The sequence below is a fragment of the Phormidesmis priestleyi BC1401 genome, assembly GCF_001650195.1.
Classification (GTDB): Bacteria; Cyanobacteriota; Cyanobacteriia; order Leptolyngbyales; family Leptolyngbyaceae; genus Phormidesmis_A; species Phormidesmis_A priestleyi_B.
The window spans coordinates 1-57671 of sequence record NZ_LXYR01000010.1; the positions used below are offsets into that span (position 1 = coordinate 1).

Genomic DNA, 57671 nt, shown 5'->3' on the forward strand with positions numbered 1-57671 from the left:
ATCCAGTCTCCTAAACGGGATAGTGACTCTCGTCACTTCACCAATTCCTTAACCGTGACTCTCCAGAACCAGGCTCAGATTCGGGCGCGCTCGCACCAGTGATAAATCGGTCTTAACTGTCAGAGCATTAGCTTCACATTAGGGCAAGATGAGGACGGGGGATTGAGTGTTTCTTACTTTCTTAACCCACCCTTCTGCGTGGGACAATTGCTCAGATCTTGCACCCGTCTATTCGCTGCGGTTCTGTCCCGCCCGTGAATGGAATTTCGGGCGGGACAGAACCGCAGCGAATAGACGGGTGCAAGATCTCAGCTAAAACTTTCCCCAGGGGCGAGGGGACATGAATTCTGGCTCCCTTCTCCCTAAGGAGAAGGGTTGGGGATGAGGGTGCAGGGTTAAACGTCTCATCGATTTTGAGTTAACAACGTGGCTGGTGATTCAACATGAGCAGTGAAAAACAGGTAAAAGAGAACATTCTTCGGGATCTCAAGCGGTTTGAGCGGGGGGATTTGGTGGAGAGCGCGATCGCACTTTTCCGGACATTGGGCTATGGGACGGATAAGCGAGTCAGCTTAGATCAGCCAACGGCAGCGAGCTTTTTGAATAGCTTTAATGGCGATGGCGTTCTCAAGCCAGAAAAAGCGCGGGTCGATGAGTGGCAATCTGTCGATCTGCTGTTTCAACTCACGAAGGATAAGATTGTTGAAAGTGATCAGCTTGGCATTCAATTTAATGATGTGAAGGTTGATAACACGATCATTGAGTCTTATTTGTTTTTTGGGATTCGGTTAAGAGGTGAATCGTATTCTCGATCGAAGCTAGCGGATATCACTCGTGAAGCCAATAAGCTGTTTCAGATGCCTGTGATGCTGGTGTTTCAGCATGGGAAAACGGTGACGCTTTCGGTGATTAATCGGCGGTTGAGTCGGCGAGATAGCTCGATCGACGTGTTAGAAAAAGTGACGCTGGTTAAAGATATTGCCGTTGCAAATCCGCATCGTGCCCATGTCGAGATTTTGGCGGATCTGTCGCTAGAGCAGCTTTATAAGACTCATAAGGTGAGCAACTTTGTGGAGCTGCATCGATCGTGGCAAAAAACCCTCGATAGCTCGGAACTCAATAAGCGCTTTTTTAAGGAAGTGTCGAACTGGTATTTTTGGGCGACGCAGCAGGTGATGTTTCCAGATGGGGCGGATAAAAATCAGGCGGTGCGAAATGCGACGAGTGTGATTCGATTGATTACGCGGCTGATTTTTGTGTGGTTTCTCAAAGAAAAAGGGATGGTGTCGGATCGGTTGTTCGATCGGGCGCAACTGTCTCAACTGATTGGTCTAGAGAATGTTGAGTCGAGCACCTATTAGGCGATTTTGCAAAATCTGTTTTTTGCAACGCTGAATCAAGAGATGAACACGGACGCGAAACCGAAAAATCGTAAGTTTCGACATCAGGGAAAGACACGAGGCCAACACTATATGGTACACAACGTTTATCGCTATCGAGAGTTGTTTAAACAACCCGATGCAGCGCTGGCGTTATTTGAAACGATGCCCTTTTTAAATGGGGGATTGTTTGAATGTTTGGATCGGACTGACAAAGAAAATCCGAAGCAACCTAGCCGAATTGATGGGTTTAGAGATCGCGCCGATAATCCGCTATCTGTCCCTAATTTTCTGTTCTTTTGTGACGAGCAGAAAGTCGATCTCAATCCGATTTATGGCACTAAAAATAAGCACTATGACATGCGGGGATTGATTGATATCTTTAATAGCTATAAGTTTACGATCGCTGAAAACACGCCGATCGAGGAAGAAATCGCGCTTGACCCGGAAATGTTGGGCAAGGTGTGTGAGAATTTGTTGGCAGCATATAATCCTGAGACTGAGGCGACGGCACGAAAGCAAACGGGATCGTTTTATACGCCGCGTGAAGTGGTCGATTATATGGTCGATGAGTCGCTGATTGTCTATTTGGTGAGGAAGATGCCCTCACCCTAGCCCTCTCCCCAAGCCTACCGTGTACACACAAACCCGCGTAGACTGGGTTTCAGGTCTTTCAGCCCCCCTAAATCCCCCAAGATTAGGGGACTTTGAACCCGGAATTTTAGCTTGAAGTCCCCCAGATTGGGGGATTTAGGGGTAGAAGATCTCAGCAATGACCGATCAAGCAACTTGTATGTACACAGTAGCCTCAGGAAGAGGGAACAAGAGGTTCTAGCTCCCTTCTCCTTGGGGAGAAGGGTTGGCGAGGGCTTGCCCCACTTCGTGAGGAGGGCTGTCCAGCTTTACGCAGGAGGTCTACAGTTGAATGGTGGTTTTGTCGTGCAATTCCTCCACTTGAATGAGTGAACCATTGCCCAGGACAATATTGACAATCTGATATCCCGGCAACACTCGGATAATTTGATATTCAGTCGTTACATCACTCGTGCCATCCCACTTGAGAAATGCCAGTTGATTAGACGCAATCTCACTTAGCTGGGAAACAAAGTCTTCAATAGCATCGCTAATGTTGGGCACAATGCCCGATGACAGGAAGATATAACGCTCTTGCAAATCTAACGTGACACTAACTCAATAACGCCGTTCTGTTGAGCATCGCAACTCAACGGTGAACGAAATCGAGTTACGCACGATCGTCCTAACTCCCATAGTTTTTGTCCTCTCTAATTAGTTAAAGAGGACAAAAACATTGAGTTCTTAGATATTCCCTGTGGGTAAAAACTGTATGCAGGATCTTGATTCCAGCCTTTCAAGATCCCATAGCAAAGCCGAGGGTGTACAATCATGAACGCCTCCTGAGTTAATGGTACTAACTAGGGATGGAAGTCCTCGGAGTCTGATTGTCCAGATCAGATTTCCGGGGCACGACATCCATCACTGCGATGTATTCTACAGGAGTTTTTTGGTTTTTGGAATCCTAGAAGATTTAATGTTTATCTCAAGGGTTGCGATCGTGGGAGAGCAGGAGTCCGATCGACAAAGCGCAATGGCTTGTTCATTTTAAGAGGTAGAGAAGCAGAGTTTTTCCAGTTCTAGAAAGGAAAAGTCCGAAAGTCGTTCGGTATAACTGCCGAAATAGAGGAGTTATTCTGTGAAGATTCGGTATAGAACCTCAAAAAACAGGAATTATGCTGTGTGCAAACCGCATAGTTCTCCTGTGAAGGGTGTTATGCCGATTGGCAGGAGTCCAAACGGCAGAAATAATTGTTATGCCGCTGGGCGATCGATAGGGAAGCAACTTGAAGATTGCTTATAGTTAAGAAATTAGTACCAATGGTAAAAGTAGTTTCCTATAACGTGGAATGACCCAAGGCAATCAACCAATCTGAAGGCAAATCATAGATGCGTCGTTTTCATGGAAGTACAATTCTCCTTCTGCTACGGAATGGTCTTGCAAACGACTGGACAAGCTTATGTATTCAGTGTGGACTAGAGCCTAGTGAATATCACACTGGACACGGGATGCTCAGGCGAACTCTTGACGGGCTTCATGAAGCTGGTCTTATTGAGTTTACGACCGAAGAAGGAGATCGTTGGGATCTCGCAATTAATGGTGAGATTAAAGTCTCAAAACAGTGGGAGGACATTCAAAACGCTCTTGGAATCAGCTTGTCAGAAGTATCTAAGTTGGATGCCGATAAGTCCATGATTGTGAAGCCATATTTTGGACTACCGGACAAGTCTATTAGCAGTGCTGATGTATTCGTTTTAATGCCGTTCAAACCAGAAATGAAGCCTCTATATGATGATCACATTGTAAAAGTGGCGGCTGATTTAAATTTGAGTGTTGCCCGTGGAGATGACTTCTTTACTGCTCATTCGGTAATGTTAGATGTTTGGAGTGCTATTTATTCAGCAAAAGTGATAATTGCAGATTGTACAGGTCGCAATCCAAACGTCTTCTATGAAATTGGTCTTGGACATGTGTTAGGTAAACCCGTCATCCTCATTACGCAAAATAATGAGGATGTGCCGTTTGATGTAAGACATATGCGTTATATCCAATATTCATATACTCCACGAGGAATGCTAGAGTTTGAAAAACGTCTTGCTGAGACTATCAAAACTGTTTTGCAGCTTGAACAGTAAAGCTGAAATGTCTCCTAGATAGTACAAAATTGACTAAAATGACGCAGCATAACAACGCTGTTGCAGCGGACTTTCAAGAATTTGCGATGTGAATGAAAAGGTTTTTGGCAGCCGCTGAACAGCAACGTTGGGATGACAGGCTAGTGAGTCCATAATCCTAAATGAATGAATCAGAATCGGCGATCGCTAGGCAACCTGTTATGGAGCGGACTGGGAATCGGATTGCTCCTCATACCCATCATTTTGTACGGAATTCCTCTTTTTTGCGTCCGGTTCGCGCTTCTGAAACTCGATCGCTGTTTCAAGGCATTGACTATCGGCGAGAAGTGCGATCTCTACCTCGTCCGATCGTGATTCATATTGTGACGATCGACTTAACCGCACCCGGAGTTCGCGCCTTTGTGACTCCTGGATCAGCAGCCTTCGACGGTACCGAAACTAACGCCCAAATCACGTCTAAGTTTCTGAGCGAATTCAATTTGAAGCTGGCGATCAATGCGAATTTTTTCTATCGCTTTCGTGAAGAAACGCCCTGGGATTATTTTCCTCACGTTGGCAATTTTCACGCCATCAGGCACCAAGCTTTTGAATTCTCCCATTCAAAACAAGATTCCGATGAATGAGCGCCCGATCGCCCATCATTTAGGATTTTACGCCAGGGGAAAATGACTTATCTCAACGCCCATTCCAAAAATCGCTCAGTGTAATAGAGCGCTAACTGATTGCTCACGCCATTAAACACCGCATCAAACGCGTGATCTGCCCAGGGAATCTCTAGAAAAACAGCGCGGCTGCCCACAGACTGCAAGCGCTCGGATAAAGCTTCTCCAAATTTTGCTTGAACGATGTGATCGCGACCTCCATAAATCAGCAGCGTCGGCGGCAGAGGACGGGTCACATATTGATAGGGAGAAGCCTGTCGATATAAGTCTGGCAACTCGTCAGGAGTGCCACCTAGGAAAGCTTTGAGGGTTGCACGAGAATCGATCGGGTCAGGGTTGGGCGGATTGCGATAGCCCAGCGTCAACTCAACCGGACCATAATAATCAACGACCGCTTTAATGGGAGGCGCATCAGATTGAAACGCTGCCAGCATCGCTAAATGAGCACCCGACGATCGCCCCATCACCGCAATCCGATCGCGGTCAATATTATAGTCATCCACATGATCTAACACAAATGCAAACGCTGTGTTGATATCTTCTAACTGAGCAGGAAACTTAAATTGAGGAGCGTGACGATAATCGATCGCGACCACTACATATCCATGTGCCGCCATATAGCGACTAAACGATTCATTGCTGTCAGGAGTACCACGTTGCCATGCACCGCCATAAATCATGACGATCGTCGGATATTTCCCCGGTTGCAGCGGTTGATAGAGATTGAGCGTTAACGGAACGCCACCGGGATTCGAAAATTGAATGTTTGACGTGGAGCGAACATCACTAGCAGGAATGCCACGAAACGCATCCAACAACACAAAAGGAGAAGGACGATTATTGACTCGTCTCTCTTGAGAAATTTGCTCTAGATAATCGTTACCCAACGCTGACTGCATCGCCACAGAGAATCGCTGATTAGTAGACGAAACCTGCATGAGAGGCAGCAGACTTAATATCAATGCAACAACGCTGCCAACTAGAAATATACGAGAGAACAATCCTTGATGGAATCTCAGAAGCAGGAGAATCGCGATCGCGTTCACACCCACCAACCAAGGACTGATTTCTGGCGCACCAACTCCTAACGGCAGCAGGAATAAAGTTGGAGCGGGAATGACGATCCACAGTGAGAGAAAAAGTCCGATGAGACTGAATGCTGGCGGAACAACACTCAACAGGAGAATGGCAACGATCGAGCCAAGTTTTCGGTTTCCTCGAAATCTTGGCTGATGATGAGATGCCTGGTTTTCCTGAGCCATGTTTGAGCCTTCGACCTAAACTCCTGCTATGTTAGCAGCGCTGCTTACGATCGAGCAGTCAAGCCTGACAGGAATGGAAGCGATCGAGATCCTCTCAGATCAGAGATTAATGTTCCACCGCTATCGCTTCCCTCTCAAACACGTTGCTCTTAAAGGCTTGAGGTGCTTTGAGAATGAAGGCACACAAGAAGCAAACAACGACTGCCGACACGCTCAAACGTTCAAAGAACGATCGATTCCCTTCTACAGTTTGAGAATGGCTCTATTTTTTGTTGCCTACAGATTTAGGGCTGGCGGTCCTCTTACACGTAAGCGTTCTAAAATTCTCAATGAGCAAATTGAGCGTCTAGAGAAACTCTGGAGCCAAAGCCCTCAACACTGAAGCGTCATTTTCAAACAACCGCACGAGTTCAGCGATCGTCACACCATGCGCGACTGCCCCTCTCGGCACATGAGGAAAATCCCCATCAAATAATTCTGAGGCGGCATCTAAGCAGCCCTGTTGTTCAATGTGAGTCAGCAACATCTGCCCATCAAACGGCAGCGGCAAATCTCCACAAAACTGATGCCAGCTTCGCAAAAATGCCCCCAGCAACCAACTCCAGACTGTGCCTTGATGACAGGCAAATTCGCGATCCCAAACCCCGCCGCTATAAGTGCCGATATAAGCCGGATCGGAGGGATCAAGCGATCGCAGCCCATAGGGGGTTAATAAGCGATCGCGGGCAACCTGCAACACTTGTCGCGCCCGCTCATCTGAGAATGCACAGTGACGCAGCGACAGTGCTAACACTGCATTGGGGCGAATGGTCGAATCGCGTTGATCGTCCGGTTCGATCGTGTCTAATAAATAACCGCTATCTGCATTCCAAAATCGCTGTAGAGAGTGCTTAACCTGCTGTGCTTGATCGACATAACGACGCGCCTGATTTGCCAACGTCGCATTCGTGGGGTCGGTCTGTCTCAAGATGTCTGCCCACTGACTTGCCCAACAGAGAGCCGAATACCAAAGGGCATTGACCTCGATCGGTTTACCTCGACGTGGAGTCACCGGGTCTCCTTTGACCCTCGCATCCATCCAGGTGAGCGCCGCCATCGGGTCATCCCACGTCACCAATCCATCAGAGGCATCAATGCGAACGTTGTAGAGCGTTCCTGCCGTAAATGCTTTATAGATTTGCTTGACGATCGCATATTGCTGCGTGAGAAACTCCCAGTCTTGACTGGCTTCGAGATAGTGTCCTAGCATCTCAATCCACCACAGAGAAGTATCGATGCTGTTGTAAATCGGTTTCCCATCAGGTTCGGCAAACCCGTTCGGGATCAATCCTTGATAGCAATAGTGCCCCAGCATCGACAGCAGACTTCGTGCCAGCGAGAAGCGTTGAGGAACCAGCATCAATCCGGGTAACGCCATCAGCGTGTAGCGTCCCACGTCACGAAACCAGGGATATGCGGCGATCACCGTGGGAGTGGCAGTTGTCGTGCGGAAGGCAATGAAGCGATCGCTCGCTCTCAATAACGTTCTTTGAATGGGATAGGTTGCAGAATCTAAAAGCGGCTGGAGTCGGTCTCGCTCGGCTTGCAGGGCACGATCGAAGGTTTTGTCATCCAAAATCGGCACGTCGGTCGCGGCTCCGACTCTGGCTTCTAGCGTGATGGATTCTCCCGATCGCAGCGACACCGTGAGATAACCGGGACTGTAAAGATCTTCATTATCGCCCAAGCCTCGACGCGTCTCTTCAGGATAGTGAAAGCTCATATACCACAAGCTATCGGGCTGATAATGAGCATGACTCCAGTGCAGTTGCCAGAGAGTGCCGGGTTGCCCCATACGGAACGACTGCAACTCTAAATAATCGGCTCCTAACTGCTGCGAAAAGGTTAAATTGGGAGATCGATGCTGAGGATGATGAAAACTACGATCGCCCACCAACGGACGCAATTTTAGAACCGCCGATCCCTCTCCCACATAGGTATAGCGAATTAAAACCCGATGAGAAAACTGGGGGATTTGATCGCCTGTTAGCCCATAAGGCAGGATAATTTCGCGAGTCAACTGCCATGAATCTTGCTGCCAAACCCAAGTTGGCGTAGGGTCAAGCGAGAACGATCGCAGAAGCCGATATCCCATCGGTGACACTGAGCCGCCCAGCCAAAAATGAGTGCTCAAGGGAATATCTTGTCCGGCAATTTCGAGGGTGGCATCTAAGTGCGAGAGAAGGAGAGTGCAGCGATCGGGCGGGTCAAGCGCTGCAAACAGCCACCCGTGATAAGTGCGCGATCGTGCATCGCAGACAGTGCCGCTCGCAAAGCTGCCCAACCCATTGGTCAGCAGCCATTCTCGCGTGTCTAAACTATCGCTCATGCCCCCACGTCCCTTTAGTCAAAATCGTTATGACTATGATATAGTCGTTACAGTTCGTAAATGATTTTAGTGGGTCTTTTGACAAAGCGCTTGAGATCTACACCATCAGTTCGAGACAGTAGATAGACTGCTAAGGAGATTTTTTTCATGACCCAAACCAACGAAGAATGTTTACGGGTCGGTCAATCCGCTCCCGAATTTAAAGCAACGGCTGTTGTTGATCAAGAATTCAAAGACATCAAACTATCTGACTATCGCGGTCAGTATGTCGTTCTATTTTTCTACCCTCTTGACTTTACCTTCGTCTGTCCGACTGAGATCACGGCATTTAGCGATCGTCACGAAGACTTTAAGAAAATCGGCACCGAAATTCTAGGCGTGTCAATCGATAGCGCATTTTCCCACCTCGCTTGGATTCAGAGCGATCGCAAGTCGGGTGGAGTTGGCGACCTCAGCTATCCGCTTGTGTCTGACCTCAAACGAGAAATCAGCATTGCTTACAACGTCCTTGACCCCAATGAAGGCGTTGCGCTGCGTGGTCTTTTTATCATTGATAAAGACGGCGTGATTCAACACTCCACGATCAACAATTTGTCGTTTGGTCGCAGCGTTGATGAAACCCTTCGCACTCTGCAAGCCATTCAATACGTGCAGTCTCACCCTGATGAAGTCTGCCCCGCAGGTTGGCAGCCCGGTGACAAAACAATGAACCCTGACTCTGTGAAGTCAAAAGAGTTTTTTGCTGCACTGTAGTTAATCGTTAAGATTAAATAGTGGATGGGGGTCGCTGACTGTCATCCACTATTTTTTTATAAAGAATTTGACTTATGCTGACTTCCACTGATTTTAGCGGCTTACTCAACCAGCGTTTCTTCAATAACTTCTTTCCAGTTCCCGCTACCAATCGTTTAGCGTTGGGTTCTGTGACCCCTGGGTTTGAATTATTGGATGTGACTCACGATCGCACCGTCAAACTCTCTGATTATCAAAACGATCGCCCAGTGATTCTTGCCTTCACTCGCATCTTCACTGAAAAGCAATACTGTCCCTTTTGCTTTCCTCACATCAAAGCATTAAACGAACAGTATCAGCAGTTTGTCGATCGCGGTGCAGAAGTGTTGATGATCACCAGCACTGATGCTCAACAAAGCAAAAAAGTGGTGCAAGATTTAGAGCTAAAAATGCCCTTGTTGAGCGATTCTGGCTGTCAGGTGTTTCGGGCTTATCAAACGGGTCAAGCATTGGGCGCGCCGTTGCCTGCTCAATTTTTGCTCGATCGTCAGGGTATTCTGCGCTACAAACACTTGTTTTCTTTTCTCAATCACAATGCCAGTATGGAGACTTTGCTGTCAGCTTGTGAATTGCTCTAAACGTCTTTCTAAGCATTTCTATAAGATTGACACATCCGATCGGCAGTTAGATACGTATCAAGAGCAGAGATGTTTAAGAGCACAAGATGGGAATTCTAAAAATCCTTTCTCTAAAGAGGAAGATTGATTCACATCACAATAATATCAAAGTGAGGTTTGAATAATTAGTTAAATTCGCTAGAGTTCACTTTCTCAAGCCCGATCTGCCCCATGTCAGACTATCTGAAATCATCACACTTATGACTTGGGCGATGTCTTCAGAACACTTACAGCTATTAATTGCGGGATATGTCTTGGGCGACCTTGATGCGGATGAGGCAGCAGAATTTGAGCGGCTTTTGAGTGAGCACCCAGCGATCGCAGACGAGGTGACCCAGATGCAAAAAGCGCTAGAACTGTCTTTTGATCTGCCCGACGTAGACCTTCCCGCACATCTCCGTTCAGCCGTTCTGGGTGCTCAATCAATGCCGATCGTCGCCCTGCCAAGCCCTACCTCTGGCAGAAAGCCGTTTCCCTGGAGCAGAGCGCTCAATGTTGCGGCGGCTGTCTTCATTGGCGTGTTGGGAGTCAATAATTATCGGCTGCGACAAACGCTGCAAGCGTCACAGACTGAAACTCAGCGATTAGCTGCCCTCACCTTTTCTTTGAAGGGCACCCAAGCAGCAACTGCGGCTTCTGCAACCGTCGCTGTCAACCCCAACACTTTAGAAGCCGTCTTGACGGTCAAGAACCTGCCGCCACTTCCACCCGGAAAAGTCTATGTTTTGTGGACGCTGCCAAAGCAGGATGCTCCATTTACGACTGACCTCAAGGGAGCCATCTTGACGGAAGTATTCAACGTCGATGCTCAAGGAAATGTGGCTCAACCGATCGTCGTGCCTAAAGTGTATCGGTCTGAAGCGTTGGTTTCAAAAGTCGCGGTCACGGTAGAAGATGCGGCATCGCCACAGAAACACCAGGGAAAACCCGTCAAGATCACGAATTTGTAACGACTCACAAGACACTTTTCATCACCAAATCACCTGCCGGAACTAATGGAGCCGTCGCTGACTCAGCCGTAATCAGCATTTGAGAAACAGCCCCATTGCACACTGCGTCTGAGTTTGACAACTGACTCGTGGTTCCGTTAGTGCGGCTATTAAACTGCCCACAAAAGGATGGCTTTGTGGCACCTTTTGGCATTGCCCAAAGGCGGTAGGTTTGACCTGACGGTAAGTTAGGCAAGTTTTGCGTTAAAACCGTCAGCGTTTTTTGGGTTGGGTTGATGACTAAACTGCCAGAAGCGTTTGTCGCCTTCTCGGTGCCTCGTAGCGTGTAGAGAATGGTGTCAGGCTGCTGTAAAGCTGCGATCACAGATTGAGTCTCTTGAGTGGTTTGACGCAGACGATAGTTGTCAACGAATAGCGCGATCAATGCCAGAGTGGCGATCGCTCCCCCAACCTGAAGCCATTTAGGATTGCGGCGGCGTGGGGAAGAGCGATCGAGCCGCTGTGACTCAGCCTGTCTGGGTCGTAAATCTCTAACAAGTTCAGTTGCGACTGGTTGGCTCAACCGCTGAAATAAGCGATCTTTGAGATCGGTTGCCATTGGCACAGGTTCGGCGCTGTAAGAAATGGCTCCCACCGTTGCCTGAATGTCTGCTAACTCAGTCGCTAAATCTGAAGATGCAGCCGCCTGTTGCTCAATCCATGTCTGATCTTGTTCGTCTAAGAGATCAAGAGCATAGAGGGGAGCCAGTTCACAAAAGCAGCGATCTTCGTTGTTCATCTCATCTCATGTGTGAATAACTTCATCCTAGCTTGGCTCCCAGGTGCCAAGGGCGATTCGCAGCTTACTCAAACCCAGACGGATGCGCGTTTTAACGGTGCCTAGCGAGAGTCCGAGTTGAGCCGCAATCTCTAATTGAGTCAGCCCTTTATAGTACGCCAACTCGATCGCCTGACGTTGTTCTTCGGGCAACTGAGCGATCGCGGTCAAAACGTGAGCGCGGCGTTCTGAGAGCAGCACATCTTCAATGGGATCATCGCTCAGTTGATGGGGTTGACTCTTGGCAGCATCGGCAGAGGCAAGGGCAATTTTTGTTGCTCGCTGGAGACGACGTAACCGATCTAACGTGCGGCTGCGGACGATCATAAAGAGCCAGGTGTCTATCCGGCTTCTGGTGAGGTCATAGTTGGCAGCCGTGCGCCAAACTTGAGAAAACACATCTAATACGACTTCTTCGCTTTCTTGGGCAGAACCAAGACTCTTGAAAGCAACTGCATACAGAATTCGAGCATAGCGATCGTACAGGGCTGCGAGGGCAGCTTGGTCTTGCTGGGCAATTCGCTTCAGTAGGGAGGCTTCATTAAAAGCTGACTCGATCTTCATTCAGCAGAGGTTACATCGTGACCCACAACCTACTCTGAATAAGAGATTGCAGGATGAACTTCCAACAGCCCGATCAAGGATATGAAGGATTATCCAGGATGGTACTCTGACCTGTCAGCTTCTAGCATCTAGCGTAAGAGCGAGTGCATCACCAAATCTTTGCCATTTGCAGTACAAATCTCGGCAGTTCTGGATCACCACTCACTGTTTCAGGCTGCTCTAAAATTTCGGGTGTGCGATCGCGGCGATAACTGTGAACCGTGCGATTTTTGCGGTCAATCAGAAACCCTAAGACAGCGCCATTCTCGATATATTCCTGCATCTTGGCTTGCAAACCGATTAACGTATCGCTGGAAGACCGCAACTCAACCACAAAATCAGGACAAATCGGCGCAAATGAAGCTTTTTGTTGATCGGTTAAACGATTCCATCGCTCTAGCTTGATCCAGCAGGCATCGGGCGATCGCGTTGCCCCGTTCGGCAGCGTAAACCCTGCACTAGAGTCAAACACTTCGCCAGTCCCATCTTGTTCAGCCCAATTAGCAACCTGTTGACTAATTTTCATGTTGCGATTGCCCGTATCTGAGAACGCAGGCGGCATAATGATTACTTCTCCAATTGCAGTCCGTTCAATTCGCAAGTCTCGATTGGCTTGGCAAAATTCATAAAACTGCTCATCGGTCATCTGCACCAGTGCCGGAAAGCTAACGGTTAGGGGAATCTGATCTGACTGAATCAGCAACGTCGTCATCGGTTCCTGCTCCTGGCTAAATCAAGTGCTTTTACAGTTTAGTAGGCGATGTGCAACTTCTCTCAAATGCTTGAGAATACAGCCCTCACCCTAGCCCTCTCCCCAAGGAGAGGGAACTAGAAAGAATCTGAAAGCCCTTCTCCCTAGGGAGAAGTGTTGGGATGAGGGTAAATTAGTTGCACATCACCTTTTAGTCGTAATGCCTACAATTAGGTTACGACTAAACTATTAATCAGACTGACCTAACCGATGTATATAGTTTCGGCAGTTGCGTTAAGGTTGAGCCAGAACAATGTTTCAGCGTGTGACAGGCTGATTTCAAAGTAGCCCACAATGCAGAGAACGGTAATTAAGAAAATGATGCTAAATCGCTTCATGGTTTCCTCAAAAATAGCTTTTGTTTTCATTGCCAATTCTGAAAACGAACACTGAGTCCGCCAGGTTCTTGATCTCGCAGTTCAGCTTTGTCAAACAGTCCGCTTGCGAGAACTGACTGCCCCGGCTTTAGAGTTTCGTTCATGAAAATAGGGACGATCGCGATCGGAACGTCAGCGCGATTAATTTGCAACTGAATCATTTCTATCTGAATGGGGCGACTGCTGCGATTGGTAATCGTGGCTTTAACCTTAGACGATAGAAATTCTTGATCGGGAACGTCTAGGCTGAGGTTAGTGACCACGATCGGAGACAGTTCAGCCATGTTTTCAAGGTTGCATAAGGCGGTTAGATCGACCGTCTCGTGGGTCGTAACCATGTAGCAAAGTGCGTCTTGGGCAGACGTAGAGCGCGGCGAGGAAACTGCGTTAGGGGCGACCAGCAGCACGATCGCGGTAGATGCAAGGATTTTTTTAAACATGACTGACTCTATTTGGATTCTGAAACGGCTACTGGCAGCAGTCTTAGTTTACGTTTGCGAATTTGACCTCCAGCAACCATCAACCCAAAGACGATCATGCCTGCGGCGGTTGACGGTTCGGGTATCGGGGTTGCAGTTTTGAGGGTGATGTTGCCAGCACCCGCGATCGTGTTGGTAAATTTTCCGTAGCTGATGTTGATGGGGTTATCCGCATTGTCATAGCCAGCCGTCACTAGAAAATAGGGTGTGTTGTTCATCAGAGACAACCCGCTAAACCCAGAATTTCCTACGTCTGGAAAGGAGTCTTTGCCAGAGATTAAATTTGTGATGGGAGACAGAGGATCGAAGAAGTTTCGATACAAAAACTGGACTCCATCAAACGCTTGAGTGCCCGTAACATCATACGATCCAGCGGTGTCTACTGAGAAAGCCTGACTGAAATAAGAGACCGCCGTGCCCACATCAGATAGCGAGTTGGATGGGTCTTCAATTCCTTCAAACCCTTGCGCTTTGGGTCTGTGAAACGTCGGAGCATTCGTCGTGTCTCCTGAGTAGGACAGAGTGCCTGCTGTGGCAGGTAGAGCGACTGAGAACGAGAGCGCAAATCCGGTGGCGGCAAGGCAGAGTGATGTTTGAGTGAACTGAGGCATGGTGATTTTTAAGGTAAGGTTTGCTGGAAAAACAAATCAGACTTCCGAGGTGAATGAACGCTTTATTGAGATGTGAGGCAGGTTTATAACGCGCGATCGAGGAGTGCTTTTGTCGTGATGCCTAAGCCAATCAGCGTCACAAATAAGGCACTCATTGCTGGAAACAATCTGCTTCTAGAGGCTTGAATCGGCAACCGCTCAAACCAATCTTTGGCATAGACCAGCGTTAACCCAATTGCGGTGAGCACCCCTGCTAACCCCAAGCTAAACGCAGACACTAACGCGAGTCCGAACCCGATTCGACCCAGCGCGATCGCACTCAGCAACACCACCAATGCTGAAGGGCAGGGCAACAATCCGCCTGAGATTCCCAACGCTAAGATGCTCGACCAGGTAATGGAACCATCAGCACCGGGCGGCAAGTGAGAATGCCCGTGATCGTGATTGCGATCGTGATTGCGATCGTGATTGCGATCGTGATCGTGATCGTGATGATGATGTCCTTGTCCCGATATCGATGTTTGGAAGATTTGAGAACTGCGCGAGCGCTGAATCAATAAGTTCAATCCGATGCCCGTCACTAACACGCCAGACATCACGTTTAGCCAGGGAAACACCGCTTCGGTCAACACAAACTGAGACGTGCCGAGCATCAGCAGACCCAGCGCAAAAATGCCGATCGTGTGAGTCAGCGTTACGGTCAGCCCCAGAACAAGCGCATGATGAACTTTGCTACGAGAACCGACTAAATAAGCACCGACGATCGCTTTGCCATGACCGGGAGACAGCGCGTGAAATCCGCCCCAAACAAATGCGATCGCCAACGCAACCAGAGTCGCAGACAGGCTATGGTCTTCTAGTGTGATCAATCGGGTGAAAGCATCATTGGTTCTGCCGATTAGTGCCTGACTCGGTTGATTAGCAGATTTAGACAATGGCGCAACGGATGGATCAGACAACAGAGACGGATTGAGCGTAAAGGAAACTTGACGCTGATTGAGAGGGCTACTCAGCAAATCGGTAGGGTAGTCTGTCAAGCGTTTTGTAATGCTAGTAGACGTGGAAGTATTACCCTGAATAGGAACGCCAGCAGACACCGTAATCTCACGCCATCCCAAACGCTGGGGATAATAGGTGTCTTCAAATTCAACCAACTGATTTGTGATGGGTGACGCGATCGCTCCCTCAAGTCTACAAGTCAGCCGCAGCGTGTCTAACCCGCCGACTCCGGGCGGAAATTCAACACTTGAGCGAGTCAGGGAGAGTGCTAGAGGCGTTTGGTTGAGCCGCAGATTTAAGTGAGACTTGACCTCGCGGCACTTATCAGCAGGATAATTCTTCGTCTCGATCGCGTCGGCTTTGTGATTGCGATCGAGATCAAGCTGTCGAATCTCCTGAAACGCCGGAATCTCCGCCATATCTAAAACATAGTCAATTCCAACGTGGTCACGCTCTATATGCAGCCCTGTATAGTGATTGATGGTGAAGTTACCAAGCGGATGAGCATCAGCAAGTGGCACCCAAGATAGAAAAACTAACGCGATCGCAGCGATCGAAGTCAAGCAATTTAGCAAAGTTCTCATAACAGGTTGCAGATTAGTTGAGAAGACTGGAGTGAACGCACTTTGTGTTGTTGAGCAATGATTCAAACGTTGGTGACAACATTTTGAAGCCTTTGACCTTGCTCAGTTCTGCCTCGATTAAGCCTCCATGTCGTTCGTTTGCCTCTAACGTCATAAAGACATATCGCTCGATCTGATTTTCGGCAACGCAATCCACCACAGTCACACCCGGAGCACTGTGAATGAGGTAGGTGAGATTTGTGCCCGATACGGCGAGGTCAAACTCTAACTGCCACAGATCTTCGATCGTCTGAATTTCTGCCACGATCGTCGCCACGTCAGCAGGGCGATTAAATCCATAAAAACGTCGTTGCATCATGACTCCACTTTGGTAGGGGACAGGTCGGCTAAAACTTGACGCGCTTCAGCCGCATATTTGTGATGAAACTGAGGATTGAGACGCAGCGCCTCACTGAGTTGCTGAATCGCAGTCTCGCGATCGCCGCTGTGCAGCGCAATCATGCCGCGATGAAATCGCAAGAGCGGATCTTCGGTGCCATAGCGAGTCGCTTGCCGAGTGGCTCGTTGGGCGGTCTGCCATTGCCCATTGGCGGCAGCTGCCCACGCTAAAGTGTCTTCGGCATAAATATCGTCGCGAATGGCAACTTCTCGTTGAGCGATCTCCAGCGCTTCGGGTAAATGAACCCCGTGCTCACTGTAGTAAACAGCCAGGGCACGATCGTAGATACCTTTAACCTGACTCAGACGCGCCACCACTTCGATCAGATCTTGGGTTGCAGCGGCTCCCGATGAGTCTCCGAGAGCCTGTTGTGCGTCTGCTTTATATGCCAGCGTTTCGACGAGTGGCACCCACTCAATGCCCTGATTAGCGGCTTCTAGAGAAGCTTGCCAGCGATGTTGAGCGGCATAGAGTCGAGCCAGACCCGTAAACGCCGCAACATCGTGAGGAAAGAGCGTGATCGCTTCTCGATATCGCTGCTCCGATCGAGCCAAATCGCCTGCTAAAAATGACAGATCACCCGCTCTCACATGAAACCAAGCACGAGTCTCAGCGGGGTTAGTGTAGAACTCATCCATTTGCTGCATGGCTGAGTCCATCTGTTGCCGCGCTACTGATAAGTGGCTGGTTAATTCTAGATATCGAGCCAGCACTGCATTATGCCCTGAGTTATCCTCTGATTCGCTCGTCAGCGTTTGCAAGAATTGATGAGCCGATTCATAATCTCCCAACTCCATCTGAATCGAGGCTTTGAGAGATGCAAGCTGATCAGTCGCAGTCAACTTTTCAGCGTCTGTCACAACCTGCAACGCCTCCTGAAATCGATGCTGTGAAAGCAACGTTGAGGCTAACAGCATCGAAGCCCCCTCGTTATGACGCGGTTGCAGCGCTAGCGATCGTCGGGCTGCTTGTTCGGCACGAAGCAAATCTTCAACATCTGCCCGTTCTCGAAAGCGTTTGAGATAGTGATCAGCCAGCAATCGCAACAGCAGAAATGAATCAGGAGACTGACGCACCTGCTGCTCATAGTTGTGGATAATTCCATCGCGCTCTAGATAATCGGGAAACACCAAATCTGCTGAGATCTGAGTGTCCGCGATCGACTCTTTGCCAAAGCCCAATGCGAGTGTAGACGGGTGCCCTAACAGAAACACTAGGAGGCTGACTAGCACCCAAAACAGCCCCAACGATCGTCTAGTCATAAGTAGATGGACTTTAATCAAACATAAAATGCCGGGGATGCCCTCACCCCAACCCTCTCCTGCGGGAGAGGGAGCCGGAATCCGGTTCTCCTTTTCCTGCGGGAGAAGGGGTTAGGGGATGAGAGTCTTCAGTTTCATCGCGCCTACCTGCTTCGCCCTTAAAGAGGATTGCCTAAATAAGGAAACGTGGGCAGAAAATTGGCATTATTAGGACCTACGTTGTCGCTGGTCAACGCTGGAATGGCACCCTGTGTAATGCCAGTCACCGCGCTGCCAAACACAACCGATGCTGTCACATCAATCACGTCATCTTTCGGTCGTCTGCCGCCAAAGTTTTGACCTAACTGAGTGCCAAAATAGCTCCCAGTTGGTTTAGACAAGTCGGCTTGAATCACATCTGGAATTGCGACTGAGATCACCGCGTCTGCGATGCCTTTGGGTCGCCCGATCGTCGTCACAAACGAACGAATAAATTTCGATTGGTTGGGCGCATCGGCGGTCGGAGTCTGAAGATTACTCGCGTTGTGCGCTTTGAAATCCATAAATAATTCATTCAGCGCTGGGACAGCTAACCGTTCGATTTGGGCATAACTGCCCTCTCTCAATCTGGCAGTCTGATAGCTGGTGGTCATCCAAACTCCGATCTTTCCAGTTCCTAGCAGACTTCTAGGTAGCTCGACCACGATCGAGTGCACGTTAAACGGAGCCAGCGTGTCTTTGGCTTCACCCGGCGGTCTAAACGCTTTGACCGTGAGCGGCGGACCAGGATTCGGCTGAACTTGGTAGTTACGATCGGGCAAAATCTTAAAAAATTGCTCCAGATCAAAGAAGAAGGGATCTTTGCGTTCTCCCACGAAGACTTTTACTCCCTTGCTCGTAGAAAACGTCTGGTTCAACTCTCCTATGGCACTTGCGCGGATCAGTCTTGACACAGTGCCCACTTGACTAGGGCGACCCGGACCAAACACCGTAACAGATTGCTTGCGCCCTCTGACTATGCCATTCACCCGAAATTGCAGCACCAGATCTTCAACGTTGTCGCCCGTCTTATCGATCTTAAATTGATAGAGAACGGCAGGGTCAAACGGTCTCACCTCGCCGTGAGTGATCAGGGGGTCAAAGTCCATTGCTAAAACGACTTTGCTGGGATCGCTTGGACTCTCAAACACAAACAAGTCAGTCAAGTCGGCGGCGGTCAGCTTATTGGCTAAAAAAGTGGTGTCTTGGTGGTCTGAAGCCAAAGCGGGAAGGGTTGTTAAAAACGTCGCCAGTACGATCGCACAAATTCCAATCGGGCGAAGCCAACCGTTGGTCGATCGCTGAATGAAAGAAACGACCTTATTGAGGACATTCTCTAGAAGAGAGGTGCATTTGCCAGCCAGTGCGTAAGTGCTACCCCGGACGTTGATTCTCATAATGACTCTCCTTAAAACTCTTCATCCTGTATGTGAGCTTGACGCTAGTGTTAAAGCTGTCTCAAACCGACACACATAGCTATACGCACCCAAATCCAAGTCGGATCTGTCAGCAATAAAGAGATTTACGGAGAATAAAGAATTTACGGAGAATGCAATGCGCTAGCGATCTTTAGACGCGATCGCTGCATCACAATCAAACCTGACGTTGATCATTAAAGTTTGATTCCTGCGAGATGACTGCGCGGATCAGAACTGCGGTTGTCGCGGATCTTCTCATAAGATTCTCGCTCGATCTCGCTCAACTCTTTGGGAGGCACGATCGTCAGTTTGATCATCAGATCAGTTCTCTCGCCCTTGAGATTTTTCCACCCCTTGCCCCGCAGCCGCAGCGATTGACCCGATCGCACCCCAGCAGGAACGTTAACTTTCACCATGCCATCAGGAGTCGGCACGTCAATTTGAGTCCCCAAAACGGATTCATCGGGCGCGATCGACACTTCACAGACTAGATTGTTGTCTCCATCAAGCTGAAAGAATGGGTGCGCTGTGAGTTCGACAATCAGATAGAGATCGCCGCGCTGACTCGTGTAGTGAGGGCTAAATCGCCCCTTGCCGCGCATCCGAATCCGAGTTCCCGTTTTGGCACCTGCGGGAATGTTGACATCAAAGGTTTCGCCGCCAATGCCCAACCGTTTTTGTGCGCCATTAAACGCTTCTGAAAAGGTTAGCGAGATGGGCGCTTCGACATCCAGGTTGACTCCGGCGGTGGCGCGATCGTCGCCAAACCCTGAGCCGCTGGGCGACGTGCGATAGCCGCTAAACGGATCGGCAGTGCGTCCATAGCCTGTGCCTGCCCGTCCGAGGAGATCGTTGACAAACTCGTCAAAGCTGCCGTAGCGCCCAAATTCAAATTCGTCAAAGCCGGGGCTGGTGTTGGTAGAGGGCGATCGTCCGCCTCTCGGTGCCCCTGCTCGATCGGCTTGCTGCCAATATTGCCCAAACTGATCATATTTTTGGCGATTATCGGTGTCAGATAAGACTTCATAAGCTTCGTTGATTTCTTTAAATCGAGCCTCGGCTGCTTTGTCACCCGGATTCACATCGGGGTGATATTGTCTCGCCAGTTTACGAAATGCTTTCTTAATATCATCGACGCTGGCAGTCTTGGCGACTCCAAGAAGCGCGTAATAATCTTTAAAGTCGGTTGCAGCCACCCGTCTATCTCCTCTAAAACTTTGAATAATGAACTCTATATCTATGATGCCCCAGGCATTGCAGAGACGCTATTTAACCTCTAGGTTCGATCGAGCGTTTCGGCGCATCATGTTGGGTTTGATCCGTCTCAGCGCAGAAGCCGGAAAGCGCCGATCGTAGTCTTGGTCTGACATCTCGGCTAACTCGACGAGCGTCGGAGCAACGTTGTCGGGGTAAGGCTGAAAGTCGGTCACGTCGGTCTCTTGGGCAAAGCGCTGATTCCAGGGGCAGACCTCTTGGCAGATATCACAGCCAGCGACCCAGCCTTGGAGATGTGGGGTGATGGTGTCGGGGAGGGTTTCAGCGCGGTTTTCGATCGTGTGATAGGCGATGCAGCGATTGGCATCGACCACAAACGGCTGGGTGATCGCTCCGGTGGGGCAAGCGTCGAGGCAGCGGGTGCAGGTGCCGCAGTGGGAAGTGTGAGGACGATCGCCCACGAGTTCTAAATTGGTCAACACTTCGCCGAGAAACACCCAGGAGCCGTAGTCTCGCGTGATCACGTTGCTGTTTTTGGCGACCCAGCCGATGCCTGCCTGCTGTGCCCAAAATTTGTCTTGCACAGGTCCTGTATCTGCATAGCAGCGCGCCTGAATGTCGTCGCCTTGTGACTCTAGCCAGGTGGACAGTGCCTTGAGCTTCTTGTGCAGAATCCGGTGATAGTCGCGACCCCAGCCATAGCGAGAAATCTTGGCGTACTGAGCACCATTAGGTCGATCGTGCGGCGTGTAGTAGTTGAGGGCAACGCAAATCACCGATCGGACTTCGGGCATCACTAAGCGAAGATCTTGCCGTTTGGGATTTGCCATCCACGCCATGTCTGCCTGATAGTCTTGGTTTAGCCAGCTTTGCAGAGAAGTAACCGCCGCTTTTTCGTCATCTGACTCGACGGGAACGATCGCGATCCCTGCCTTGTGAAACCCAACGTCTAAGGCTTTTTGTTTAATTTGGTCTGTGATTGAAGCCCGATCGGTCATGGTTAATCGCTGCGGAGGACTATAGATTCTTAGACTTAAGACTGGCGAACCCTTAGTCTACCAACCTAGAATTCAGAGTAACTTGTGAACAACTCTCAGACACTCATGAACGACTCTCAGACACTCACGGACGACTTTGAGGAACTCACGGACGACTCCCAGATACTCACGGACGACTCCCAGACACTCACGGACGACTCTCAGACACTCACGGATGACTCTCAAACACTCACGGATGACTCTCAAACACTCACGGATGACTCTCAAACACTCACGGACGACTCTCAGATACTCGCGGACGACTCTCAGACACTCACGGACGACTCTCAGATACCCAAGGGCGTACTATTTGAGACAGAGCGAAGCCCGATCGGGTGAGACTCTAATAAATCTCCTGCACGAATACTTCGCCCTCACCCTAGCCCTCTCCCTAAGGAGAGGGAACAAGAGGTTCTAGCTCCCTTCTCCCTGGGGAAAAGGGTTGGCGAGGGCTTGCCCCACTTCGTGAGGAGGGCTGTCCAGATTCACGCGAGACTCCACCAAATCGCAAGTTCCTTACCTTTTTGAGCAACTATCTCTCTAGAGACAGGATTCATTCTGCTTTTTTGGTTTATTGTGCGATTGAACTTCAAGACGCAGAATCGCTATGCAAACTGTTAACTCTGATGCCGCAACTCCCCCGATCGAGGAAATCGCCCCGATCTTAAATATTAAAACTCCCACGATCTTGAATTATTTTGAAGCCTTTGATGCGTGTGACTATGAGGCGACGAGTCAGCAGTTTGCGCTCGACGGCACGCTACATCCACCATTTGAGTCGCCCATTGTAGGTCGAGACGCGATCGAGCACTATCTCAACGCTGAGGCGAAGGGAATCACATCTCAACCCCAGCAAGAGATGATCGGGCAAGCTTTAGAGGACGGCTGCACTGAGATTCAGGTCACGGGTCGAGTGAAAACGCCCTTGTTTGGAGTAGGCGTATCGTGGCTATTCACGCTAAACGATCAGCAAGAGATTGTCTTGTTAAAGCTAAAACTGATTGCATCTCCTCAAGAGTTGCTGAAACTGCGGAAATGAGTTCGCGTATCCCTGTTGACGACTCCTTAAGATTGGCTGCGGCAGACTAGGGGATAATGCGATACTGAGCTATCGTCACCCTTGCAGCCAATTCTCTTGAAGTTAACGACTCGCGGACACTATAGCGTCAAAGCCTTGCTCGATCTCAGCTTTCAGCCGGAGTATGGTCCTGCGGCAGTGAAAGCGATCGCGCAACGGCAAGATCTGCCAGCCCCTTATTTAGAAAAGCTGCTGATTGAGATGCGACGGGCAAATCTGGTCATTTCCGTGCGCGGCGCTCATGGTGGCTATCAGTTGGCGCGTCCGCCTGCACAAATTTCACTAGGGCAAATCTTAGAAGCGGTGGGAGAGAGCGTAGAACCGTTGCCGCGTCACACTCCCGATGATGCACAAGCCGAAGACTGGGTGACGTTTAGCTTGTGGAATCGACTTCACAAAAAGCTCAAAGAGGCGCTTTATGGCATCTCTTTAGAAGACCTCTACTACGATGCGCGAAGCTGGCAAGCCGCACAGGGGGAGGAGGCAAGCTTTGTGGTTTGATGAGTGGTCAGGAATTAGCGTGATCGCGATCGCTGCTCTCCTAGATTATCTGATCGGTGATCCGTGGGGGTGGCTGCATCCGGTGCAGGTGATGGGGTGGACGATTAGTCACTACACAAAACTGGCTTTAAAGGAATTCAATCATCCGGCATCGCTGCGGTTTGCAGGAGTGATTCTCGCAATTCTCATAATTGTAGGCAGTGGCGCGATCGGATGGATAATCATATTCATCTCGACAGCGTTACATCCAGCATTCGGGGTTACGATTTCAAGTATTTTGTTAGCGAGTTGTTTTGCGGGGCGAAGTCTACGATCGGCAGCAGAAGATGTGTTGCGACCCCTGGCAGAGGGGAATCTCGATCGGGCACGGTCTCAGCTAACGCAATATGTCGGACGCGATACCGACAACCTGACCGAATCAGAAATCTTACGCGCAGTGTTAGAGACGGTGACCGAAAATGCAACCGACGGTGTGATGGCTCCGTTGTTCTACGCGTTGCTCGGCTTATTCCTACCGTTTGTTGGAAGCGTTCCGTTAGCGCTGTCCTACAAAGCAGCTAGTACATTAGATTCAATGGTGGGATATCGCACTCCGCCCTATCGAGATATCGGCTGGTGTAGTGCTAAAACGGATGACGTTCTCACATGGCTTCCGTGCCGATTAACGGTGTTGACTTTGGCGTTGCTTTCTAGAAAGCCTCGTCACGTTTGGCGAATCTGTCAACGAGATGCCCCTAAAGATTCCAGTCCTAATTCTGGTTGGAGCGAGTGTGCGTATGCAGTAGTCTTGGGAGTGCAGGTCGGCGGAACCAATTGGTATCGCGGGGTAGAAAAGCATAAACCTCTATTAGGGGAACCCACTCAGCCGATTACTCCTGAACGAATTCGGAAGGCGTTGACGTTGACGCGGCTGGTTTTTTTGGGTTGGTTAGCGATCGCGCTTTTAGGCTCGAACGGGTTAGCAGTTTATCAGCATTAAAATAGGGAGTGACCAATTTATGAGATATGTAGACTCGTTTCGATCGATTCAAAGAATCTGTTCTTTTAGCGTGGTGGTCTCGATCGCGCTGGTTCGATCGACTTCAGCGATCGCGGCTCCGACGATTTTGCTCGATCGGGCAACTCAAGGCATGGTTGTGTCTGCCCATCCGCTGGCGACTCAAGCAGGACTATCGATGCTGCAACAGGGAGGAAACGCCGTGGATGCAGCCGTTGCCACAACCTTTGCAATCTCGGTGGTAGAGCCATTTTCGGCGGGGCTAGGTGGAGGCGGATTTTTGTTGATGTATCAGGCGAAAAGCAATGAGATAAAGGCGTTAGATTTTCGAGAACGTGCGCCACTGAATGCTACAAAAACAATGTATTTGGACAACCAGGGAAACGTGCGTCCTAATGCGAGCACGAATGGATATTTGGCAGTGGCAACACCCGGCACGATCGCGGGACTCTATGAAGTGCATCGCAAATATGGACGCTTACCCTGGAAGACTGTGATTGCTCCTGCGATTCAGTTAGCAGAAACCGGACTTCCGGTGAGTTGGCGATTTGTAAGCGCAACGAAAACGCGTCTGCCAACGCTACTCAAAAATCCTGATGCACAAAAGATTTTTACTCATAACGGAAAGACCTATCAAATAGGTGAGCGGTTAGTGCAACCAGAATTAGCTGCTACATTACGATCGGTGTCTCAAAATCCTCAAGATTTTTATACGGGGACGATTGCGACGGCAATCGCAGCCGACATGGCAGCGAATAGCGGATTGATTACACAAAAAGATTTGCAGCAATATCGTCCGACTTGGCGCGATCCAGTATGCGGTGATTTTCGGAAAGCGCGAGTTTGCTCAATGCCGCCGCCTTCGTCAGGAGGAGTGCACCTGCTGCAAATTCTCAACATAATTGGCGACACAGATTTGAAGACGTTAGGGTGGCACAGTCCCGATGCGCTGCATTTGTTAATCGAGTCGATGCGAATTGCTTACGCCGATCGTGCCACCTATCTCGGCGACCCTGATTTTATCAAAGTCCCAGTCAAGGCACTGATCAGTCCGGTCTATGCTCAAAAACGACGACAGGAAATCAACCCTCAAAAAGCGACTCCCTCAAGTCAAGTGAAGGCAGTTGACCCCGCAGTGCTGCAACGTCTCACCAAAGAATCGGTTGAAACGAGTCATCTCACGGTGGTCGATCGCGATCGCAATGCCGTCAGCCTAACTTTCACAGTGAATCTCGGTTTTGGTGCAGGAGTCGTCGCTAAGGGAACGGGCATCGTCTTAAACAACGAGATGGACGACTTTGCGATCGCGCCCAACACTCCCAACGCGTTCGGACTTGTAGGCGGCACTGCCAACGCGATCGCACCCAACAAAATTCCGCTATCGAGCATGACCCCGACAATCATCACCGAAAACGGTCGGCTGCGATTAGCCGTAGGTTCACCGGGCGGCAGCACAATCATTACAACGGTGTTGCAAATTGTCTTAAACGTGTTGGTCTACGAGATGGATGTTCGCAAAGCAGTTGCGGCTCCACGTGTGCATCATCAATGGCTTCCCGATCGCCTCAACGTCGAATCGTGGGGATTGGACACACTGACGATCGCCGATCTAAAACGCCGAGGACATCAGATCGAAGAACGCCCAAGTTGGGGAAATGCTAACGCGATCGTAGTGATGCCCGATGGTTCTTTAGAAGGGGCAGCAGATCCGAGAGGTGAGGGAGCCGCATCGGGGTTTTAAGATTCAGCGATCGCGCTCTCTTAAGTAAAGTTGACCCACCCCAATCAATCACGCTAGGCTACTGCAAACCTGTGTCTAGACCCACAGTGCTCATAATGCAACTTCAGTCAGAAATTCATACCCACGATTCTCACAAACTCCAGCGAATCGCGATCGCGTTGCGCGAGGTTTTGGTTAGAGCTTGTGTTAAACGCCGCTTCAGGGCTAGTGTTGGTGCTTGCAATCTCTGGACGAAGCTTTACCCAGTCGGCAGTGACCCCTCTTCCGGGTGGAGGCATTGCTCAAGGGGTGACTCCGGGATTGAGCGTTGGCATCTTTTGGGTAACCTGCGGGTTAGCGGTGCTGTTGTTTGATCTCTGTTTGGCATTCCGATATACGCAATTTGCGAGACGGCTCCGAAACCCAAATTCTGCGGTGCACCCCAAAAAGGCAGATGTGATGCAGGTCTTATAGTTGGGCGCGATCGTGGGTTTGGTAGGGTTGGGAGTCACGATTTTGGGCGGAGGAGCCCCACTAGGGGTCTTGCTGTCGAAGTCGATTACTTAGCCTCAAGGGGTTGCTATCTACGATCCGAGTCGGATTTTCGATCGGTCGATGTCTTGGTCGCAATGGCAAATATGAACGGGATTGCAGGACATTTCGTGGCGACCGTTGCAGCATTAGGGTTAACTAGCTGGCTCGATCGGGCATAGTGGTCGATTGGTCCTAAGCAGCAAAACAAGCTAAGTATTACTACGGCTGGAAAATTCTTTGAGCTTTTTGCTTATGTAGGGTCAACTCTTCACAGTCCGGCTGTGTAGCTCTTAAAGAGTTCATATTCCAATCCAAAATACGAGTAATTGTACTGAAATAAGACCGATAAGAAGTGTCTAAGCTATAGCTATGACTTCAATCACGGAGCGGATTCACGCGGGTTGTGATGGCAATTTGATAAAACCCTCAACGTGTGTGAGAACTTTGTGGATTTTGCTGCGGATGGGTAGAAGTTCGATCGGCACCGTTACTAGGAACTTAGAAAATGACAGCAACCAAAACTCGTCCAAAGAAGGTACAACAAAGTACGGAAAGTACAACTGTTAAAGAAAATATGTCTAAAATCACACTGAATCAGCTAGTTCAAAATGAGATCTCACGACTTGCGAAAGTCCAAGGCTTAGATACAGCGACACTTAGAGCATTTGCTCAATTTGTAGTTGAGAATCACAAGAAAGATTCTAAACCCAAGCCGCCAAAAGTTGTCAAGCCTGAAAAAGTTAAGCCTTTAACCTTAGCTCAACTCAAGAAAGCCATTTTTGGTTATTTTGCCGTTAAAGATGTCAAAGAATTAAAAAAATCTGGCTCCTTTGCAATGGCGACAAGCGGCATGGAGAAACTTGATTTCAGCAAGAAAGACGGTTGGGAAAAGCTATATCGCAAGTTTATCGGTGTTTTGCCAGGTGAAGAAAACGAGACTGGCTATGGTTGCATCAATGGCATCAACATCTTCAAATACGATCTGGTATGGAAGGCGTTTGGACTAGACCCCGAAACAGCAACTTCAGAGGATATTAAGTCTGCCTACCGTGAACTCAGCAAAGTTTACCACCCGGACATTCCCAACACAGGAGATGCTCAAGTCTTCGCTCGTCTGAACGTGTTTTACAAGAGTCTTAATCAAAGGTTTTAGAAATGGCAGAACTATATATCACCTCTCAAAAGTTAGTCGAGACATTAAAGATTGCCACTCAAGACCTCATTGAGACTGAACAATTCTTTGACTCAATTCAAGATGATGAGTGGGAATTAACTGAAGGCAAGGATTACAAAGTAGTTAATAAAACTAGTGGGTTACGGGAATACACTTCATCAGGAGCTTATACGATCGCTCGTTACCTCGAAGCAACGCAAAAGCAGACATTTTGGCAACGTCTGACAGAATGGATTACACACACTAGAGAAGAAATTCGTAAAGCATTTGTTAAGAAACACATTCTTGATAACTCTTCATCACTAGTCAAACGTAATGGACTGTTCTTTGTTTCAAGGTCAGACCTCATAGCAATTTTCAAAACTAAGTCCGTCTATTTAAAGAAGATGGCTGAACACACTCAAACAACTCAGTATCCTCTGATTGAAGGTGAAGATTTCCAGGATTTAGTTGATGAGGGCGGCTTGTACTACTCCTTAGCAGGTATTGAGAAACTATCTCGCTCTTTTAAGGAATGCCAGTCTAAAAAGAATCGTCAAGAATGGTGTGGGGATGTCGGAGAAGTTGCTAAACCTCAAGTTGATGCCATCGTAGCTGAGATTCAAAATCGTGAAAAGCGAATTCAATCGGCAATGGACAAAGCTAAAAAGCGAGATGGCAATACTTGTCAGGTTACGGGTCAGAAGAAAAACCATGTTAACAAACTCAAGTTAGCGGCGCATCACTTATATTCTCAAAATGGGTATCCATATTTGGCAGACGTTGAAAATAATCTGCTTACCCTAGTTCCCGAAGTCCATGAACAGTTTCATCAAGACTACCTGGGAGGGACTCAGAAGCCCTGCACGATCGACGATTTTATCAAATTTGTCCAAGATTATTATCCTAGCAACACTAGAATCATAATCTGGCTAAATGCTCAGAAGCAAGTTTTGGGAAACCATCAGCCTACAGATCAGCGAAAACCTCATGTCCTCTATCTTCCAGCAAGTAGAGTGATGTAATTGCTAGACTGACCCTGATCGCCCTTTCTATTACAACAATAGGAGTAGAAGGGCGATCGCTTTGGGTAATCTTGACCGAGAGAACCACTATGTCAGCAGCAACCATTAAGCCAATGAAAGAAGTTACGACAACCATCACCCTTGTTAATCGGATTGACCAGATTCTTGTCGATCGAGGCTTCATTTCTACGATCGCTCCAGTCACTCTTTTTCATCCATGATCCGCCTCTCCCAATAAAGAAGAGTAAATGCCTTTGCTGCGGCTGGATCAATCGTCTCAAGCGCGTCTCGGATGTCGATCGCGGATTCAGCAGAAGGATCTCGATTTTCGTTCACCCATCGGCTAATGTTTCCAGAAGCAATCCCCATCGTGGATGCTAGTTGAATTTGACTGATTCTGTAGGTCGCTAACACCTGCTTAAGCGCTTTGCCTGCTGTTCCCATTCACAAGATTTTGTTAGAAGCTCACTGTTGAATAACTCAGATTCCAAATGGAATAAATAGTTTCCAAATGGAAGTATCTGTGTATAATGGGTACTACCAATCTTGAAATACCCTTTGATTGAAGCCGATGCTGTTTAGCGTCCAACTCCTCAGCATCGGCAGTAGTCCCCATTTGCAATAGAGACAAACCTAATTATGACCTACAGTGATCGTTTGAAGCACTGGGCGATCGTGCGTCTTTTACCCAAAATGCAGCGAGTCGTGATCGAGCGCTTCCGCCGCCGAGTCGATGCCGAAGGACATCTTCAGTTTCTACAGCAACGCATCCCGACTGCGACCTTTATTGTCGTATTTGATGTGACGATCGCCCGTGACCCCATCCAAAAAGATATTTGATATCAACTCACCGATCGGGCTTCGACTCCGCTCAACTCTCAAGTTTAATCTAGTGGGTTGAGCGAAGCCGAAATCTCAATCAACGTAGCGAGAACTCTAATTCTGTGCAAGTCTCTAACTCTGCGCTGTGGCTCATGGGTTATCGAATGCGCACCTCCACCAGCACCGATGCCACCTCAAAATGGTTACAAAACTCAGTTAATAATGCCAGTTCTAATCTTTGGGATAGTCGTCTTAGCTTCTGGAGTTCTGCATCCGTAAACTCAAACTCCGTCAAATCGATCGAGGTTGAAATCAGAGTTGGTTCTGCTTCAGCCGATGACGGGGTTTGCATGAGCAAGAAGAACTCCTCGACCAGTGCCAGATTGCTTGATGTCATAGCAAATTGTGAATGGGACAGGGGAGAAATTGTTCTGGCAACACCCGTGTATTGCCTAGAAAATGAGCGATCGGTTCAGTTGTTTTCAGAGCAAAAAACTTGTCTTCCTGCCCGTAAAAACACCCAACCAGCAGTTATAAAACTGCTTGCGTTTGATAGTAGCTCTCAATTAGACCCGATTGTTTCTGTCTTGAGACAGACTAACCCTACTATCGAGAGAACCGCGATCGAGATTCACCCATTCACGATCGATAACAGCAACGATACGATCGTCAATCGCTACGCTAAATAAGCAAGTTGCTATTGAGGAAGCCTACATCTTGATTCCAATCACCCATCTTTTGATCCACCCTGCGGCACTCAGCCTGTGGGATAAAACAAGCGGCACCTGGATCAACGTCGCCACTATCCTCGGAGGCACCCTCATCGGACTCGTCTTAACCGAAAGTCTGCCCACTCGAATGCAGCGCATCATCACCCAAGGACTCGGCTTACTGACGCTGTTTTTAGGAGTCACTCTGGCAGACAGCTTATTAAAAGTCAAAGCAGGTTCGATCGATGGAGTGATCATTGGGCTACTGGCGATCGTCCTCGGTGGTCTGCTCGGTGAGTGGTGGCGCATCGAAACCCAATTGCAAACGATCGGCAACTGGCTGCGCGACCTCTTTAAAGGCGGGGGCAACTTTACCGAAGGGTTTGTCGCCGCCAGTCTGTTATTCTGCATCGGTCCTCTCGCAATCTTGGGCAGTCTCAATAACGGCATATCGGGCGACCATGCGCTGCTATCGATCAAATCTGCAATGGATGGGTTAGCCTCGATCGCCCTCAGCAGCAGCTATGGCATTGGGGTCGGTTTCTCTAGCATTGCTATCTTGCTCTACCAGGGTGGCTTATCTCTCTGTGCGGGCTTCTTAGCGCAAGTGCTGCCCGATCCGGTGAATGCGCCTCAAGTGTTATTAACCTCTGGGGTCGGTGGCTTAATGATTATGGGATTGGGATTGAACTTACTAGAAATCACACGGTTAAGCATCGCGGCATTTCTTCCGGCATTGCTGCTTGCCCCGATCTTTTGCACGATCGCTCAACGGTTGGGTTAGCAGTTCAATCAATCTCAGGAATACAAATTAACTAACGTTGACTATCCTTGGGGAAAAGAGAAGATGCGACTCGTTAGCGATCATAAAAGTGGCGACATTGATAAAGCTGTAATGACTCTTAGAGCAACCAAAACGATCGCTTCCTCCAATTCTAGAAACAATTTTTTAAGATTTGATTCCAAACTCTAAAAGGTCTCTATAATTGACAGCGATGGTCATGATGGTGACAGCAGCACCAATGACTCGCAAATTGAAAAATCAATCAGCAGTCTCCACAAGTCACGCATCTTTTGTCAAAGCTCATCGGGTCAAAACCTTTTGTTAGGAAATACCGAGAGAAACCCGTTCACATCACTCAATTATTGAGGACAACAAAATGGTAACAACCAAACGAAGATCACCCACATCAACGCTAGTGTCAAAAGGTGCAATCAGCAGTGCATCGTCAATTTTAGAAGATTTACCCGAAAAGCCTAAAGAAATTTGGTCACTGCGAGAAGCGATCGATTTACTAAAAGAACCGATTTCAGCAGCGCTCGATCGAGGCTATAGCTACGCAGAAGTTTCAAAAATGCTAACGGAAAAGGGAGTAGAAATCAGCCCGTCAACGCTGAAATATTATCTCTCATCTGCGCGTAGAGAAAAAGATGGTAGCAAGCCCAAAACGAGAAGACGACGCAAAACACAAGGCATTACGCTAAATCCAGAAACGGTGACATTGGCGAATGGAACCGCAAACGGAGCAGCCGCAACGCTCGATGAAGAAGAGGCTCCTGCAAAACGCACTCGCGTAATCACAGCCGCCAAAACTAAAACTACTGCTAAGACTCCTGCAAAAGCTGCGGCAACCAAAGCCAAAACCACCTCGACAAAAGCGGCTCCTAAAGCCCCTTCCACTAGAGGTCGCAAAAAAGCGGCTGAATAAAGTTGCTCGATCGCACGAGATAGGGGCGAGGCAGTGAGTGCGGAGTCCCTTGATCGCGTCTACCTATTCATAGGATGCTGTCCATAACAGACAGTTAAACCCTGCAAAACTGTAAGGGTTGTTTTGCTGTTTGTTCAACGTTTTAAAAGCCAGCCCGATTCTTCATTAGGCACTCACATGCAAGAGCTTGTCATCCCGTCAATGCCAGCCAGCCTTGACGCTTTCTGGATGCCCTTCACCGCCAATCGTCAGTTTAAATCGCAGCCTCGGTTAATGGTGTCTGCGAAAGGAATGTATTACACCACTGCCGACGATCGTCAGGTGCTCGACGGCACCGCAGGGTTATGGTGTGTCAACGCTGGTCACTGCCGCGAAAAGATTATTGCGGCGATTCAAACTCAGGCGGCAACGCTCGACTTTGCTCCCACGTTTCAAATGGGTCATCCGGCTCCGTTTGCGTTAGCCGATCGTCTCGCTAAAATGCTGCCCGGAGACTTAAACCACGTCTTCTTTACAAACTCTGGATCTGAAGCTGTCGATTCTGCCCTTAAAATTGCGCTGGCTTATCATCAAGTCCGAGGAGAAAGCCGTCGGACGCGACTGATCGGACGAGAGCGAGGATATCATGGCGTGGGCTTTGGCGGTATCTCGGTAGGCGGCATTGCCCCCAATCGCAAGTCCTTTGGCAGTTTGCTTCCGGGGGTTGATCATCTGCCTCACACGCACAATTTAGAGCAGAATGCGTTCACTCGCGGTCAGCCACAGTGGGGTGCACATTTAGCCGATGAGTTAGAGCGACTGGTGACGCTTCACGATGCCTCGACGATCGCATCTGTCATTGTCGAACCCGTGGCTGGCTCGACTGGAGTTTTAGTTCCTCCTAAAGGATATTTAGAACGGCTAAGAGCGATCTGCGATCGCCACGGCATTCTCCTAATTTTTGATGAAGTGATCACCGGGTTTGGACGGCTGGGAACTGGGTTTGCGACTGATTATTTTGGAGTCATCCCGGATTTGGTGTGCGTGGCAAAAGGCATTACGAATGCGGCGGTGCCGATGGGAGCGGTGTTTGCGCGTGACGGCATTTATGATGCGTTTATGCACGGGGCAGAGAACGCGATCGAGCTTTTCCACGGTTACACCTATTCAGGGCATCCTCTTGCGTGTGCGGCGGCTCAAGCCACGTTAGATATTTATGAAGAAGAGGGCTTGTTTGACCATGCAAATCATTTGTCTGGCTACTGGGAAGAGGCAGTTCACTCACTCAAAGGGTTCCCTCACGTCATCGATATCCGCAATCTGGGATTAGTTGCCGGAATCGAATTAGAATCCATTCCCAGTAAAGTCGGGAGTCGCGCTTACGATTGCTTAGTGCGTTGCTTTGAGAACGGATTATTAATTCGGACGACAGGTGATATTATTGCGCTGTCTCCACCGTTGATCATTCAAGAACATCACATCGATCACATGATAGAAATGCTAGGAGCAGTGCTAAAAGAAATCGATTGATCCTCAAGAATAAAAAGCTATACAGTCTATTTTCTTAATAGCTAGAATGTGATTTCAATATCATACGACGAATGCTCTAGCCTTGAAGATCCCTCTTAGAAAGGGGACTTTGAGAGGTTCAGTTCCTTCCTTTTTAAGGCTACCGTGTACACACAATTCCTCGTAGATTCGTTTGAGTCGGCTTATGCCCCACTTCGTGAGGAGGGCTGCCCAGATTTACGCAGGAGGTCTATTACTCACCGATCGAACTTAATTTCTCTATAGAGATATTGATTAGTCAGACTTACGGATCGTGAATGAGATCGGCTTTTGAGGAGACGACGATCGGGCATCATTCATCGACTGAGATGGTGCTATCGGCTGAGAATCTCGATCGGGAGACTTGCCGATCAGGTTAAAGGGAAATCCGGCGCGTCGATCGTAGTTAGACACGACCGCCAAAAACGCCCCGCCCAAAATAAACACCGGCAACGGCAGCGAAAGCTGTTTCATCCACTGAAACAGTTCTGACAGCCCAAACAGCACTAAAAAACAAGCTAACCAAACCTGCATGGCTTCAAAGGTACGGAGTTACTAGCAGGATACTCGATTTTTCAAATTTTTGAACTCTGACTCATGATCAACGGCACCTTTGTAGCAATGAAACACAGGCAGGAACTCTTTGATCGTCCATAACATTGTCTCTATTAGCTTGACCAGTCTTGAATTTTTAGTCCTAGTACTTTCTCAAAATCCTTCAGGTTTCTGGTGAGGAGAATGCACGATCGAGCCAAGGTATTGAGGCAATTCTGAGATCCTGTGTACCGACTCAGATACTTGCTTGTCTAAGGTTTCGGAAGTGTTTGTCAGCCTGAAGGTCGTAGTCTAAAATCTTCAAATCAGAAAACAGTTCAATCGGCTTCTGGCTGAACTGAGGAAACTTAAACAGTTACAAACTGACCCGTTGCCAGTTGAGCTTCAAGTGCTGTGGTCACTTTAGCGACCCCTTGCGGATAACTCGAAGAGATTGCTTCTGCCTCGGTTGCTCCCTCAACAGACAAATTAGGCATCCCTACAGCAGATGCAACAAAGGAATGATCTGGATGACTTTGAATAAAAACCTGGTATTGCATCAGGTAATACCTTCACTGCAAACGATGGATGATTTCTCTACATTGTAGAAGATAAATGGCGGGGTCAAGATCAATGCCATAGACCCCAGAATCTAAAGTTAAAGAATAGACCTCCTGCGTGAACCTGGATAGCCCTCCTCACGAAGTGGGGCAAGCCCTCGCCAACCCTTCTCCCTAGGGAGAAGGGGCTAGAACCTCTGGTTCCCTCTTCTTGGGGAGAGGGCTAGGGTGAGGGCGAAGGATTCGTGCAGGAGGTCTAATGTTGTCAAGCATATTCTTCAATCCAAGCCAGTCTTCTGCTAGACACTCGATCGCTACTGCCCAACTAACATTGAATCTATTGCAACAGTAAACAAAATTGTGATTGTCTAAACACCTCATTGCGATCAGAAATAAACCAGTGCGATCGCTCACTCTTAGGTTGGGTTGAGTCACAAAACCCAACATCTGCATAAGTTATCGGCAAACGTAACGTTCTCCCAACCTGCACTTTGGGTTCGCGGAGATCGGCAAACGACAACGGCAAAGACGGTTGATAAAAATCATGGGGGTCGATCGGGGTCATCTGCAAATTGCCTTTGATGACCTTGTCCGACGCATCGTGCTCTACCTCTCCTGCATTTTGGAATTTCCGCACATCAACTCTGACCCATTATCAAGACGCTACGGTAGAATAGCCCTCTCACCCACCGCTAAGAACTAAAATTAGTGGTACAAATAAACTAAATTGCGTGGTATGGATCGGCATGGATTCTGTAGAGCAAGCAACGCCAGACATTAAACAGCGTGTGCAGGAATTGACCCAAATTCTGCAAAAAGCCAGCTATGAGTATTATGTGTTGGATGCGCCCACGATCGAGGATGCTGTCTACGATCGGTTCTATCACGAACTGCGAGATCTAGAAATTTGCTACCCTGAATTAATCTCGCCCAATAGTCCCACTCAACGCGTTGGTGAACGTCCTGCGAGTCAATTCATATCCATTAAACACAACGTCCCGCTCTACAGCTTAGAGAATGCTTTTGGGAATGAAGATTTGATCACCTGGGAACAGCGCTGGCGAAAAGTCGAGCCAGATATTTCTCAAGCTGACTATGTGTGTGAACTCAAGATTGATGGCTCTGCACTGGCGTTGACTTACGAGAATGGTCTGCTGGTCAGAGGCGCAACCCGCGGCGATGGCGTGACTGGAGAAGACATCACTTCAAACGTGCGGGCGATCCGATCGATTCCTCTGCGCCTCAATCTTGACAATCCGCCGCCCTTAGTTGAAGTGCGCGGCGAGGCATTTTTGCCCTTAGACACATTTGAGCAAATCAATCGAGAACGCGAACAATCTGGAGACACTTTATTTGCCAATCCTCGCAATGCAGTTGCCGGAACCTTGCGCCAGCTAGATGCTCGAATGGTTGCCCAGCGCAAACCCGATTTTTACGCCTACACGCTCCACTTTCAAACCGACAAGATTCACCTTGCCTCTCAATGGGACGCGCTGGAGTTTTTGCAGACCGTCGGCTTTCGAGTCAACCCAGAGCGGCAGCTTTGTCCGACGATGCAGGATGTGTTTGCCTATTGCGATCGCTGGTCGATCGGGCGCACCCAGCTCCGCTATCTCACCGATGGCGTAGTGGTGAAACTCAACTCGTTTGACCTGCAAGAGCGATTGGGCTTTACGCAAAAGTTTCCGCGTTGGGCGATCGCGTTCAAATATCCTGCCGAAGAAGCGCCGACGATCGTCGAAGACATCATCTTCAATGTGGGGCGCACTGGAGCGATTACGCCCGTCGCAAAACTGCGCCCCGTCCAGTTAGCAGGAACGACGGTTTCACGGGCAACCTTACACAACCGAGATCGTATTGAAGAACTAAAGCTTTGCGAGGGCGATACAGTGATCGTCCGCAAAGCCGGAGAAATCATTCCCGAAATAGTGCGGGTGTTGCCAGAATTGCGTCCCGAAGGTGCCCAATCTTATGAGATGCTGACTCACTGCCCAGAGTGCGGCGAAGCAGTCGTTAAACCCGATGACGAAGCCGTGACTCGCTGCATTAATACCTCCTGCCCAGCGATTTTGCGAGGGGCGTTAACGCATTGGGCAAGTCGAGACGCGCTAGACGTGAATGGCGTGGGCGAAAAGCTTGTTTTGCAGCTCGTCGATCAGGGATTGGTGCATTCAGTGGGTGATTTATATGAGTTGACGATCGAGCAACTGTTAACGCTAGAGCGAATGGGAACGAAATCAGCCGAGAAAATCATTCAGGCAATTCAGGACTCAAAAAAACAACCCTGGGCACGAGTCCTTTATGCGCTGGGAATTCGTCACGTTGGCAGTGTGAATGCTCAAGTGTTGACGCAATCATTTCCAAGTGTTGATTTGCTTGCTCAAGCGAACCCAGCCGAGATCGCGCAGGTGTATGGCATCGGCTCTGAGATTGCCCAATCAGTGCATGGATGGTTTCAAAATCACGGCAATCAGAGGTTGATAGAACGGCTGCGATCGGCAGGGTTACAGCTTGTCGGAGAAGATGGAAACACGCCGCTGATTGCAACCGCGATCACTGGAAAAACCTTTGTCGTTACGGGCACGTTACCGACTCTCAAACGCGACGAAGCAAAGGCAATGATTCAAAAAGCGGGTGGCAAGGTGACTGATTCGGTGAGCAAAAAAACTAATTATTTAGTCGTAGGAGAAGATGCGGGTTCTAAGTTAGAAAAAGCCCAAACTTTAGGAGTCACGTTGCTGTCAGAAGATGAGTTTTTGCAATTGTTGGAGCCTCGATCGTAATCGCCATTCGTCGGCAGCACCTTGCATCAAGTTGCGTTTGAGCGGACGATCGGGCTGAGAAAGCTGCTCGAAGAGCGATCGCAGTGATTCAAGGCTGTCGATCGGGGCTAAGGTTGGCAGATGAGCAGCGATCGAGCATTCGGCGATGTGGAGGTCTTGGGGTAAATAAAGCTCGTAGACTAAGCCGTTGATGATTTGCTCAAAATAACTCAGCACCCGTTTATCTTGGGCTAATAAAGGTTGTTGGTGAAGTTGAAGAATATAACTTATGAGTGTCTCGATCGGTTCTGGATTAGAAGATTTAGCGATCGAAAGTTTTGAAATATAAATTGTTTGAAGCGCAAACGCTCCTCCTGACAATTTAGAAACAGTATTACTAAGAAAAAACCAAATTAGTTTCGGTTTCAACAGAGCTAATAAATAGAGACTGGCTTCTGGAATAAGGAAAGTTTTATTGTTTGGATAAGCTCCTGAGTCGTCCCAAGCGAATACTTGATAGGTAGCGATTTCCTGATACAGAATTTTTGGTGTGTCAAATTCTTGCCAGTAAGCAATGTTGTCCTGAATTTCATACCATTTATAGCTTCCAGCTTTTCTACCACCTTCAACACCCGGCATTAACTGATCTTTGTATTGCAATAGATAGTTATGGATTGCAGGATAGTTGTTAATTTCAATTCCACGTCTTGTGAAAATGAGCCAGAGATCTTGATATTCGACTCTCCAGCGTTTTACGTCGCGACCACGTAAGAAAGGCTTGAGAACTTCAGCAAACGAGGGATGTTCGGCAGTGAGTCGATCGCGCGTCTCTCGATTCACCACAAACGCCTCATTCAATCCAGTCTTAATCCCGTAATAAAATCGTCCACTTACTATAGTCACCGAGCGGCGTTCCCACCGATCGCAATCGCTCCATCAATCGCAGCGCATCATCCTTTGCAAACTGCCAGTCGCCTTTCAAAAGCTCCTTTTGCGCCATGCCAAACCGCCCCGACTCGACCACCGCCGCAAACGACTCGACAGGTTGCCCCATCTCCCAATTTACCGCCTGAAACTGAGGCTCAGACGTGGGTGTGTGCTTCATCGCCGTCACAATAGTTGGGTAAGCAATCGCAGTAAACACAGGCGCATCGCCAAAATCAATCACCTGACAAATCGTGGTTTGGTTCGCCAAAAATTGCCGCAGCTTTTCACCATACGCTGCCCTAAGATATTTGTTTGACGAAATGTAAGTCAACACGCCATTGTCTTTGAGCAGATTAATCGCCCGCTTATAAAAATAGACATACAAATCCGCCGTGCCCGTAAAACACTCATATCGCTCTTTGAAAGCGGGTTTCAGTTCCTTAATCGATTCTTGTCTGACATAGAGCGGGTTGGCGATCGCCACATCAAACCCATCCGACACGCCAAACATCCACTCAGGATCGAAGAATTCTGCCGACGCATTTTGGTTATAAGGCTCCCATTTTGCCAATAATTGAGCCGTTTTGTCTGACCAACCCTCAGTTTTTAGGAGATCAATAATCTGCGATCGCAGTTCATCGTCTTGGTCTTGACACTTGCGTTTCTTTAGCGGCGATCATGCCTTAAAAAACTGATGCCGAGCCTCTTTTAATTGCTTCTCCTTTTCCTCAATTCGTGAATCGCGTAACAGCAGTTGTGCAGGTCGCTCAATTCCCATCAGCGTGTTAGCCGCGATAAACTTTGTCTCTAGGTTTAGCAACGGTAAAATCCCACGATTGAGAGCGTCATCGTTAACCGTTTGCTCAACAATCAGCAAGATAAAAAATCGCAGCTTAGAGATTTGAACTGCAACAGGCTGAATATCAACCCCGTAGATGCAATTTTCAATCAAAAACAACTTACGCGGATAGTCCATTTCATTGCTCGTAAAATCGGTTTCAATTTTCTGCAACTGCTCCTCTAGCTGTTTAATCGCCTCTTCTCTCGCCGCGTCATAGTTAATTCGCTTCGCCAATCGAATATCATCTAACACAGGTTTAATTTTCCGTTCTCGCTGCTGTTGCTTCTTAATCAATTCCGCAACTTCTGATTCTGAAAACTGATGCGACTCGGTGTTGTAAGCAAACAAATGTCGTAAGCGTTGAGAGAGGTTGCCCTCACCCTAGCCCTCTCCCCAAGCCTACCGTGTACACACAAGTCTTTCGATCAGTCATCGCTGAGATCATCGCCCCCTAAATCCCCCAATCTGGGGGACTTTGAACCCGGAATTTTAGCTTGAAGTCCCCCAGATTGGGGGATTTAGGGGGCTGAAAGACCTGAAACCCAGTCTACGCGGACTTGTGTGTACACGGTAGGCAAAGGAGCGGGCGAGGGTGAAGTATTCGTGCATAAAGTCTTGTAAAAAGTCCGGGAGTCGTTGATGACCTCTTTTAGGAGCGACTCCCTGATTGCAGTTTGGTGATCGTGAGTGACACCTGCTTGTAGCGATCGTTGTGGATGAACAACCCAATTGAAGGCAGTGCATTGCCATAGGTGCGAGACTTTAGCAGAAGCAGCAAAGCCTTTAGCAACCCTAACTTCAGCTTGAACGCAAGTCACGATCGCTTAAATGAAAGTTATGACTGCTTCAGTGGAAGTAACTTCCGCTCGAACGAAATTAACTTCCGCTTGAACAGAAGTCATGATCACTTGAGCAAAATTAACTTCCGCTTGAATGGAAGTCACGATCGCTTTAAAGTTGGCAACTGTAGTTTATAGCAGCGCCACAGCAGAGGACAAAAGTTGTAGAATTCGCTAGACCTGTTGGGATTAAGCTTATGCAAAGAAGTTAGCAAGCGCATCTAAGGCTTAAAATTGGCGACTAATTTTGACGAGGCATCGTCACACAGATTTTTCTCAAACCATCGGATACTTCAATCAGATTTGATGTAGAGTCAGCAATACAGTCAGTGGTCTAGCTTATGAATTTGATTCTCGTTGCCGCCGCGATCGTCATTTCCGTCCTGGTTTTTACCTGGCTGGTCAAAGTTGTGAAGGCAACGGTCAGCACCGCGCTAGTAATCGCCGCGATCGTGCTGGTGATGCAATTTGTCTTCGGCATCGGAGCCGACAAACTGATTCAGCAAGTCTGGGAATTTGGGCAATATTTGTGGCAGATGGTAATCAAGCGATAGCATTACTTTTTCATCAGGGCATCCTTCACCGATGACGGCAATTGACGCAGGATCTTGCCTTTTGCGAGATCAACCGCAACGAGTGTCACCCGTGCGGTCGCATAGAGCACGTCGCCATCTAAAGATTGAATCTGAGAATCGCAGTTAATCCGAACGCCTTCCATGTCTGCAATGCGGGTTCTGACGATCGCGTCCATCCCCATTTGAATCGCTTGATGATAGCGGATTGACAATTCCATCACAGGCAGATTGCAGCCCAGGGCGACCAGTTCAGCAAAGTCAACGCCCATCGATCGCAAACACTCTACCCGCGCCTCTTCTAGCCAGGTCAAATAGGTGCCGTGCCATACGACACCCGAATAATCTGTGTGATGCGGAAACGCTCTCACTGGGTAATCAAACCAGTCGATCGGAGCCACTTTCAGTTCTGGTTGAAGAATATTGGTCGTTGATAATTGCGGTTGTTCTGACACGTCACCCACTCTCCTAAAATCACCCATAGTATCTTAAGCTTGCCAATGTCTAGCCGCCAATTGTGAACCATTGCAACGTTTTGCAAAATGGGTCAAGGGCGCGATCTTAAATACGATCAGAGACAAATCACTGGTAAGGCAAACTTATGATAGAGAAAATTTTGCTGGCTGACTCAGGAACCGGACAATCTGAAGCGATGCTCAAAGCGCTGATGGAGATTCCTGTCATTCAACGGGCGTTTGTGACTGTGCTGCACGTCGTTCCGGCTCAAGTCTCTGCGAATGCAATGACAGAGAAATGGGAGGAAGGTGGCAAGGTGTTGGCAAAGGCGATTCAGTCGCTCAACTTAGATTCTGATCATGTCGCTGCGGTCTTGCGCCAAGGCGAACCGAAAGATGTGGTGTGCAAAGTTGCCGAAGAACTCAACACCGACCTGATTATTATGGGGTCTCGTGGCTTAAAGCGACTGGTTTCAATTTTAGAAAACTCAGTTAGTCAATATGTGTTTCAGCTATCGTCGAGTCCAATGTTGCTGGTTAAAGACGATATTTATGTCCGCAAGATTAACAAAGTGATGGTGGCGATCGACCGTTCTGCGGCTTCTAAGCAGTCTTTAACGCTGGCGTTGTCTCTGGTTAGAGACATCAAAGGTGGGCAGTTACTTCTAGTGCATGTCGATTCTGATGCTAAAAAAGCTGAGAAGACAGGAGCCGATGCAGAAAAAGAGCCGAGTTTGGCAGCGGCGGTTTCTGAGGCGAAGAAGGCAGGAGTCGCCTATCGCAGCATTTTAGGTTCAGGAAAAGCTGGGGAAGCGCTTTGTCGTCTTGCAGAAGACAATAAGGCAGATTTGCTGATGCTTGGCTCTCCAGAGCGTCGCCCCTCGATCGCTAAGGGATTGCCTGACCTCGATCGGCTGTTAGGAACGTCTCTTTCGGATTATGTGCGGGTTTACGCCAACTGTCCGGTGCTGCTGACCCGAACGGCGGCTTAGATTTCGTCGCGATCGTGCCTTGACCCGATGCTGTAGAGACGTTTCGGTGGAACGTCTCGCCGATTTTGTGCCATAACCGATGATGGATTGCATTCAAACATTAGACCTGTTGCAAAAGTCCCTGCCCTCACCCTAAATCCCTCTCCCAAATGTGGGAGAGGGACTTTGAAATCTGGCTCCCCTTCTCCCAAGCTTGGGAGAAGGGGTTGGGGGATGAGGGCATCTTCGGACTTTTGCAAGAAGTTTATCGTGCGTTTACCCGATGGCGTGGAGATGTTCCACCGAAACGTCTCTACCCGATTTTGCTGACTTTTGACGCGAATATCGATTGATTTTTGCCTAACCCTTTTGCCTGATACATCGCTTCGTCGGCTTGCTGAAGGAGGGTCTCAATCTCTTCACTATTGTGAGGAAAAATACTGATTCCAATGCTCGTAGTTACGAAAATCGTTTGCCCTGAAATAGCAAATGGCTGAGAGAGTGTAGCCAAAATCTTTTCAGCCACTCGCGTCACATCCTGCACGTTTAGAATCGTAGGTAAAATAATCACAAACTCGTCTCCACCGAGGCGAGCTACCAAGTCACTCGTTCTTAAACAGCCAGTCAGCCGCTTTGCCACTGCCTGCAAAAGCACATCTCCAATTCCGTGACCATGAGTGTCATTAATTGTCTTAAACCCATCCAGATCTAGAAACATCAATGCCACCATTTGAGTGCTGATGCTTGCCCACTCTAAATGTTCGGTGAGGCGATCGTAAAGAAGGCTGCGGTTGGGCAATCCGGTTAGAGCATCGTGATTTGCCAGGTGATTCAAACGGTCTTGCGAGAGGCGTAACTCTGCATTTGATTGTGATAACTCTGCTGTGGTGCGCCGTAGCGCCTCTTCGATCGTTTTGCGTTGAGTAATATCTCGAATCACGCCCACCAAAAATAGATTTCCGGCAGCATCTTTGTGCAGCGATCGCTTGGTTGCAATCTGGTGAGTCATGCCATTTAAGCTGGTAAATTCTTCTTCGTGCTCGATCTCATTTCCATGCTTGAAAATCAGTTCATCTTGCTGTCTAAAAACATCAGCTTCGTGGTTAGGAAATACATCATAATCAGATTTGCTGACTAACTCCTCGATCGGCTTTCCTAAAAACCTTGAATATGCTTCGTTCAAGACAATCCAACGATGGTTTTTATCTTTGACAAAAATGGGATCAGGAATGGTGTTAATGATGCGATGCAAAAAATCTTTCGATCGCTGAAGTTCTTCTGCTGAGTGAGCAAGATAGCTAATAATCACAATTGCTGATACCGATAGCGCCACCAGAGGAGGCACCACGGGCACGACCCAACCCAGCAAAAACGCCAGATAGCAGCCGATCGTCAATCCTGTACCCAGCACTGCGATCGCGATCATTGAGCGTCTAGGCGATCGTAACCGCCAACTCAAATGGGTTCCCACAAATGCCCAAACCCAGATCCAGATCCATTCTCCAGGCTCAACCCAAACTTTGAGTAGGGTTCGTCCGTCGAGCGTTGTGCTGATGATTTGGCTAATAAAGTTCGCTTGCAGTTCGACTCCTGCCATTGGCTCTGGGGCTTTTGTCCAAGAACTGCTGTAAGGAGTCGAAATCAAGTCTTTTAGGCTCGTTGCAGTTGAGCCAATTAAGACGATGCGATCGCGCAACCCCTCGGCTGAGACTTGCCCATCTAAAACGTCTGCCACCGAAACGGTGCGAAAGTGATGTGCCGCACCTCGGAAATTGACCAGAATCTGATATGCCCGGTCGTCTGCCTGTGTATAAACGCCATCATTAGAGCGAAACTGAGGAAATACGGCTCGATCGAGCCGCAGATAACGAGAATTTTCAGTGGCGGCTTGTTCTTCAATGCCGTTTGTTTTGAGATAAGTTAGCGCCAGTTTTAGAGAGAAACTCTGATAGATGTTGCCGTCTGATTGCTTTTTCCAATAGAGAAACGCTCGCCGAACTTTGAGATCGGGGTCAAAAATAACATTATTAAAGCCCACTTGTCCGAGTTCAGCTAACCCGGGGGGAGGGGCTACTCCGTCACTCTCGTGATCTTTGAGTTGCTCGATTCCAACCAAATGGGGAATGTCGCGAAACGTCTTGAGCAATGCTGACTGGCTCGATCCACTCGGCAAATCTCGATATAGGTCGAGTCCGATCGCGCGCGGTTTGGCTGCCTCAATCGTTTGCAGCAGTTGCGCTAACGTAGCGTCTGAGATGGGCCAGTTAAAGCGTTTTAGATCTGATTCATTCAGTCCCACAATGACGATGCGATCGTCGATCGGCTCTGGGGGGCGCAGCCGAAAAAACTCATCTAACGCTCCTAGTTCCCACGGTTGCAGCAACCCCGTCAGACGCAGCGCAATCACACAGCCTGCAACTCCAGAAGCGGTGATCCAAACTCGACCTCCTTTCCAAATAGCTTGAGTGAGCCGTGCCCAACTATGCCTTTGCCGTCTATTGGACTGCACCATTTGCTGATTTTGATAAAGTCGAAAGAACTAACGCGATGTGCAGCTAATTTGCCCTCCTCACGAAGTCTACCGTGTACACACAAGTCTGGACTTTGAACCCGAACTTTTAGCTTGAAGTCCCCCAGATTGGGGGATTTAGGGAGCGAGGATCTCAGCCATGACCGATCGAGCAACTTGCGTGTACACGGTAGCCTCACGAAGTGGGGCAAGCCCTCGTAACCCTTCTCCCCAAAGAGAGGTCGGACATTTCCGGTTCCCTCTCCTGCGGGGAGAGGGCTAGGGTGAGGGTAATTGCGTGAACTATAACACGAGGTCTCACAGCCCCAAAATTAACGGCTCTGATCAGGCTCCGTAAGCCATTTGATGACTTGATGGGCGAGGCGTGCGTCATTGAGTCGATCGACTTCACGAATTCCAGTTGGGCTGGTGACGTTCACTTCAGTTAAGTAGCCTCCGATCACATCAATGCCGACAAACACCAATCCATCTCGCTGTAAGGTGGGCGCAAGTTGAGCGCAAATCTCGTGTTCGCGCTCAGTGATTCCCACAGATGCAACTCGTCCACCGACTGCCATGTTGCCTCGAAAGTCGGTTCCAGTTGGAATGCGATTTACGGCTCCGATCGGGCTGCCGTCGAGTAGAATAATTCGCTTATCGCCCTCTTTGGCTTCGGGCAAATAAGTCTGCACCATTACAGGCAGTTTGCCCTGAAGGGTGCTGATCTCAATCAGCGAGTTGAAGTTACGATCGCTCGGTTCTAAAAAGAGGATGCCTTCCCCAGCTTTTCCGCCCAAGGGTTTGAGAACTGCCGCTCCTTTTTTCTCTAGAAACTGCCGAATCACTGTTTTGTCTTGGCTGACGATCGTTTCAGGAATTGCCTCAGTGAATTGCAGCGCATACATTTTCTCGTTAGCAGCTCGAATGCCGCTCGGAGAATTGAGCACTCGCGTCTTAGCTGGATCGATGTAATCTAAAATGTAAGTCGCGTAGAGATAAGCCGTATCGACGGGCGGATCGGTTCGCATAAACACCGCATCCATGTCTTCAAGCGGACGAAAAATCGGCGCGTCGAGAGAGAACCAGGACTCGATCGTCACCCAGCGACCGTCTACCAGTTTCACCGGGGTGAGATGCGCCTGCTCTAGCATTGCCCAGGCTTTGCCATCAATCACACTCAACCGATTTGCTTGAGTGATCCAAACTTCGTGCCCCAACTCTTGCGCGGCTTCCATGATCGCAACGCTAGTGTCGTGAGTCGGGTCAAGTCGATGAATGGGGTCGATGATGAATGCAAATTTCACAGTTTATGTCCTTCGGCGTTGTGTCGGGTTAGCTGGCTTGCAGCAAGGGATCTAATTTTCCTTGACGATCGAGCGCATGAATATCGTCACAGCCGCCAATGTATTGATCATTGATGAAAATTTGGGGCACCGATCGGTTGCCGTTTGCCCGTTGAGACATTTTTGCTCGTCCGGGTTCGTCTCCATCGAGATTATATTCAGTGTAATCAACGCCTTTGCGGTCTAGTAAAGCTTTGGCACGAACACAGAAAGGGCACGTACTCCAGATGTAAATCTCAACGTTAGCAGCCATAGTTTCTCAGCGTCAGCAATGTTTCTTCATTTTAGAGGAGGGTGAGAAGATTGCGCGTCACTCTGACGGAGAGCTTGGATAATTTGCAGGTTTGCCTTGGGAAACGGAAACTGGTCAAACTCTGCTAATGTGACCCAGCGAATCTCATCACACTCGATCGCTTGTGGCTCTCCGCTCAAATGCTGGCAGTGATGCACATTCAGCGTCACCCGAAAGTGGCTGTAGGTATGATCGACGACGACTAGACGATCGCCCACCGCAATCTCAATGCCCAACTCTTCTCGAATCTCACGGTGAATGCAGGCTGCGATCGTTTCCCCCACTTCGACTTTGCCACCCGGAAATTCCCACAAGCCTCCGAGTAAGCCGTCTGATTTGCGGCGATCGATTAAAATCTGTCCCCGATCGTTCCAGATCACAGCAACACCAATTTGCTTATGGGGTATGGGGGCACGAGTTTCTGACATCGGTATTTGAGATTGAATGTCTAAATTGTAAGCCTGACAGTGACCTCGCCACGGACAAACTGAGCAAGCGGAATTGTGAGTCGTGCAAACCGTCGCGCCCAAGTCCATAAACGCCTGATTAAAATCTCGTCCGTTGCGTGGATCGACTAACTCTTGAGAAAGCGTCCAAAGTCTCGGCAACGCTTTAACGGGCGGAACGTCCAACGCAATCAGCCGCGCTAGGACTCGCTTGACATTTCCATCCAAAATTGCCAACGGCTGATTGAAAGCTGCACTGAGAATGCCTCCAGCCGTGGTGCGTCCAATTCCGGGCAGCGCCAGCACCGCGTCTAGTTCGGTGGGAAACATCCCGCCATGCTGCTGCACAATTACTTGGGCGGCTCGATGAAAATTTCGGGCACGGGCATAATATCCCAATCCTTCCCACGCTTTGAGAACCTGTTGTAGATCCGCCGCCGCCAAGTCCTGCACAGTGGGAAATTGTGACATCCAGCGATCGAAGTAAGGCAGCACCGTCTTTACCTGCGTCTGCTGAAGCATAATCTCAGAGACCCAAATCGCATAGGGATCACGGGTTTGTCTCCAAGGCAAGTCACGCCCAGATTGGGAATACCAGGCGAGAAGAGAGGTGCGTAACTCTAAAACAGCGAAAGGCGGCAGACCATCGGGGTGATCTGCCGCTATTCGATTAGATTTCACGTTAGGGATCACAAAACGAGGGCACGTCAGTGGTTAAAATCGCGCCGAAATTACTGATTGTCGGATGCACTAGACTCGGCGACCTGAAAAGCGGTCTCAAACGTCATGCGCTGTTCGGCATTGCGGAGAAAATAGCCGCTCATCATTGCAGATGCCAGGAGCCGACCTAGATGCTCACGGCTCGTCGTGATGCTGACATCAAAATTATCAGAAGGCAGACCACCCAATAAGCCAATGATGTTGCGTTCAACGACTTGAAACACATCAGCAGAAGACGGCTTTGAAAGTTGAGCGATCGTTTCAGGGCTGAGAGACTGGACGTATTGCCACAGCACGCCAGACTCGCCATTTTTGATGAATTCTGGAACTTGATTGGATGTATCGTTCACGTTTATCAACCTCACTCATGAGGACGGAATCAACTTTTGTTAGACCCACTCTAACAACAGAAATGGGCAATGTAAGTAGGTGGAACCGAACCGATCGAGGGGGGATGCTACGAGTTTAGCTTGCCAGATACTCTCCCATGTCGCCCTTGCGCTTGCGGAGCTTGGTGAGTGCCTCGCGCTCGATTTGACGAACTCGCTCACGGCTGATGTTGAGCTGATCCCCGATTTTTGCCAAGGTCAAGGCTTTTCCATCTTCTAAACCAAACCGGAGTGCCAAAACTTCTCGCTGCTGAGGGGTGAGATCTGCCATCAGAGTCTCAAGATCGTTGCGGAGCGCAGTTTGCGCAGCAAAATCTTCTGGAGAAGGTCCGGTGTCTTCGAGAAGTTCGCCGAGTTCAGTATCTTGATTGTCGCCGACCCGCAGATCTAGAGATAGAGGAGAACGCGCCCGCTCTAGGTACTCACGCACCTGTCGAGGCGTTAATTCGAGTTCGATCGCCAGTTCCGCAGCCGTGGCAGCCCGTCCTAATTTTTGGGTCAGCGCTCGCTGAGCTTTTTTAATCTTGTTGAGTTTCTCGGTGATGTGAATGGGGAGGCGGATGGTCCGACCTTTCTCAGCGATCGCGCGGGTGATCGCTTGACGAATCCACCAGTAGGCGTAGGTTGAGAACCGATAGCCTTTAGTGGGATCAAACTTCTCAACGCCGCGCTGCATCCCGATCGTGCCTTCTTGGATCAAATCCATGAGGTCTACGTTGCGCTTGGTATATTTTTTTGCCACCGAGACGACGAGGCGCAGGTTGGCTTCTACCATCCGACGCTTGGCAGTCTCACCATCGACGATCGTCTGCTGCATTTCGGCTTCAGATAAGCCCGTTTGCTCTAACCATTCCGATAGGTTGGGTTCACGATCGAGCGTCAGAGCCATCTCTTCTTTGACGCGGTTGAGCAACGAAAGTCGCTGAACCTGTTTGCCGTAAAGAATCTCCTGCTCGTGGGAGAGAAGGGGAACACGACCAATTTCACGCAGATAAGCACGAACGGAATCAGTGGGAGTTTGGGCTGTCTTCATAACGCTGGATTGGATAGAAATGACGGGTTAGAAGTATTCGTAGAGTGACTTGGAAGCGACGATAGCCCTGATGAGAAGCTGATGTAGAGCGATCAGGAGAGGGCTAGATAACTTGGTTCAAAACCAGTTGAGAATTGGGCTACTAGCGGCAGCGTAGAAATCTGTCCTTCTAGTTGCCTGATGAAGTGCATCTCTGCCACGTTTTCTATGAAGGTGCAAGGCTCTATTAAGATTATGTCTGAACTTGTTAACAAAAGTAAAGATCCTGAGAGACATTAGTTCAGCTTGGAGGTAAAAGGCTGAAGGAGCGATCGGGCTGTCTTAGAGTCTTTAACGCATCGGTAGCCTACCTAGAAACCGATTCAGCGACTGCATCGCTTGAGACAAAACTCCCCGACTTCTAATATCCATTGAGACCAGCTACAAATTCTTAATGATTTGCTGGAGTTTCTTAAGTTGCTTCAGTAAGGTTTATTTTATAGAGATACTCCGATCGGACAGAAAATCGCATCTGTCTAGTGGTAGAAGACTGTAGTCTCAGTGTAACTTTCATCACATAAAGCGAATCGGAAAAGAAAGAGAAGAAGCTGATGTTGAGCCGATCGACTCCAGTTTTAGGAAGGGCAAGGATCGTGAATTAAACAAGAGCCGGATTTGCCCTCACCCCAACCCTCTCCCTAAGGAGAGGGGGCAAACGAGTTTCCCTTTCTCCCTAGGGAAAAGGGGTTAGGCGAGGGCTTTGCCCCACTTCGTGAGAAGGGCAGATCCGGCTTGTACAATTCCCGAAGTTATTTAATCCACGATCCCAAGAGTCAAAGCCCCCAGAATTACGAGATTAGGAAGTCTACCGCACTGCGTTTTAGCTGCTTTTATTGGAGGTATTCTTGCAGTGATTTGACAGTGAGCGGCTGAGATTGAAGAGACCGGATGGCAGCAGCCGTAGCTTTTGCCCCTGCGATCGTCGTGATGACTGGAATCTTGTAGCTCAATGCGGTGCGACGAATCAGGCGATCGTCATTCAGCGCTTCTTTGCCCAACGGGGTGTTGATAATGAGTTGAATCAGCTCATTTTTAATGGAATCAATCACATGGGGTCTGCCCTCATGGACTTTGAGTACGAGGTCAACCGCACAGCCATTCTCGACAAGAACTTTGCGGGTGCCTTCGGTGGCGATGACTTTGAAGCCTAAGCTGATCAGATCTTTGACGACTGGAACGACGGCTGCTTTTTCACGATCGCTCATTGACACAAACACGGTGCCCTTAAGCGGCAAACGCTGACTGGCGGCGAGTTCTGCCTTGGCGAAGGCTTTGCCAAAATCGGTATCAATGCCCATGACTTCTCCAGTCGATCGCATCTCAGGTCCGAGAATGGTGTCGGTGCCGGGAAATTTGTCGAAGGGCAACACGGCTTCTTTGACGGAAATGTGTTTAGGAATAATTTCCTCAGTGAAGTTCAACTCTTTTAGGGTTTTGCCAGACATGACGCGGGCGGCAATTTGAGCGAGAGGATGTCCGATCGCTTTCGACACAAAGGGCACGGTGCGCGACGCACGAGGATTCGCTTCTAAAATAAATACCTGATCGCCTTGAACGGCAAACTGAATATTCATCAAACCAATCACGTTTAGGGCTTTGGCAAGCTCGATCGTCCAGGTGCGAATCTGATTGAGAACTGGCTCCGACAAAGTGATTGATGGAATCGAACAAGCTGAGTCTCCAGAGTGGATTCCCGCCTGTTCGATATGCTCCATGATGCCGCCGATTACGACTTGCCCAGTCATATCGGCGATCGCGTCTACATCGACCTCGATCGCGTTCTCTAAAAAGTGATCGATCAGAATCGGGTGATCGGGTTCGATCTGGACGGCATAGCTCATGTAGCGTTCTAGCTCCGAGTCGGAGTAGACAATCTCCATCGCTCGACCGCCCAACACATAGCTTGGACGAACCACGACGGGATATTGGATTCTCTGGGCGACTTCTCGCGCGGCTTCATAGGTGCGGGCAAGCCCGTTGGGAGGCTGTTGGATGTTGAGTTTGCGGAGAATCTTCTCAAATCGCTCTCGGTCTTCGGCGGTGTCGATCGAGTCGGGTGAGGTGCCCCAGATCTTGGTTTGAGGGAGGGATTTCAGCGCCTCTTGTAGAGGAATCGCCAGCTTGAGCGGGGTCTGTCCGCCAAACTGAATGATTACGCCCTCCGGGTTCTCAGCTTCGATGATGTTAAGGACATCTTCTTGAGTTAATGGCTCAAAATAGAGCCGATCGCTGGTGTCATAGTCGGTCGAAACGGTTTCGGGGTTTGAGTTAACCATGATCGTCTCAAATCCATCGGCACCGAGCGCAAATGATGCGTGACAGCAGCAATAATCAAACTCAATGCCCTGCCCGATTCGGTTGGGTCCACCTCCCAGAATCATAACTTTTCGCCTATCGGACGGCAGCACCTCAGTTTCTTCTTCGTAAGCAGAATAATAGTAAGGAGTCAGTGCCTCAAATTCAGCCGCGCAGGTGTCTACGGTTTTATAGACGGGGATCACGCCAAGAGACTTGCGATAGGCGCGGACATCATTCTCGTGAGTTTTAGTGGCAAAAGCAATTTGTCGATCGCTAAACCCTTGCCGTTTGATGGTGTACATCTTGGCTTTATCAAGACTCTGCAATGTCGTGCGTTTGAGCAGCTTTTCAGTCTCTAGCAAGTCGTGCATCTTGTCTAGAAACCAGGGATCGATGTTGGTTAGCTCATAAATTTCCTCAACCGTCATGCCCATTTGCATCGCGTGGCGCACCGTGAAGATGCGATCGGGGTTTGGGGTGCGAAGTCCTGCTCGAATTTGTTCGAGACTGGGAAGCTTTTCTGGGCGATCGCAGCCCCAACCCGCCCGTCCGGTTTCTAATGAGCGAAGTGCCTTTTGAAACGATTCTTGAAAAGTGCGCCCGATCGCCATTGCCTCACCCACCGACTTCATCTGCGTGGTCAGAACCTGGGAGGAGCCGCTGAATTTCTCAAAGGCGAAGCGGGGAATCTTGGTGACGACATAATCGATCGTCGGCTCAAAGCTAGCAGGAGTCTTTTTGGTAATGTCGTTGGGAATCTCGTCTAGTGTGTAACCAACCGCGAGCTTTGCCGCCATTTTAGCGATCGGAAATCCGGTTGCCTTGGATGCCAACGCCGAACTGCGCGACACGCGAGGATTCATCTCGATCACGACTAACTCGCCCGTCACCGGATTGATCGCAAACTGAATATTCGATCCGCCCGTCTCGACCCCAATTTCGCGAATAATCTTGATTGATGCGTCTCGCAGGCGTTGATATTCTTTATCAGTCAGCGTTTGCGCCGGAGCCACCGTGATCGAGTCGCCCGTGTGGATGCCCATCGGGTCAATGTTTTCGATCGAGCAGATGATCACGACGTTATCGGCGAGATCGCGCATCACTTCTAGCTCATACTCTTTCCAGCCGAGCAGAGATTTCTCAATCAAAATCTGAGACACCGGACTGGCATCTAGACCTGACTGGGCGATTTCCTCAAACTCTTTCTGGTTATAGGCGATGCCGCCCCCGGTTCCGCCCATCGTAAAGCCGGGACGGATAATTAAGGGATAACTGCCGATTTGCTGCCCGATCGCGCGAGATTCTTCTAGAGTTTCTGCCAAACCAGACGGACACACAGCGACTCCGATCCGCCCCATTGCCTCTTTAAAGAGTTTGCGATCTTCAGCCATCTCGATCGCCGGAAGTTTTGCGCCGATCAGTTCGACATTGTATTTATCGAGAGTGCCATTCTTTGCCAGCGTAACTGCAAGATTGAGAGCCGTTTGTCCGCCCATCGTCGGCAAGAGCGCATCGGGGCGTTCTCGCTCGATAATCAGGGCGACCAATTCAGGAGTCAGCGGCTCAATGTAGGTGCGATCGGCGGTCTCTGGGTCGGTCATGATGGTCGCTGGGTTTGAGTTGACCAGAACCACTTCATATCCTTCATCTCGCAGGGCTTTGCAGGCTTGAGTACCGGAATAGTCGAATTCGCAGGCTTGCCCAATCACAATGGGACCGGAGCCGATGAGCAGAATTTTGTGGAGGTCTTGGCGACGAGGCATGGTGAAGTTAGAGCCGTTGAGTTTAAATCCAACTCATTGTAGAGGCTTTCATTTACAGAATTGTTGCGGTTTTATCCATTCCAAAGATTTGATGATTTAAAGGACAGGAGTGAATGGACAAGGCGGCAAGAAGACAAGGGTGGAGAGGAAGGTTAAGTTTTAAGTAGTACAAGGTTGGAAAAAGCAGAGTGTTCTGAGCGACGAACCTCTTCAACGATCGATGCCCTCCTCACGAAGTGGGGCGAAGCCCTCGCCAACCCCTCTCCCCAATGGAGAAGGGAGCCAGAACTCCTGTCCCCTCTCCATTAGGGAGAGGGCTAGGGTGAGGGTAAAATCTGCGCTTCCAATAGATCGATTCAGCAACGCCAAAATTCGACCGTGTGCAGCCAGACTATAAGTGATGCGATCGACGTGCCGCTTGCGAAAATTAACACTATCACTGGGCACGTTCTAATATGTAGGTGACTTCCCTCGTACCATAGTTTTTAGTGACCGAGAATAAATGACTTGGACGTGCGAAATGATCAAGATCAACTGATTCGCGCTGACCCGCCTCAGTGGTTACGGCGACTCCCAACTGCTGTACGGGTAGCATTATTAGTAGCGCTCTACCTCATAAGCTGGTATGTGCTAGATCTCGTCGCTCTGCGGTTTGAATCAGCACCCGAAATTCAGATCTGGTATCCACCATCGGCTCTAGACGTGATGCTGCTGCTAGTGTTTGGGCTGCGCTTTGCGCCAGCCTTGCTGCTCAATACCTTCATCCATGTGTGGTTTGTCACGGGTCGCTATCTGCCTCTCGACACGCTGATCATTTTTGACCTTACAACGACTCTGGGCTACACAATAGCGTGTGCTCTATTGCTCCACAAGCTGCGCATTAACCCTCGGCTGCGGCGACTCCGCGATGTCATTTGGTTTACGGTGATTGCTGCCCTGATCGCCCCGTTGGTCATTGCCCTAGTGCAAGCTGCAAATTTTGCCGCGATCGGGCTGATTCCCTGGTCAGGCTGGCTGATTTCTACCTTAAATTATTGGGCAGGAGATTCTACTGGCGTTGGAATGCTCGCACCTTTGCTGCTGGTTCTGTCGCGCAGAGTGCCGTGGGTTTGGACTCACAAAGAGACTCGATCGCAGCAGGCGTTTGAGGACACGCATGAGTTGCGCTTGCCCTCTGGGCGGGGGTTACCGCTGCTGCTATTCCACATCGTGCTGTTGGCATTGGGTACATGGGCAGCATTTGGTGCTCCACGGGGAGCCAAGTTGGACTATGCCTATCTTGTTTTTTTACCGCTCATCTGGGTCGCAGTCCAGTTTGGCTTTTCTAGAGCAGCCTTGTCAGTTTTAGGAATTAATGTTGGTGCAGCGCTTTTAGTGGGTACCAGCACTGGCGTTGCGAATACGCTGGCGCTGCAATTTGGCTTGATGGCAATGACCCACATAGGGATTTTGTTAGGGGCAATCTCCACTGAGCGCGAAAGGACAGAAGTAAAACTGCGGCAGGCGTACCGCAAGGTGCAAACCTTCAACCATAATTTGGAACGCCAAGTCCGCGATCGCCCCCGTCAGCATCAAGCCCAATGCCAATGCCCCAACCCGAATTCGCTGATTGGCTTTGTGGTTTGCCTCTGACAGCAATTGCTTTGCCTGCTCCTCCGCGTCTAGACGAGTTTGCATCACTCGCTTATCAGGATCTTGGCTAGCAGCCAGAAACCCCCCGCGCTTCACGACCAAGCCCGTTAGCCGCAAATCTACCTGCTCTGCGCTGTCATCATTGATTGGGCTTTGACTGGGCTTTTCCGGGGAACTTGCACTTCACCTGGATCTTGAACGATCCTTCAGTCGAAGTTTCAGCCAGGACAGGTATGCCTGCCTTTCCAACAACTTTTAAATTAAATTCCAGGCTCATTTCTTCGATTTCAGCTAAACCGAAGTTGGCGAATGCACCGATCGCGTACTTGACGTAGCCCCGTATCGTGTTATGAACCTTCTGTAAATCGACTGTTGGTAGGTCATCCCGATATTCAGGCTCGTCGTCTGGGACTTCAGTAATATTCTTCGACTCAATGTAAATTTCGTATTCTTCACCGTTGTCCTTGACGATCAACTTCTCGATTTCCAAAATGGATGACCTCGCCAGAAAATATTGCTACGTTGGTAAGAATACCGTGAAACCTCTAGGCTGGCTCAGGAATTATGACTCGATATGCGCTTGTCGTTGGAGTTGCTAGGTATGACAATTTCCGCAATCTGGATAAGGCGGCTACGGATGCAGCAGCGATCGCCCATATCCTTCAAGTTCACGGTCGGTATCAAGTCAAACCATCACCGAGACGGTTGGTTAAGCCAGAAAATCGATGGGAGCTTGACCTAGACAAGAAGCTGACAGCAAAGGATTTAAGTCAAGACCTCGAAGAATTCTTGCTAGATAAAGCGGAGGGTCATGAGGCGCTGATCTATTTTGCGGGACACGGGTTTGAGTTGACAAGATTGGGGCGAACAAAGAAGGGCTATCTAGCGACCTCCGATTGTAAGAAAGATGAGGTAGGCAACGCGATTTCGTTTGATGATTTGAATGCCCTGATTCAAAAATCACGCCTCAGCAGTCTCGTAATGATTCTAGATTGTTGCAATGCAGGGTCATTTCTGGAACGGACGCTACTAGATTCAGCCTTGACTGCCTTTAATGGGAAGCAAGACTATTACTTAATTACAGCCTGTCGATCGTTTGAACGGGCACGGGAAGGAGAGGAGCATGGTGTTTTTACAGCGTCTGTCCTCAAAGGATTGCAGGCGGAGAATGCAGACAGTGAGGGGGCTGTAACGGGTGATCGCCTATTTGACTTCATTCAACGCGATTTGCGGCAGAGTGGACAGGAGCCGATTCGGACAGGAACAGGGCGATCGATCGCGTTAGTGAATTACCAACCGCAAGCGAAAACTGTGACAGCAATTGTGGATGAGGGCGGTGAAATCATCTGCCCTTATCAGGGGCTACAGGCATTTACAGTAAAGCAACAGGAATTTTTCTTCGGTCGCAAGCAGGTTGTTGAGTTAATTAACCAAAAACTAAATAAAAAGCCATTTGTTCCAGTGATTGGGGCATCGGGAAGTGGCAAATCTTCAGTGGTGAGAGCAGGGTTGATGCCTTGGCTATCCGAGAGTGGTTGGCACATTTTGGAGCCAATTAAGCCAGGGTTTGAACCATTGGCAGCATTGCGTGGGACATTTGAACCGTTCTTCAAGCGATCGCGCTCAGAAATTCAAACACTGCATCACTTAATTGCTCGTGATTCAGCAGGATTATCCAGCGTAATAGAGCGGTTACCAAACGATGGTAAGTATCTGCTTGTGGTGGATCAGTTTGAGGAAGTGTTTACGGTTTGTGCAAACAAAACAGAACAGCAACGGTTCATTGAGTTGATTACCCAGATCGCAGAGACTCAAAACTCTCAATTAGCGGTTGTGACAACAATGAGAGCAGATTTTCTAGAACCCTGTCTGCATCACCCATCATTGCATCAACTGATTCAGTCTCAAGCAGTGTATATGAATCCATTAACTGGAATAAATTTGCGGGATGCCATTATGGAACCTGCAAAGCGCCAAGGCTACACAATTGAGGAAGCATTACTACTGCAAATTCTGGAGGATGTAGGAAAAGAACTAGGATTTCTACCATTGCTGGAGTTTGTTCTGACAAAGCTGTGGGAGAAACGGGATACAGACGATCATCTGCTAACGCTAGAACAGTATGAAAAACTGGGCGGACTCACTGGGGCACTCAATCTCCATGCTGAACGAATTTATCTCTACCAAGATTACAAAGCAGAGTCGCCTTCTGACAAACGAGGTGAGCAAGAGCAAGAGTGGATAAAGCGAATCTTTCTGAGACTTGTACGGACAGGAGAAGGAGAAAAAGATACTCGTCAACGCCAACTCAAAGCAAGTTTGTTGACAATCGGAGGAGATGCTCCAGCAACGCAAGAAGCTTTGAGAGAATTAATAGATGGCGAGGGTGGGTTAGTGCGAGAGCGGTTGCTATTTTCTGGACAGGAAACCTATGATTTGGAACCTTGGGTAGATTTAGCACATGAAGCCTTGATAGATGGATGGAGACGATTTGCCGAGTGGCGTAAGGAGAATCGTGAACTACGCAGGTTAACTGATCGACTTGAGGACGCGAATCGAGAATGGCTACACAACAAGCAAGATTCTCAATTCTTATTGATGGGAGGGTTTTTAGGTCAAGTACGAGAACAGTGGCAGAAGCTTGAGCCAGATTTGAACTCTAGCGTTCGGAAATTCTATGATTTCAGCAACCAATATGAACATGGCCAGATAGCCGAAAAAGAGAGGCAAGAACAGATAACGCTCACCATGTATCGCTACATGCCACAAGAACTAATAGAAGAGGTACTTAAAAGTGGTAACGCCAAGTTGGGCGGCGAGCGCAAAGAGGTTTCGGTGCTGACCTCTAGCATTCTTGACTACACCACATTAACCGAAATCTTGGCGGCAGAAGAAGTGGTGAAAGTGCTGAACGAATATTTCGAGTTGATGGTGGATGCAATCGCTGCGCACAGAGGTACACCATACAGATATACTGATGGCGGTGGGATCATGGCGGTTTTTGGTTCGCTTATACTGGGTGATGGCTCACCTCTGGATGATCACGAGTGGATGTCGGGGCAAACGGCAGTTGAGATGCTTCATCGGCTCATCGACTTCAACGCAAAACGTCGAGCAGAACATAAGAAGACCATCAAAATCGGCATTGGCATCAACTCTGGCACCGTGATTAGCGGCAACATTGGTTCCAGTAAGCGAATGGAGTTTACCGTGACCGGTAGCGAAGTGAGCTTGGGTTCTACATTAGGAGAAGCCAATGAGCAATACGGCACCGATATTCTAATTAGCGAGAGCACTTATCGCCCCTGCGCCGATCGCTTTTGGACGCGGGAACTCGACTTCATTAGAGTCAAAGGCAAAAATAACCCGGTGGCTATTTATGAACTGGTGGGGCTGCGATCGGAAAGGATTTCTGACCAAAAGCTGCAAGTGATTGAGCACTACGAAAAAGCACGAAAGCACTACTTAAATCGCAAGTTTGCTCTCGCGATCGCTGGATTTGCAACCGTTTTAGAAATTGACAGGCGCGACAAAGCGGCGGCGCTGCACATGGAGCGCTGTCAACACTGGCTCACAAATCCTCCGATTGGCGAGTGGGATGGCAGCTTGGAATTTGGTAGA

60 protein-coding genes (1 of these 60 running past the window's edge) are annotated in these 57671 nt (G+C 49.0%); 27 read left to right on the plus strand and 33 right to left on the minus strand.

Annotated elements, in window-relative coordinates; translation table 11 throughout:
* The first annotated feature begins 443 nt into the window (after positions 1-443).
* Positions 444-1361, plus strand: coding sequence for a hypothetical protein (locus A8707_RS07485; protein ID WP_068816189.1), 918 nt, complete (start codon positions 444-446; stop codon positions 1359-1361).
* 111 nt (positions 1362-1472) lie between these two features.
* The gene (locus A8707_RS07490) at positions 1473-1994 is read left to right on the plus strand and encodes a hypothetical protein (RefSeq protein WP_156518419.1); all 522 of its coding nucleotides are present in this window, start codon (positions 1473-1475) and stop codon (positions 1992-1994) included.
* Positions 1995-2294: 300 nt separating this feature from the next.
* Here A8707_RS07490 and A8707_RS07495 read toward each other — a convergent pair whose 3' ends face one another.
* Positions 2295-2552, minus strand: coding sequence for a hypothetical protein (locus A8707_RS07495; protein WP_068816191.1), 258 nt, complete (start codon positions 2550-2552; stop codon positions 2295-2297).
* Positions 2553-3461: 909 nt separating this feature from the next.
* On the opposite strand from A8707_RS07495, the gene A8707_RS27470 reads away from it, so the two are divergent.
* Together A8707_RS27470 and A8707_RS07505 are read left to right on the plus strand one after the other, a co-directional pair.
* Positions 3462-4088, plus strand: a complete 627-nt coding sequence (locus A8707_RS27470) for a hypothetical protein (protein WP_082906270.1) — start codon at positions 3462-3464, stop codon at positions 4086-4088.
* Positions 4089-4249: 161 nt separating this feature from the next.
* Positions 4250-4711 (plus strand): hypothetical protein, encoded by a 462-nt coding sequence (locus A8707_RS07505; protein ID WP_068816192.1) that lies wholly within the window; start codon positions 4250-4252, stop codon positions 4709-4711.
* Positions 4712-4758: 47 nt separating this feature from the next.
* On the opposite strand, the gene A8707_RS07510 is transcribed toward A8707_RS07505, so the two are convergent.
* Entirely contained in the window at positions 4759-6012 is a 1254-nt protein-coding gene (locus A8707_RS07510) for an alpha/beta hydrolase (protein WP_068816193.1), read from the minus strand.
* Positions 6013-6040: 28 nt separating this feature from the next.
* On the opposite strand from A8707_RS07510, the gene A8707_RS07515 reads away from it, so the two are divergent.
* Positions 6041-6394: a hypothetical protein gene (locus A8707_RS07515; RefSeq protein ID WP_068816194.1), complete on the plus strand. Its 354-nt coding sequence runs from the start codon at positions 6041-6043 to the stop codon at positions 6392-6394.
* On the opposite strand, the gene A8707_RS07520 is transcribed toward A8707_RS07515, so the two are convergent.
* The gene (locus A8707_RS07520; protein ID WP_068816195.1) at positions 6359-8380 is read right to left on the minus strand and encodes an amylo-alpha-1,6-glucosidase; all 2022 of its coding nucleotides are present in this window, start codon (positions 8378-8380) and stop codon (positions 6359-6361) included. The two genes, A8707_RS07515 and A8707_RS07520, sit on opposite strands and share 36 nt — an antisense overlap.
* A gap of 147 nt (positions 8381-8527) precedes the next feature.
* Here A8707_RS07520 and A8707_RS07525 point away from each other — a divergent pair, with 147 nt between their 5' ends.
* The 3 genes from A8707_RS07525 (at position 8528) to A8707_RS07535 (ending at position 10739) form a co-directional block, all read left to right on the plus strand.
* On the plus strand, positions 8528-9133 hold the full coding sequence (locus A8707_RS07525) for a peroxiredoxin (RefSeq protein WP_068816196.1): 606 nt from the start codon (positions 8528-8530) through the stop codon (positions 9131-9133).
* 74 nt (positions 9134-9207) lie between these two features.
* On the plus strand, positions 9208-9750 hold the full coding sequence (locus A8707_RS07530; protein WP_068816197.1) for a peroxiredoxin family protein: 543 nt from the start codon (positions 9208-9210) through the stop codon (positions 9748-9750).
* 251 nt (positions 9751-10001) lie between these two features.
* Complete coding sequence (locus tag A8707_RS07535; protein WP_231947973.1) at positions 10002-10739, plus strand: anti-sigma factor; 738 nt, start codon at positions 10002-10004, stop codon at positions 10737-10739.
* 4 nt (positions 10740-10743) lie between these two features.
* On the opposite strand, the gene A8707_RS07540 is transcribed toward A8707_RS07535, so the two are convergent.
* The 12 genes from A8707_RS07540 to queG all read right to left on the minus strand — a co-directional run bounded on the left by A8707_RS07540 (position 10744) and on the right by queG (position 21310).
* On the minus strand, positions 10744-11517 hold the full coding sequence (locus tag A8707_RS07540) for an anti-sigma factor (RefSeq protein WP_068816199.1): 774 nt from the start codon (positions 11515-11517) through the stop codon (positions 10744-10746).
* A 27-nt stretch (positions 11518-11544) separates the two neighbouring features.
* On the minus strand, positions 11545-12120 hold the full coding sequence (locus A8707_RS07545) for a sigma-70 family RNA polymerase sigma factor (protein WP_068816200.1): 576 nt from the start codon (positions 12118-12120) through the stop codon (positions 11545-11547).
* A 148-nt stretch (positions 12121-12268) separates the two neighbouring features.
* A complete protein-coding gene (locus tag A8707_RS07550; protein WP_068816201.1) occupies positions 12269-12871 on the minus strand; it encodes a Uma2 family endonuclease in 603 nt (200 codons plus the stop codon).
* A 242-nt stretch (positions 12872-13113) separates the two neighbouring features.
* On the minus strand, positions 13114-13248 hold the full coding sequence (locus A8707_RS30155; protein ID WP_269452685.1) for a hypothetical protein: 135 nt from the start codon (positions 13246-13248) through the stop codon (positions 13114-13116).
* A 26-nt stretch (positions 13249-13274) separates the two neighbouring features.
* Positions 13275-13727 carry a hypothetical protein gene (locus tag A8707_RS07555; RefSeq protein ID WP_068816202.1) on the minus strand — a complete coding sequence of 151 codons (453 nt, stop codon included), beginning with the start codon at positions 13725-13727 and terminating at the stop codon, positions 13275-13277.
* An 8-nt stretch (positions 13728-13735) separates the two neighbouring features.
* On the minus strand, positions 13736-14377 hold the full coding sequence (locus A8707_RS07560; RefSeq protein WP_068816203.1) for a hypothetical protein: 642 nt from the start codon (positions 14375-14377) through the stop codon (positions 13736-13738).
* A gap of 83 nt (positions 14378-14460) precedes the next feature.
* Positions 14461-15960 (minus strand): nickel/cobalt transporter, encoded by a 1500-nt coding sequence (locus A8707_RS07565; protein ID WP_068816204.1) that lies wholly within the window; start codon positions 15958-15960, stop codon positions 14461-14463.
* A gap of 13 nt (positions 15961-15973) precedes the next feature.
* Positions 15974-16318, minus strand: coding sequence for a hypothetical protein (locus tag A8707_RS07570; RefSeq protein ID WP_068816205.1), 345 nt, complete (start codon positions 16316-16318; stop codon positions 15974-15976).
* Positions 16315-17661 (minus strand): tetratricopeptide repeat protein, encoded by a 1347-nt coding sequence (locus A8707_RS07575; protein WP_068816206.1) that lies wholly within the window; start codon positions 17659-17661, stop codon positions 16315-16317. The genes A8707_RS07570 and A8707_RS07575 overlap by 4 nt, the downstream gene beginning before the upstream one ends.
* A 158-nt stretch (positions 17662-17819) precedes the next feature.
* A complete protein-coding gene (locus A8707_RS07580; protein WP_082906271.1) occupies positions 17820-19076 on the minus strand; it encodes a DUF4331 domain-containing protein in 1257 nt (418 codons plus the stop codon).
* 215 nt (positions 19077-19291) lie between these two features.
* Positions 19292-20293 carry a DnaJ C-terminal domain-containing protein gene (locus tag A8707_RS07585; RefSeq protein ID WP_068816207.1) on the minus strand — a complete coding sequence of 334 codons (1002 nt, stop codon included), beginning with the start codon at positions 20291-20293 and terminating at the stop codon, positions 19292-19294.
* Between the two features lie 69 nt (positions 20294-20362).
* Positions 20363-21310 carry a tRNA epoxyqueuosine(34) reductase QueG gene (gene queG / locus A8707_RS07590; protein WP_068816208.1) on the minus strand — a complete coding sequence of 316 codons (948 nt, stop codon included), beginning with the start codon at positions 21308-21310 and terminating at the stop codon, positions 20363-20365.
* A 646-nt stretch (positions 21311-21956) separates the two neighbouring features.
* On the opposite strand from queG, the gene A8707_RS07600 reads away from it, so the two are divergent.
* The 9 genes from A8707_RS07600 (at position 21957) to A8707_RS30165 (ending at position 28578) form a co-directional block, all read left to right on the plus strand.
* Complete coding sequence (locus A8707_RS07600; protein ID WP_156518420.1) at positions 21957-22388, plus strand: ketosteroid isomerase family protein; 432 nt, start codon at positions 21957-21959, stop codon at positions 22386-22388.
* An 81-nt stretch (positions 22389-22469) separates the two neighbouring features.
* Positions 22470-22928, plus strand: coding sequence for an Rrf2 family transcriptional regulator (locus A8707_RS07605; protein ID WP_331711688.1), 459 nt, complete (start codon positions 22470-22472; stop codon positions 22926-22928).
* Positions 22918-23907, plus strand: coding sequence for an adenosylcobinamide-phosphate synthase CbiB (gene cbiB, locus A8707_RS07610; protein WP_231947974.1), 990 nt, complete (start codon positions 22918-22920; stop codon positions 23905-23907). Before A8707_RS07605 ends, cbiB begins: the two co-directional genes overlap by 11 nt.
* A 19-nt stretch (positions 23908-23926) precedes the next feature.
* Positions 23927-25666, plus strand: a complete 1740-nt coding sequence (gene ggt / locus A8707_RS07615; RefSeq protein WP_068816211.1) for a gamma-glutamyltransferase — start codon at positions 23927-23929, stop codon at positions 25664-25666.
* A 183-nt stretch (positions 25667-25849) separates the two neighbouring features.
* A complete protein-coding gene (locus A8707_RS30160) occupies positions 25850-26119 on the plus strand; it encodes a DUF3611 family protein (protein ID WP_197484678.1) in 270 nt (89 codons plus the stop codon).
* The gene (locus A8707_RS30590; protein ID WP_414858394.1) at positions 26116-26358 is read left to right on the plus strand and encodes a DUF3611 family protein; all 243 of its coding nucleotides are present in this window, start codon (positions 26116-26118) and stop codon (positions 26356-26358) included. Before A8707_RS30160 ends, A8707_RS30590 begins: the two co-directional genes overlap by 4 nt.
* 326 nt (positions 26359-26684) lie before the next feature.
* A complete protein-coding gene (locus tag A8707_RS07625) occupies positions 26685-27332 on the plus strand; it encodes a J domain-containing protein (protein ID WP_231947975.1) in 648 nt (215 codons plus the stop codon).
* 2 nt (positions 27333-27334) lie between these two features.
* Positions 27335-28357, plus strand: a complete 1023-nt coding sequence (locus A8707_RS07630; RefSeq protein ID WP_068816213.1) for a hypothetical protein — start codon at positions 27335-27337, stop codon at positions 28355-28357.
* Between the two features lie 89 nt (positions 28358-28446).
* A complete protein-coding gene (locus A8707_RS30165) occupies positions 28447-28578 on the plus strand; it encodes a hypothetical protein (protein WP_269452686.1) in 132 nt (43 codons plus the stop codon).
* On the opposite strand, the gene A8707_RS07635 is transcribed toward A8707_RS30165, so the two are convergent.
* Positions 28559-28801 carry a helix-turn-helix domain-containing protein gene (locus tag A8707_RS07635; protein ID WP_068816214.1) on the minus strand — a complete coding sequence of 81 codons (243 nt, stop codon included), beginning with the start codon at positions 28799-28801 and terminating at the stop codon, positions 28559-28561. The genes A8707_RS30165 and A8707_RS07635 overlap by 20 nt on opposite strands.
* 195 nt (positions 28802-28996) lie before the next feature.
* Between A8707_RS07635 and A8707_RS07640 the strand changes: the two genes are divergently transcribed.
* The gene (locus tag A8707_RS07640; protein ID WP_068816215.1) at positions 28997-29197 is read left to right on the plus strand and encodes a hypothetical protein; all 201 of its coding nucleotides are present in this window, start codon (positions 28997-28999) and stop codon (positions 29195-29197) included.
* Between the two features lie 139 nt (positions 29198-29336).
* On the opposite strand, the gene A8707_RS07645 is transcribed toward A8707_RS07640, so the two are convergent.
* Positions 29337-29576, minus strand: coding sequence for a hypothetical protein (locus A8707_RS07645; RefSeq protein WP_068816216.1), 240 nt, complete (start codon positions 29574-29576; stop codon positions 29337-29339).
* 46 nt (positions 29577-29622) lie between these two features.
* Here A8707_RS07645 and A8707_RS07650 point away from each other — a divergent pair, with 46 nt between their 5' ends.
* The 4 genes from A8707_RS07650 (at position 29623) to aptA (ending at position 33107) form a co-directional block, all read left to right on the plus strand.
* Entirely contained in the window at positions 29623-29868 is a 246-nt protein-coding gene (locus tag A8707_RS07650) for a hypothetical protein (protein ID WP_068816217.1), read from the plus strand.
* Between the two features lie 28 nt (positions 29869-29896).
* The gene (locus tag A8707_RS07655; RefSeq protein ID WP_231947976.1) at positions 29897-30673 is read left to right on the plus strand and encodes a DUF554 domain-containing protein; all 777 of its coding nucleotides are present in this window, start codon (positions 29897-29899) and stop codon (positions 30671-30673) included.
* A 376-nt stretch (positions 30674-31049) separates the two neighbouring features.
* Positions 31050-31598, plus strand: coding sequence for a hypothetical protein (locus tag A8707_RS07660; RefSeq protein WP_068816218.1), 549 nt, complete (start codon positions 31050-31052; stop codon positions 31596-31598).
* Between the two features lie 201 nt (positions 31599-31799).
* Positions 31800-33107 carry an omega-aminotransferase AptA gene (aptA, locus tag A8707_RS07665; RefSeq protein ID WP_068816304.1) on the plus strand — a complete coding sequence of 436 codons (1308 nt, stop codon included), beginning with the start codon at positions 31800-31802 and terminating at the stop codon, positions 33105-33107.
* A 273-nt stretch (positions 33108-33380) separates the two neighbouring features.
* Here the strand turns inward: aptA and A8707_RS07670 are convergent, their stop codons facing one another.
* From A8707_RS07670 to A8707_RS07680, 3 genes are all read right to left on the minus strand, one after another.
* The gene (locus A8707_RS07670; RefSeq protein WP_068816219.1) at positions 33381-33659 is read right to left on the minus strand and encodes a hypothetical protein; all 279 of its coding nucleotides are present in this window, start codon (positions 33657-33659) and stop codon (positions 33381-33383) included.
* Positions 33660-34027: 368 nt separating this feature from the next.
* The gene (locus tag A8707_RS07675; RefSeq protein ID WP_068816220.1) at positions 34028-34219 is read right to left on the minus strand and encodes a hypothetical protein; all 192 of its coding nucleotides are present in this window, start codon (positions 34217-34219) and stop codon (positions 34028-34030) included.
* A 337-nt stretch (positions 34220-34556) separates the two neighbouring features.
* Positions 34557-34856: a hypothetical protein gene (locus tag A8707_RS07680; protein ID WP_068816221.1), complete on the minus strand. Its 300-nt coding sequence runs from the start codon at positions 34854-34856 to the stop codon at positions 34557-34559.
* Positions 34857-34965: 109 nt separating this feature from the next.
* On the opposite strand from A8707_RS07680, the gene ligA reads away from it, so the two are divergent.
* Positions 34966-37002 carry an NAD-dependent DNA ligase LigA gene (gene ligA / locus A8707_RS07685; RefSeq protein ID WP_068816222.1) on the plus strand — a complete coding sequence of 679 codons (2037 nt, stop codon included), beginning with the start codon at positions 34966-34968 and terminating at the stop codon, positions 37000-37002.
* Here the strand turns inward: ligA and A8707_RS07690 are convergent.
* The 4 genes from A8707_RS07690 to A8707_RS29585 all read right to left on the minus strand — a co-directional run bounded on the left by A8707_RS07690 (position 36961) and on the right by A8707_RS29585 (position 39539).
* Positions 36961-37884: a TaqI-like C-terminal specificity domain-containing protein gene (locus tag A8707_RS07690; RefSeq protein WP_082906272.1), complete on the minus strand. Its 924-nt coding sequence runs from the start codon at positions 37882-37884 to the stop codon at positions 36961-36963. The genes ligA and A8707_RS07690 overlap by 42 nt on opposite strands.
* Positions 37847-38479: an Eco57I restriction-modification methylase domain-containing protein gene (locus A8707_RS07695; RefSeq protein ID WP_068816224.1), complete on the minus strand. Its 633-nt coding sequence runs from the start codon at positions 38477-38479 to the stop codon at positions 37847-37849. The genes A8707_RS07690 and A8707_RS07695 overlap by 38 nt, the downstream gene beginning before the upstream one ends.
* A 105-nt stretch (positions 38480-38584) precedes the next feature.
* On the minus strand, positions 38585-39043 hold the full coding sequence (locus A8707_RS07700) for an Eco57I restriction-modification methylase domain-containing protein (protein ID WP_156518422.1): 459 nt from the start codon (positions 39041-39043) through the stop codon (positions 38585-38587).
* Between the two features lie 355 nt (positions 39044-39398).
* On the minus strand, positions 39399-39539 hold the full coding sequence (locus A8707_RS29585) for a hypothetical protein (protein ID WP_231947977.1): 141 nt from the start codon (positions 39537-39539) through the stop codon (positions 39399-39401).
* Positions 39540-39929: 390 nt separating this feature from the next.
* Here A8707_RS29585 and A8707_RS07705 point away from each other — a divergent pair, with 390 nt between their 5' ends.
* On the plus strand, positions 39930-40142 hold the full coding sequence (locus A8707_RS07705; RefSeq protein ID WP_068816226.1) for a hypothetical protein: 213 nt from the start codon (positions 39930-39932) through the stop codon (positions 40140-40142).
* A gap of 2 nt (positions 40143-40144) precedes the next feature.
* On the opposite strand, the gene A8707_RS07710 is transcribed toward A8707_RS07705, so the two are convergent.
* Entirely contained in the window at positions 40145-40615 is a 471-nt protein-coding gene (locus A8707_RS07710) for an acyl-CoA thioesterase (protein WP_231947978.1), read from the minus strand.
* Positions 40616-40761: 146 nt separating this feature from the next.
* On the opposite strand from A8707_RS07710, the gene A8707_RS07715 reads away from it, so the two are divergent.
* Positions 40762-41607: a universal stress protein gene (locus A8707_RS07715; RefSeq protein WP_068816228.1), complete on the plus strand. Its 846-nt coding sequence runs from the start codon at positions 40762-40764 to the stop codon at positions 41605-41607.
* 292 nt (positions 41608-41899) lie between these two features.
* Here the strand turns inward: A8707_RS07715 and A8707_RS07720 are convergent, their stop codons facing one another.
* The 7 genes from A8707_RS07720 to carB all read right to left on the minus strand — a co-directional run bounded on the left by A8707_RS07720 (position 41900) and on the right by carB (position 52418).
* Positions 41900-44098: a CHASE2 domain-containing protein gene (locus A8707_RS07720; RefSeq protein WP_068816229.1), complete on the minus strand. Its 2199-nt coding sequence runs from the start codon at positions 44096-44098 to the stop codon at positions 41900-41902.
* A gap of 329 nt (positions 44099-44427) precedes the next feature.
* Positions 44428-45399 carry a glutathione synthase gene (gene gshB / locus A8707_RS07725; protein ID WP_068816230.1) on the minus strand — a complete coding sequence of 324 codons (972 nt, stop codon included), beginning with the start codon at positions 45397-45399 and terminating at the stop codon, positions 44428-44430.
* A gap of 28 nt (positions 45400-45427) precedes the next feature.
* On the minus strand, positions 45428-45691 hold the full coding sequence (gene grxC, locus A8707_RS07730) for a glutaredoxin 3 (RefSeq protein ID WP_068816231.1): 264 nt from the start codon (positions 45689-45691) through the stop codon (positions 45428-45430).
* A gap of 26 nt (positions 45692-45717) precedes the next feature.
* On the minus strand, positions 45718-46857 hold the full coding sequence (gene mutY, locus A8707_RS07735) for an A/G-specific adenine glycosylase (protein ID WP_156518423.1): 1140 nt from the start codon (positions 46855-46857) through the stop codon (positions 45718-45720).
* A gap of 50 nt (positions 46858-46907) precedes the next feature.
* Positions 46908-47246, minus strand: a complete 339-nt coding sequence (locus A8707_RS07740) for a DUF760 domain-containing protein (RefSeq protein ID WP_068816232.1) — start codon at positions 47244-47246, stop codon at positions 46908-46910.
* Positions 47247-47361: 115 nt separating this feature from the next.
* Positions 47362-48318: an RNA polymerase sigma factor, RpoD/SigA family gene (locus A8707_RS07745; RefSeq protein ID WP_068816233.1), complete on the minus strand. Its 957-nt coding sequence runs from the start codon at positions 48316-48318 to the stop codon at positions 47362-47364.
* A gap of 869 nt (positions 48319-49187) precedes the next feature.
* Entirely contained in the window at positions 49188-52418 is a 3231-nt protein-coding gene (gene carB, locus A8707_RS07750) for a carbamoyl-phosphate synthase large subunit (RefSeq protein WP_068816234.1), read from the minus strand.
* Between the two features lie 513 nt (positions 52419-52931).
* Between carB and A8707_RS07755 the strand changes: the two genes are divergently transcribed.
* Positions 52932-54050 carry an MASE1 domain-containing protein gene (locus A8707_RS07755; protein ID WP_197484681.1) on the plus strand — a complete coding sequence of 373 codons (1119 nt, stop codon included), beginning with the start codon at positions 52932-52934 and terminating at the stop codon, positions 54048-54050.
* Positions 54051-54189: 139 nt separating this feature from the next.
* On the opposite strand, the gene A8707_RS07760 is transcribed toward A8707_RS07755, so the two are convergent.
* A complete protein-coding gene (locus tag A8707_RS07760; RefSeq protein WP_197484682.1) occupies positions 54190-54540 on the minus strand; it encodes a CU044_2847 family protein in 351 nt (116 codons plus the stop codon).
* Between the two features lie 74 nt (positions 54541-54614).
* Here A8707_RS07760 and A8707_RS07765 point away from each other — a divergent pair, with 74 nt between their 5' ends.
* A protein-coding gene (locus A8707_RS07765) for an nSTAND1 domain-containing NTPase (protein ID WP_068816237.1) crosses the window boundary here: on the plus strand, positions 54615-57671 show its 5' portion. It continues 6 nt past the right edge of the window; only the first 3057 of its 3063 coding nucleotides appear in the window; its start codon is at positions 54615-54617; its stop codon lies off the right edge, out of view.

Excerpts from the sequence above, each read along its gene's own strand:
- A8707_RS07485 (WP_068816189.1), top strand. The coding sequence starts at position 444 with ATGAGCAGTGAAAAACAGGTAAAAGAGAACATTCTTCGGGATCTCAAG.
- A8707_RS07490 (WP_156518419.1), top strand. The coding sequence starts at position 1,473 with ATGGTACACAACGTTTATCGCTATCGAGAGTTGTTTAAACAACCCGAT.
- A8707_RS27470 (WP_082906270.1), top strand. The coding sequence starts at position 3,462 with ATGCTCAGGCGAACTCTTGACGGGCTTCATGAAGCTGGTCTTATTGAG.
- A8707_RS07505 (WP_068816192.1), top strand. The coding sequence starts at position 4,250 with ATGAATGAATCAGAATCGGCGATCGCTAGGCAACCTGTTATGGAGCGG.
- A8707_RS07510 (WP_068816193.1), bottom strand. The coding sequence starts at position 6,012 with ATGGCTCAGGAAAACCAGGCATCTCATCATCAGCCAAGATTTCGAGGA.
- A8707_RS07515 (WP_068816194.1), top strand. The coding sequence starts at position 6,041 with ATGTTAGCAGCGCTGCTTACGATCGAGCAGTCAAGCCTGACAGGAATG.
- A8707_RS07520 (WP_068816195.1), bottom strand. The coding sequence starts at position 8,380 with ATGAGCGATAGTTTAGACACGCGAGAATGGCTGCTGACCAATGGGTTG.
- A8707_RS07525 (WP_068816196.1), top strand. The coding sequence starts at position 8,528 with ATGACCCAAACCAACGAAGAATGTTTACGGGTCGGTCAATCCGCTCCC.
- A8707_RS07530 (WP_068816197.1), top strand. The coding sequence starts at position 9,208 with ATGCTGACTTCCACTGATTTTAGCGGCTTACTCAACCAGCGTTTCTTC.
- A8707_RS07535 (WP_231947973.1), top strand. The coding sequence starts at position 10,002 with ATGTCTTCAGAACACTTACAGCTATTAATTGCGGGATATGTCTTGGGC.
- A8707_RS07540 (WP_068816199.1), bottom strand. The coding sequence starts at position 11,517 with ATGAACAACGAAGATCGCTGCTTTTGTGAACTGGCTCCCCTCTATGCT.
- A8707_RS07545 (WP_068816200.1), bottom strand. The coding sequence starts at position 12,120 with ATGAAGATCGAGTCAGCTTTTAATGAAGCCTCCCTACTGAAGCGAATT.
- A8707_RS07550 (WP_068816201.1), bottom strand. The coding sequence starts at position 12,871 with ATGACGACGTTGCTGATTCAGTCAGATCAGATTCCCCTAACCGTTAGC.
- A8707_RS30155 (WP_269452685.1), bottom strand. The coding sequence starts at position 13,248 with ATGAAGCGATTTAGCATCATTTTCTTAATTACCGTTCTCTGCATTGTG.
- A8707_RS07555 (WP_068816202.1), bottom strand. The coding sequence starts at position 13,727 with ATGTTTAAAAAAATCCTTGCATCTACCGCGATCGTGCTGCTGGTCGCC.
- A8707_RS07560 (WP_068816203.1), bottom strand. The coding sequence starts at position 14,377 with ATGCCTCAGTTCACTCAAACATCACTCTGCCTTGCCGCCACCGGATTT.
- A8707_RS07565 (WP_068816204.1), bottom strand. The coding sequence starts at position 15,960 with ATGAGAACTTTGCTAAATTGCTTGACTTCGATCGCTGCGATCGCGTTA.
- A8707_RS07570 (WP_068816205.1), bottom strand. The coding sequence starts at position 16,318 with ATGATGCAACGACGTTTTTATGGATTTAATCGCCCTGCTGACGTGGCG.
- A8707_RS07575 (WP_068816206.1), bottom strand. The coding sequence starts at position 17,661 with ATGACTAGACGATCGTTGGGGCTGTTTTGGGTGCTAGTCAGCCTCCTA.
- A8707_RS07580 (WP_082906271.1), bottom strand. The coding sequence starts at position 19,076 with ATGAGAATCAACGTCCGGGGTAGCACTTACGCACTGGCTGGCAAATGC.
- queG (WP_068816208.1), bottom strand. The coding sequence starts at position 21,310 with ATGACCGATCGGGCTTCAATCACAGACCAAATTAAACAAAAAGCCTTA.
- A8707_RS07600 (WP_156518420.1), top strand. The coding sequence starts at position 21,957 with ATGCAAACTGTTAACTCTGATGCCGCAACTCCCCCGATCGAGGAAATC.
- ggt (WP_068816211.1), top strand. The coding sequence starts at position 23,927 with ATGAGATATGTAGACTCGTTTCGATCGATTCAAAGAATCTGTTCTTTT.
- A8707_RS07625 (WP_231947975.1), top strand. The coding sequence starts at position 26,685 with ATGACAGCAACCAAAACTCGTCCAAAGAAGGTACAACAAAGTACGGAA.
- A8707_RS07630 (WP_068816213.1), top strand. The coding sequence starts at position 27,335 with ATGGCAGAACTATATATCACCTCTCAAAAGTTAGTCGAGACATTAAAG.
- A8707_RS30165 (WP_269452686.1), top strand. The coding sequence starts at position 28,447 with ATGTCAGCAGCAACCATTAAGCCAATGAAAGAAGTTACGACAACCATC.
- A8707_RS07635 (WP_068816214.1), bottom strand. The coding sequence starts at position 28,801 with ATGGGAACAGCAGGCAAAGCGCTTAAGCAGGTGTTAGCGACCTACAGA.
- A8707_RS07640 (WP_068816215.1), top strand. The coding sequence starts at position 28,997 with ATGACCTACAGTGATCGTTTGAAGCACTGGGCGATCGTGCGTCTTTTA.
- A8707_RS07645 (WP_068816216.1), bottom strand. The coding sequence starts at position 29,576 with ATGACATCAAGCAATCTGGCACTGGTCGAGGAGTTCTTCTTGCTCATG.
- A8707_RS07660 (WP_068816218.1), top strand. The coding sequence starts at position 31,050 with ATGGTAACAACCAAACGAAGATCACCCACATCAACGCTAGTGTCAAAA.
- aptA (WP_068816304.1), top strand. The coding sequence starts at position 31,800 with ATGCCAGCCAGCCTTGACGCTTTCTGGATGCCCTTCACCGCCAATCGT.
- A8707_RS07670 (WP_068816219.1), bottom strand. The coding sequence starts at position 33,659 with ATGCAGGTTTGGTTAGCTTGTTTTTTAGTGCTGTTTGGGCTGTCAGAA.
- A8707_RS07675 (WP_068816220.1), bottom strand. The coding sequence starts at position 34,219 with ATGCAATACCAGGTTTTTATTCAAAGTCATCCAGATCATTCCTTTGTT.
- ligA (WP_068816222.1), top strand. The coding sequence starts at position 34,966 with ATGGATTCTGTAGAGCAAGCAACGCCAGACATTAAACAGCGTGTGCAG.
- A8707_RS07705 (WP_068816226.1), top strand. The coding sequence starts at position 39,930 with ATGAATTTGATTCTCGTTGCCGCCGCGATCGTCATTTCCGTCCTGGTT.
- A8707_RS07715 (WP_068816228.1), top strand. The coding sequence starts at position 40,762 with ATGATAGAGAAAATTTTGCTGGCTGACTCAGGAACCGGACAATCTGAA.
- A8707_RS07720 (WP_068816229.1), bottom strand. The coding sequence starts at position 44,098 with ATGGTGCAGTCCAATAGACGGCAAAGGCATAGTTGGGCACGGCTCACT.
- grxC (WP_068816231.1), bottom strand. The coding sequence starts at position 45,691 with ATGGCTGCTAACGTTGAGATTTACATCTGGAGTACGTGCCCTTTCTGT.
- A8707_RS07745 (WP_068816233.1), bottom strand. The coding sequence starts at position 48,318 with ATGAAGACAGCCCAAACTCCCACTGATTCCGTTCGTGCTTATCTGCGT.
- carB (WP_068816234.1), bottom strand. The coding sequence starts at position 52,418 with ATGCCTCGTCGCCAAGACCTCCACAAAATTCTGCTCATCGGCTCCGGT.